At 36.5% G+C, this 52,831-nt stretch carries 49 protein-coding genes, 2 pseudogenes and 1 riboswitch (1 of these 52 running past the window's edge); of the genes and pseudogenes, 18 read left to right on the top strand and 33 right to left on the bottom strand.

Translation table 11 applies throughout. The features are described from left to right. The 7 genes from VL047_RS07535 to VL047_RS07565 all read left to right on the top strand — a co-directional run. Positions 1-289: the 3' portion of a BlaI/MecI/CopY family transcriptional regulator gene (locus tag VL047_RS07535; RefSeq protein ID WP_325359489.1), read on the top strand. 74 nt of this gene lie to the left of the window's left edge; 289 of the gene's 363 nt are visible here — the last part of the coding sequence; its start codon lies beyond the left edge, outside the window; it ends in the stop codon at positions 287-289. A 3-nt stretch (positions 290-292) separates the two neighbouring features. Further along, complete coding sequence (locus tag VL047_RS07540) at positions 293-1,441, top strand: M56 family metallopeptidase (protein ID WP_325359490.1); 1,149 nt, start codon at positions 293-295, stop codon at positions 1,439-1,441. 33 nt (positions 1,442-1,474) lie between these two features. Beyond that, the gene (locus VL047_RS07545; protein ID WP_325359491.1) at positions 1,475-1,804 is read left to right on the top strand and encodes a multidrug efflux SMR transporter; all 330 of its coding nucleotides are present in this window, start codon (positions 1,475-1,477) and stop codon (positions 1,802-1,804) included. 99 nt (positions 1,805-1,903) lie between these two features. Then, the gene (locus tag VL047_RS07550; protein ID WP_325359492.1) at positions 1,904-2,545 is read left to right on the top strand and encodes a TetR/AcrR family transcriptional regulator; all 642 of its coding nucleotides are present in this window, start codon (positions 1,904-1,906) and stop codon (positions 2,543-2,545) included. 38 nt (positions 2,546-2,583) lie between these two features. Then, complete coding sequence (locus VL047_RS07555) at positions 2,584-3,948, top strand: TolC family protein (RefSeq protein ID WP_325359493.1); 1,365 nt, start codon at positions 2,584-2,586, stop codon at positions 3,946-3,948. Positions 3,949-3,950: 2 nt separating this feature from the next. Next, a complete protein-coding gene (locus VL047_RS07560) occupies positions 3,951-5,018 on the top strand; it encodes an efflux RND transporter periplasmic adaptor subunit (RefSeq protein ID WP_325359494.1) in 1,068 nt (355 codons plus the stop codon). Between the two features lie 2 nt (positions 5,019-5,020). Next, positions 5,021-8,062, top strand: coding sequence for an efflux RND transporter permease subunit (locus VL047_RS07565; RefSeq protein ID WP_325359495.1), 3,042 nt, complete (start codon positions 5,021-5,023; stop codon positions 8,060-8,062). Position 8,063: 1 nt separating this feature from the next. Here VL047_RS07565 and VL047_RS07570 read toward each other — a convergent pair whose 3' ends face one another. From VL047_RS07570 to VL047_RS07595, 6 genes are read right to left on the bottom strand one after another with little or no spacing between them, the layout of a single operon-like run. Continuing rightward, complete coding sequence (locus VL047_RS07570; RefSeq protein ID WP_325359496.1) at positions 8,064-8,453, bottom strand: DUF3037 domain-containing protein; 390 nt, start codon at positions 8,451-8,453, stop codon at positions 8,064-8,066. Beyond that, entirely contained in the window at positions 8,431-9,225 is a 795-nt protein-coding gene (locus VL047_RS07575; protein WP_325359497.1) for a HipA family kinase, read from the bottom strand. The genes VL047_RS07570 and VL047_RS07575 overlap by 23 nt, the downstream gene beginning before the upstream one ends. 18 nt (positions 9,226-9,243) lie before the next feature. Further along, positions 9,244-9,831 (bottom strand): DUF4202 domain-containing protein, encoded by a 588-nt coding sequence (locus VL047_RS07580; RefSeq protein ID WP_325359498.1) that lies wholly within the window; start codon positions 9,829-9,831, stop codon positions 9,244-9,246. Between the two features lie 27 nt (positions 9,832-9,858). Next, entirely contained in the window at positions 9,859-10,980 is a 1,122-nt protein-coding gene (gene cfa / locus VL047_RS07585; protein ID WP_325359499.1) for a cyclopropane fatty acyl phospholipid synthase, read from the bottom strand. Positions 10,981-11,036: 56 nt separating this feature from the next. Beyond that, entirely contained in the window at positions 11,037-11,330 is a 294-nt protein-coding gene (locus VL047_RS07590) for a DUF6122 family protein (protein WP_325359500.1), read from the bottom strand. 18 nt (positions 11,331-11,348) lie between these two features. Continuing rightward, positions 11,349-12,599 carry a sodium:proton antiporter gene (locus VL047_RS07595; protein WP_325359501.1) on the bottom strand — a complete coding sequence of 417 codons (1,251 nt, stop codon included), beginning with the start codon at positions 12,597-12,599 and terminating at the stop codon, positions 11,349-11,351. Positions 12,600-12,667: 68 nt separating this feature from the next. Between VL047_RS07595 and mgrA the strand changes: the two genes are divergently transcribed. From mgrA to VL047_RS07610, 3 genes are all read left to right on the top strand, one after another. Further along, positions 12,668-13,696 carry an L-glyceraldehyde 3-phosphate reductase gene (gene mgrA / locus VL047_RS07600; RefSeq protein WP_325359502.1) on the top strand — a complete coding sequence of 343 codons (1,029 nt, stop codon included), beginning with the start codon at positions 12,668-12,670 and terminating at the stop codon, positions 13,694-13,696. Between the two features lie 94 nt (positions 13,697-13,790). Further along, positions 13,791-14,162 carry a fluoride efflux transporter CrcB gene (gene crcB / locus VL047_RS07605; RefSeq protein WP_325359503.1) on the top strand — a complete coding sequence of 124 codons (372 nt, stop codon included), beginning with the start codon at positions 13,791-13,793 and terminating at the stop codon, positions 14,160-14,162. A 35-nt stretch (positions 14,163-14,197) separates the two neighbouring features. Continuing rightward, positions 14,198-15,391 carry a dicarboxylate/amino acid:cation symporter gene (locus VL047_RS07610; protein WP_325359504.1) on the top strand — a complete coding sequence of 398 codons (1,194 nt, stop codon included), beginning with the start codon at positions 14,198-14,200 and terminating at the stop codon, positions 15,389-15,391. Here the strand turns inward: VL047_RS07610 and VL047_RS07615 are convergent. From VL047_RS07615 to VL047_RS13595, 21 genes and pseudogenes are all read right to left on the bottom strand, one after another. After that, positions 15,379-15,759, bottom strand: coding sequence for an SRPBCC domain-containing protein (locus VL047_RS07615; protein ID WP_325359505.1), 381 nt, complete (start codon positions 15,757-15,759; stop codon positions 15,379-15,381). The genes VL047_RS07610 and VL047_RS07615 overlap by 13 nt on opposite strands. Positions 15,760-15,766: 7 nt before the next feature. Continuing rightward, positions 15,767-16,447 carry a pseudouridine synthase gene (locus VL047_RS07620; RefSeq protein ID WP_325359506.1) on the bottom strand — a complete coding sequence of 227 codons (681 nt, stop codon included), beginning with the start codon at positions 16,445-16,447 and terminating at the stop codon, positions 15,767-15,769. Positions 16,448-16,581: 134 nt separating this feature from the next. Beyond that, positions 16,582-17,121 (bottom strand): DUF2911 domain-containing protein, encoded by a 540-nt coding sequence (locus VL047_RS07625; RefSeq protein ID WP_325359507.1) that lies wholly within the window; start codon positions 17,119-17,121, stop codon positions 16,582-16,584. A gap of 161 nt (positions 17,122-17,282) precedes the next feature. Beyond that, positions 17,283-18,497: an MFS transporter gene (locus VL047_RS07630; RefSeq protein ID WP_325359508.1), complete on the bottom strand. Its 1,215-nt coding sequence runs from the start codon at positions 18,495-18,497 to the stop codon at positions 17,283-17,285. Positions 18,498-18,503: 6 nt separating this feature from the next. Then, on the bottom strand, positions 18,504-20,369 hold the full coding sequence (locus VL047_RS07635; protein WP_325359509.1) for a chloride channel protein: 1,866 nt from the start codon (positions 20,367-20,369) through the stop codon (positions 18,504-18,506). Positions 20,370-20,459: 90 nt separating this feature from the next. Beyond that, positions 20,460-20,981 carry a DUF488 domain-containing protein gene (locus tag VL047_RS07640; protein ID WP_325359510.1) on the bottom strand — a complete coding sequence of 174 codons (522 nt, stop codon included), beginning with the start codon at positions 20,979-20,981 and terminating at the stop codon, positions 20,460-20,462. Positions 20,982-20,985: 4 nt separating this feature from the next. After that, entirely contained in the window at positions 20,986-21,822 is an 837-nt protein-coding gene (locus tag VL047_RS07645; protein WP_325359511.1) for a DUF2249 domain-containing protein, read from the bottom strand. 12 nt (positions 21,823-21,834) lie between these two features. Further along, entirely contained in the window at positions 21,835-22,245 is a 411-nt protein-coding gene (locus VL047_RS07650; RefSeq protein ID WP_325359512.1) for a cytochrome C, read from the bottom strand. Positions 22,246-22,259: 14 nt separating this feature from the next. Then, positions 22,260-22,520 (bottom strand): hypothetical protein, encoded by a 261-nt coding sequence (locus VL047_RS07655; protein ID WP_325359513.1) that lies wholly within the window; start codon positions 22,518-22,520, stop codon positions 22,260-22,262. A gap of 16 nt (positions 22,521-22,536) precedes the next feature. Further along, positions 22,537-23,133, bottom strand: a complete 597-nt coding sequence (locus VL047_RS13560; protein ID WP_414635306.1) for a cytochrome c — start codon at positions 23,131-23,133, stop codon at positions 22,537-22,539. Then, positions 23,113-23,559, bottom strand: a pseudogene (locus VL047_RS13565) (cbb3-type cytochrome c oxidase subunit II); the annotation flags it as partial. The pseudogene VL047_RS13565 and the gene VL047_RS13560, both read right to left, overlap by 21 nt. 6 nt (positions 23,560-23,565) lie before the next feature. Then, entirely contained in the window at positions 23,566-25,536 is a 1,971-nt protein-coding gene (locus tag VL047_RS07665) for a cbb3-type cytochrome c oxidase subunit I (RefSeq protein ID WP_325359515.1), read from the bottom strand. Between the two features lie 220 nt (positions 25,537-25,756). Next, a complete protein-coding gene (locus VL047_RS07670; protein WP_325359516.1) occupies positions 25,757-26,869 on the bottom strand; it encodes an ABC transporter permease in 1,113 nt (370 codons plus the stop codon). Then, a complete protein-coding gene (locus VL047_RS07675) occupies positions 26,866-27,972 on the bottom strand; it encodes an ABC transporter permease (RefSeq protein WP_325359517.1) in 1,107 nt (368 codons plus the stop codon). Before VL047_RS07675 ends, VL047_RS07670 begins: the two co-directional genes overlap by 4 nt. 10 nt (positions 27,973-27,982) lie before the next feature. Next, positions 27,983-28,726 carry an ABC transporter ATP-binding protein gene (locus VL047_RS07680; RefSeq protein ID WP_325359518.1) on the bottom strand — a complete coding sequence of 248 codons (744 nt, stop codon included), beginning with the start codon at positions 28,724-28,726 and terminating at the stop codon, positions 27,983-27,985. 11 nt (positions 28,727-28,737) lie between these two features. Continuing rightward, positions 28,738-29,655: an ABC transporter ATP-binding protein gene (locus VL047_RS07685; RefSeq protein ID WP_325359519.1), complete on the bottom strand. Its 918-nt coding sequence runs from the start codon at positions 29,653-29,655 to the stop codon at positions 28,738-28,740. A gap of 7 nt (positions 29,656-29,662) precedes the next feature. After that, complete coding sequence (locus VL047_RS07690; protein ID WP_325359520.1) at positions 29,663-30,601, bottom strand: HlyD family secretion protein; 939 nt, start codon at positions 30,599-30,601, stop codon at positions 29,663-29,665. A 7-nt stretch (positions 30,602-30,608) separates the two neighbouring features. Beyond that, positions 30,609-31,901: a TolC family protein gene (locus tag VL047_RS07695; protein WP_325359521.1), complete on the bottom strand. Its 1,293-nt coding sequence runs from the start codon at positions 31,899-31,901 to the stop codon at positions 30,609-30,611. 4 nt (positions 31,902-31,905) lie between these two features. Further along, positions 31,906-32,532: a TetR/AcrR family transcriptional regulator gene (locus tag VL047_RS07700; RefSeq protein WP_325359522.1), complete on the bottom strand. Its 627-nt coding sequence runs from the start codon at positions 32,530-32,532 to the stop codon at positions 31,906-31,908. A 151-nt stretch (positions 32,533-32,683) separates the two neighbouring features. Beyond that, positions 32,684-33,781 (bottom strand): DUF5686 family protein, encoded by a 1,098-nt coding sequence (locus VL047_RS13590; RefSeq protein WP_422652920.1) that lies wholly within the window; start codon positions 33,779-33,781, stop codon positions 32,684-32,686. 53 nt (positions 33,782-33,834) lie between these two features. Beyond that, a riboswitch (Lysine riboswitch) is annotated at positions 33,835-33,983 on the bottom strand. An 857-nt stretch (positions 33,984-34,840) separates the two neighbouring features. Beyond that, positions 34,841-35,155 (bottom strand): annotated as a pseudogene (locus tag VL047_RS13595) (carboxypeptidase-like regulatory domain-containing protein); the annotation flags it as partial. A gap of 157 nt (positions 35,156-35,312) precedes the next feature. On the opposite strand from VL047_RS13595, the gene VL047_RS07710 reads away from it, so the two are divergent. The 3 genes from VL047_RS07710 (at position 35,313) to VL047_RS07720 (ending at position 37,590) form a co-directional block, all read left to right on the top strand. Beyond that, positions 35,313-36,398, top strand: coding sequence for a DUF4407 domain-containing protein (locus VL047_RS07710; RefSeq protein WP_325359524.1), 1,086 nt, complete (start codon positions 35,313-35,315; stop codon positions 36,396-36,398). Between the two features lie 97 nt (positions 36,399-36,495). Continuing rightward, complete coding sequence (locus tag VL047_RS07715) at positions 36,496-37,059, top strand: YeeE/YedE family protein (RefSeq protein WP_325359525.1); 564 nt, start codon at positions 36,496-36,498, stop codon at positions 37,057-37,059. A gap of 33 nt (positions 37,060-37,092) precedes the next feature. Then, a complete protein-coding gene (locus VL047_RS07720; RefSeq protein ID WP_325359526.1) occupies positions 37,093-37,590 on the top strand; it encodes a YeeE/YedE family protein in 498 nt (165 codons plus the stop codon). Between the two features lie 15 nt (positions 37,591-37,605). Here VL047_RS07720 and VL047_RS07725 read toward each other — a convergent pair whose 3' ends face one another. Next, entirely contained in the window at positions 37,606-39,030 is a 1,425-nt protein-coding gene (locus VL047_RS07725; RefSeq protein WP_325359527.1) for an MATE family efflux transporter, read from the bottom strand. Positions 39,031-39,351: 321 nt separating this feature from the next. Here VL047_RS07725 and VL047_RS07730 point away from each other — a divergent pair, with 321 nt between their 5' ends. Beyond that, entirely contained in the window at positions 39,352-40,500 is a 1,149-nt protein-coding gene (locus VL047_RS07730; protein WP_325359528.1) for a tetratricopeptide repeat protein, read from the top strand. Positions 40,501-40,555: 55 nt separating this feature from the next. Here the strand turns inward: VL047_RS07730 and VL047_RS07735 are convergent, their stop codons facing one another. Next, positions 40,556-42,439: a TonB-dependent receptor plug domain-containing protein gene (locus tag VL047_RS07735; protein WP_325359529.1), complete on the bottom strand. Its 1,884-nt coding sequence runs from the start codon at positions 42,437-42,439 to the stop codon at positions 40,556-40,558. A 76-nt stretch (positions 42,440-42,515) separates the two neighbouring features. On the opposite strand from VL047_RS07735, the gene VL047_RS07740 reads away from it, so the two are divergent. Both VL047_RS07740 and VL047_RS07745 read left to right on the top strand, forming a co-directional pair. Beyond that, positions 42,516-43,988, top strand: a complete 1,473-nt coding sequence (locus tag VL047_RS07740) for a PLP-dependent aminotransferase family protein (RefSeq protein ID WP_325359530.1) — start codon at positions 42,516-42,518, stop codon at positions 43,986-43,988. 367 nt (positions 43,989-44,355) lie between these two features. Next, on the top strand, positions 44,356-45,120 hold the full coding sequence (locus tag VL047_RS07745) for a LuxR C-terminal-related transcriptional regulator (protein WP_325359531.1): 765 nt from the start codon (positions 44,356-44,358) through the stop codon (positions 45,118-45,120). A gap of 23 nt (positions 45,121-45,143) precedes the next feature. Here the strand turns inward: VL047_RS07745 and VL047_RS07750 are convergent, their stop codons facing one another. After that, entirely contained in the window at positions 45,144-46,244 is a 1,101-nt protein-coding gene (locus VL047_RS07750) for a hypothetical protein (protein WP_325359532.1), read from the bottom strand. 292 nt (positions 46,245-46,536) lie between these two features. On the opposite strand from VL047_RS07750, the gene VL047_RS07755 reads away from it, so the two are divergent. Both VL047_RS07755 and VL047_RS07760 read left to right on the top strand, forming a co-directional pair. After that, positions 46,537-47,883, top strand: a complete 1,347-nt coding sequence (locus VL047_RS07755; protein WP_325359533.1) for a sigma-54 dependent transcriptional regulator — start codon at positions 46,537-46,539, stop codon at positions 47,881-47,883. Further along, positions 47,883-49,202, top strand: coding sequence for a HAMP domain-containing sensor histidine kinase (locus VL047_RS07760; RefSeq protein ID WP_325359534.1), 1,320 nt, complete (start codon positions 47,883-47,885; stop codon positions 49,200-49,202). Before VL047_RS07755 ends, VL047_RS07760 begins: the two co-directional genes overlap by 1 nt. A 22-nt stretch (positions 49,203-49,224) precedes the next feature. Here the strand turns inward: VL047_RS07760 and VL047_RS07765 are convergent, their stop codons facing one another. The 3 genes from VL047_RS07765 to VL047_RS07775 all read right to left on the bottom strand — a co-directional run. Then, positions 49,225-49,890 carry an ABC transporter ATP-binding protein gene (locus VL047_RS07765; RefSeq protein WP_325359555.1) on the bottom strand — a complete coding sequence of 222 codons (666 nt, stop codon included), beginning with the start codon at positions 49,888-49,890 and terminating at the stop codon, positions 49,225-49,227. 94 nt (positions 49,891-49,984) lie between these two features. Further along, the gene (locus VL047_RS07770; protein WP_325359535.1) at positions 49,985-52,348 is read right to left on the bottom strand and encodes an ABC transporter permease; all 2,364 of its coding nucleotides are present in this window, start codon (positions 52,346-52,348) and stop codon (positions 49,985-49,987) included. A 22-nt stretch (positions 52,349-52,370) separates the two neighbouring features. Beyond that, on the bottom strand, positions 52,371-52,831 hold a 461-nt coding region (locus tag VL047_RS07775), incomplete at its 5' end, for a TolC family protein (RefSeq protein ID WP_325359536.1).

Below are 52,831 nucleotides of genomic sequence, written 5' to 3' on the forward strand. Positions count from 1 at the left end.
TATATTGAACTTATCTCCAGAACCTAAGATACCTTATACTACTTTGGCATCAACTCTAAAAAACCTAGAGAAGAAGGAATATGTAAAGTCAACCAAACTAGGAAACTCTTACCATTATAAACCTCTTATCAAAGAAAACGAATATAAAAAAGCCTTTATGGGAGATTTCGTAAGTGACTATTTCAAAAATTCTTATAAGGATTTGGTGAGCTTCTTTGCAAAGGAAGAAAAAATATCCCCAAAGGAATTAAAGGAAATTTTAGAGATGATTCAAAAACCAAAACCTTAGATTATGTCGGAATTAATGATATATCTTCTAAAAGCTAATATTGCTTTAACATTATTTTATTTGGGCTATTACTTTGGGTTGCGTAACCTGACTTTTTATAGATTAAATCGATATTATCTACTCCTAGCTCTGACTTTCTCAGTAACATACCCTTTGATTAATCTAAAAAGCTTGTTTAGTAGCAAACTGGATATTCCCGCCGAAATAATAACAGCACTTCCTGATTTGAATAACCTTCATTTTTCGCAACAAGGAATGGAATTCAGTGAAATTATTGAATATTTCCTATGGTTCAGCTTTGCAGTAGTCTTTTTTAATTTATTAATTAAACTTCGGGGAGTATTAAAGGTTCATGTAAACTCAATACCAGCTCATTGGAACATTTACCCCTATAGAAAATCACAGGAAGACATTACTCCATTTTCATTTTGGAAATCAATTTACCTTAACCCTGACAAACACAACAAAGAAGAATTTGACAAAATTTTCAAACATGAATATATCCATGTACGTCAGCTTCACAGTCTGGATACCTTAACTGCTGAGCTTGTATTTGTATTTTTTTGGTATAATCCTATTTGCTGGTTTATAAGACAGTCCATTCATGAAAACATAGAATTTATTACGGACCAAAAAGTATTATCTACCGGAATAAATAAACAAAGTTATCAATATAGCTTACTAAACATCAGCAGCTTACCTACAGAACCAGCATTAGGTAACCACTTTAACATTAAAAACCTCAAGAAGAGGATAAAGATGATGAACAAGAATCAAACGTCGAATAGTCATCTAAGTAAATATGTATTTATTTTGCCCATAGTTATCATTGGCTCGCTGATTTTTAGCATTTCAAATGCAAAGGAAAGCCTTGATTCATCTCCCTTATCTACCAGCATAATAACAAACGAAAGGATGGCAGAGGAACAAAATAGTTTATTGCCAAATACAGAGCCTGCAAAAGGACGTCTTCCTGAAAATCTTTTAATTCTAGTAAATGGTGTAAAAGTTAACGAAGAAGATTTCAAAAAGATAAATCCGAAAGACATTGAATCTATAAATGTTTACAAAGAAGAATCAGCTATTGAAAGATTTGGTAAAGAAGCTACAGATGGAGTAATTGAAATCTTCACAAAAGCTAACAAAAAATAGTAGTTTTGTCGCTTTCTTAGAAATAAAGATCAAATGAATTGGATAATACTAATAATTGCAGGCTTATTCGAAGTTGGCTTTGCCACTTGTTTGGGTAAAGCTCGTGAATCTGTAGGATTATCAGCTACTTGGTGGTTTATTGGCTTTCTGGTCTGCCTCTCAATTAGCATGTATTTATTGATAGTTGCTACTAAAACCTTACCCATTGGAACAGCTTATGCTGTATGGACAGGTATTGGGGCTGTTGGAACTGTATTGATAGGAATTTTATTCTTTCACGAACCGGCAACCTTTTGGCGGGTCTTCTTCCTTATTACTTTAATAGCGTCCATTATTGGTTTAAAGGTGGTTTCTGCACATTAATTCTCTTAACTATCTGAATGCCACAATAGCTTATGTGATAATTTTAAAAAAAACATTTGGATATATTAACAGTGTTAAGTAGCTTTACACCGTTAATATATGGGAATTACAGAACGCAAAAAAAGAGATAAAGAAGATTTAAAACAGCGCATTTTAGACGCTGCTAAATTGCTTTTTACTAAATACGGTTATGAATCCACTTCTATTCGTAAAATTGCGAAGGTAATTGAATTTAGTCCTACAACCATCTATCTGTATTATCGCGACAAGAATGATATTCTCTATGCTCTTCATCGGGAGGGTTTTAAGATGCTGGGCACAAGTTTCCATGATTTAGGAAAAATTGAAGATCCCTTTGAACGCTTAAAAAAAATGGGATGGACATATTTACAGTTTGCTCTTGACCATAGCGATTTCTACGAGTTGATGTTTATTATGAAAGAACCTCTGCAATGGCTTGATGAGGATGAATGCTCTTCTGATAAATGGCAAGAGGGTATTAATGCCTTTGAGCCCTTACACAAAACAATTATCGATTGTCAGAAAAAAGGCTATTTCGAAGATCAAGATCCTAAGTTATTTTCTCTATTTGTATGGTCTACTGTTCATGGACTCTGCTCCTTGTCTTTACATGGACATTTTGAGCAAGTGGTTAAAGGAAATAAACTTGACATTCATCCAGACAAAATACTAGAAGATTCTTTTGAAAACTTTTTAAACCTTATTGATAAACTTAAATAGATCAGGCTGTTGTAATATAGGAGTTTGCATTATTAATTATGAAGAAACAAATTATAAATATAATTATACCGAGCCTCATTCTTTTAGGTTATAGTTCTCTTGTCTCTGCACAAACAAATAGTTTGGAAAGCTATATTGAAGAAGGGTTGAAAAATAACCTGGTTCTTAATCAAAAAAACATTTCATGGGAGAAAGCAATGATCGGCCTTCAATCGGCCAAGAGCTTCTATCTTCCTACAGTTGGTTTCCAAACTACCTATTCAACAGCAGACGGTGGAAGGAATATTCCTTTACCTCTAGGCGATCTTCTAAACGGTGTTTATTCTACTTTAAATGACCTGACTCAATCACAAAGATTTACTGAGCTTGAAAACACAGAAATCGGCTTTCTTCCCAAGAATTATTACGATGCCAAGATACGAACCACGGTTCCTATTCTGAATTCAGACATTCGCTATGGAGTTAAATTAAGCGAGCAGCAAATTGTTCTAAAAGAATATGAGTTAGAAATATATAAACAAGAATTAATAAAGAATATAAAGATTGCTTATTATAATTATTTATCTGCTCTGCAGGTGGTTGACATCTATAAATCTTCTCAAGTTCTAGCCCAAGAAGGAAAACGTGTAAATGAAAAACTCTATGAAAGTGGTAAAGGGCTTCCTGTTTATATTATGCGGTCTGAAAGTGAGATTGCACAGATTAATGCGGATTTTTCTAAAGCCAAGCAGCAAGCTGAGAATGCCAAACTATACTTTAATTCTTTATTGAATCGGTCGCCTGAGTCAGACATTGATAGCTCTCTTGAAAGCGATACGACATTAAGGGTTGCTGAGAAACTACTTCTACAGGAAATAAATATTAATAAGAGAAGCGAAATACAGTCCTTAAATCAGGCACTAACAATCAATGAAACACTATTAAATAAGGATGAGCAGTACTTTATTCCAAAATTAAGTGGCTTCCTTGATTTAGGATCTCAAGCTGAAGGCCTTCACTTTAACAAGGACAGCAGATATTATATGATTGGACTTCAACTAGACATCCCTATCTTCTCAGGAATGAGAAATAAGTACAAAATCAAAGAAACCCGATTGAACCTTCAGTATGCTAAGCTTGAATTAGAAAATGCAAAGCAGAATTTAAACTTAAGTGCTGAGGTTGCAAAGAATAAATTAAAATCAGCATTTGAAGTATATCAAGCCTCAATGGAACAATTAAAGGCTGCCAACTCCTATCAGCGACTGATTGATCGTGGTTACCAGGCAGGTGTCAATACATTTATTGAAACTATCGATGCCCGAAATCAACTAACAGCAGCTCAATTAGCTTCTCAGATAAACAAGTATAACGTATTAATTTCTGCAGCAGAATTGGAAAGAGAATTAAACATTAATCCTTAATTATGAAAAACGTCCCTACTCAACTCAGTCTTTTTTTCTTAATCAGCCTTTTTATAGCATGTGGAGGAGCAGAAACTAATGATGGATTAAATAGAGAAGATATCATTCCTGTAAAACTACTTCCTCTACAGGAGGGTGAAAGTGCAAATGCTATTCAAACTTCTGGAACTTTTACAACAGAAGATGAAGCTGTTTTATCTTTTAAAAATGGTGGAATTGTTCAGCAAATAACGGTGAACGAAGGAGATCATGTAAAAAAAGGTCAGTTACTAGCGAGATTAAATATGACAGAAATCAATACCGGTGTGCAACAAACTGATCTGGCTCTTGAAAAAGCAGAACGTGATTATAAACGGGCACAGCAACTATTCAGAGATTCTGTTGCAACTAGAGAGCAACTGGAAAATGCAAAAACAGCTCGGGATATCGCCATCCAACAAAATAAAGCAGCACAATTCAATCAAAATTTCTCTGAAATAAGAGCCAATACTAACGGATATATCTTAAAGCGTTTTGTAAATGCAGGACAGACTGTTGGACCGGGAACTCCGATTTTACAAGTCAATGGTGCAGGAAATACAGATTGGAAATTAAAAGTTGGAGTAAGCGATCAACAGTGGGCATTGTTAAACATCGGCGATGAGGCATTAATTGAAAGCAATTTAGCTAAAGAAAAAATCAAAGGACAGGTTTTAAGAAAATCAGAAGGAATAGATCCAAGTTCCGGAACCTTCACAATTACATTAAAGATAAATGCAGGTCAGAATCTAAACTTAGCATCCGGTGCATTCGCAAGAGCTACTATTTATCCTTCTAAAAAAAGTACAGGATGGAAGATACCCTACGATGCATTATTGGATGGCAATGCTAATCATGGATTTGTATTTGTAACCAACGATAAGAAAACAGCTAAAAAAGTGGAAGTGACACTCGGTGCCATATCAAAAGATGGAGTGATGGTATTATCCGGCTTAGAAGGTTCTTCTTATTTAATTATTTCTGGAAGTGCATACCTGAGTGATGGGTCTAAAATCAATACTTTTTCTAATCAAGACAGCTTAAATAATTAAAGATGAATATTGCTAAATATGCTCTAAAGAACAGCCAATTCACCTTAATTATGGTTTTGCTGATTATTGTGTTAGGGCTCAGTACCATTTTTAGTATGCCACGATCAGAGGATCCGGAAATGAAAACTACGATGTTTCCAATTGTGGTTGTATATCCAGGAACCAGCCCGAAAGATATGGAAGAGCTGGTGGTTGATCCAATGGAAAGCGTATTTTATGGACTGGATGATATAAAACAAATTAAAACCAGTATCGTTAATGGCTTAGCACTCATTTTTGTAGAATATACGTTCGAGTCTGATGTAAATGATAAATATCAGGAACTTATTCGTGAGATTTCTGCCCTGCGTCCCACCTTACCTGAAAATATTTATTCTATTGACGTTCAACGGGTAGACCCATCGAATGTCAATGTCATGCAACTAGCCCTTATTTCTGAGAATGCTTCTCGTGATGCTTTAAAGCAAAAAGCAGAAGATTTAAAAACCGATCTTGAAAAGGTTACAGCCTTAAAAGAGGTGGATATTAGTGGATTATCAGACCAGCTTATTCGCGTAGATGTGCAACCCGACCAATTAGCGAAGATGAATATATCATTAACGCAGGTTATGCAAGCGATTGAAAACGGGTCGGTAAATATACCTGGAGGTAGTGTTATAGCAGGTGGAAAAACCTTTAGTATCAAAACTACCGGCAATTATCAGAATATTGATGACATCAAGAACACGATCGTCAATAGCAGCGAAGGAAAAAATATTCTATTAAAAGATATCGCTCAAGTATATACTGATTATGCACCAGACAATCACATTACACGCTTGAATGGCTATCGTTCTTTGTTCATTAATGCGGCAATGAAAAAAGGTCAGAATATTACAGAGGTCCAGAAAGAATATTTACCAATTATCAATAAATACAAAGAAGAATTACCTAGCAATATGGATCTGGTAATGAACTTTGATCAGGCTAATAATGTAAACAATCGTCTGGGTGGATTAGGAATAGACTTCTTAATTGCAGTTACCTTGGTAATATTTACGTTGCTTCCTCTCGGAAACCGGGCTTCTGCAGTTGTAATGATTGCAATTCCCTTGTCGTTATCCATGGGGATCGTTGCTCTCAATTTATTGGGCTATAGCCTCAATCAATTAAGTATTGTGGGTTTCGTTGTAGCATTAGGTTTACTGGTTGATGACAGTATCGTTGTTGTAGAGAATATTGAGCGATGGATGCGGGAAGGATATTCTCGTGTGGACGCGGCGTTAAAAGGTACAGAACAGATTACATTAGCGGTTATTGGTTGTACTGCAACATTGGTTATCGCATTTATGCCTCTTCTTTTTATGCCGGAAGCTGCCGGAGATTTTATCCGCAGTATGCCTGTAGCAATTATCTGTTCAGTTTTGGCCTCTATGATAGTAGCATTAACGGTAGTTCCGTTTTTAGCAAGTAGAATTCTAAAGCCACATGAACATCCGGAAGGAAATAAAGTACTTCGTGTTTTTCAAAAAGTAATACACAGTACCTATGCCGTTTTATTGGATAAAGCCTTAAAAAAACCTTGGCAAGCTGTTATAATAGCTATCATAATATTTATTGGCTCATTATCTCTAATACCTGTGGTAGGCTTTAGCCTATTCCCTGCTTCTGAGAAGCCACAATTCTTAATCAATATTACCGCACCCCTTCAGTCAAACATCTATTATACAGATTCTATTACGCGTCAAATTGAGAAAAAACTAGATAGCATTACTGAGGTAAAATACTATTCATCAAACGTTGGAAAGGGTAACCCCCAGATCTACTACAATGTAATGCAGGCAAATGAACGCAGCGATTTTTCAGAGATATTCGTTCAGTTAAAGGAAGATACGAAAGCAAAGGATAAAGTAAGGCTCATTAATGAATTACGACAATTATGGACTCCTTATCCAGGTGCAAAGATAGAGGTAAAGGATTTTGAACAAGGGGTCCCTACCATTTCACCGGTAGAAGTGAAGATTTTAGGCAATAATCTGGATACATTGCAATCATTAGCGGCCAAGGTTGAAACGCTTCTTCATAATACAGAAGGAACACTTTATGTAAATAATCCGGTTCAAAATAAAAAAACTGATATTCGTGTCAAGGTCGATAAAGCAAAAGCTTTAGCCTTGGGAGTGCCGAGTTCTACTATTGACCAAACGATCCGGATGGCTTTAGCAGGAATCGATGTTGCCAATTTTAACGATCCTTTAAATGATAACAATGACTATCGCATTCGTCTGAGTGTGCCTCGAAGTTCGCATCCAGACCTCACTGTCTTTAATAATATATATGTGAATAATGTTCAGGGAACCTCCATTCCTTTAAGCCAACTGGCTAGCCTGGAGCTTGAATCTTCATCGTCTCAAATCAGCCACCTCAATAAAATACGTACAGTTTCAGTAAACTCTTTTGTTCAAAGTGGGTATCAAAATGATCAGGTAATTCAGCAGGTTATTGATGAAATGAACGAAATGCCTCTTCCGGATGGTTATAGCTACATAATGGGTGGCGAAGTGGAAGCAAGAGAGCAATCATTTGGAGGCTTCGGAACGATTATCCTGACAACAGTATTTCTGTTTATAGCAGTCTTGGTTCTAGAGTTCAAAACTTTCAAAAGCACTCTCATAGTTTTATCAGTGATCCCGCTAGGAATTGTAGGCGCAGTTATCGCTCTTCTGTTAACAGGAAACACATTGTCATTTGTAGCAACAATAGGAATGGTAGCTCTCGCGGGAATAGAAGTCAAGAATACCATTTTATTAGTCGATTTTACTAATCAATTACGAAGAGAAGGAATGGAATTAAATGAAGCAATAGAGAAGGCAGGAGAAATCAGGTTCTTACCAATAATACTAACAACCCTAACAGCTATTGGCGGATTATTACCCATTGCATGGTCAAGCAATCCATTGATTTCACCTTTAGCAATTGTAATTATTGGCGGATTAATCAGCTCTACACTTTTATCCAGAATTGTAACTCCGGTAGTTTACAAGCTAATGCCACCTAAAATTTAAACTAATATTCCAGTACTAATTGCTTGTGAAGTTTTAATAAGGTTTTTCCGGGTTCAACACAAAAGCCCGGATGAACCTTTGAGCATTGTATAATTGTACTCCTTGTTGCAGTAAGCCATCGAAAACGGTCAGCAATATCTAACTTTCCTATAGGTCCTCCATCTCTCCCTCCCAAACATATTTTTTCAATAGATCGCAAATTATTCTCGATTTCCTGAAAGTCAAAAGACCTGGAGAATGAATGAAGTCGTTTCTCATCCAGTGTAAAAGCGGCTTCTAAGAAACGTTTCTTCTTACAAAATAGGATAACTCCTATATTCAAAAACTCTTCTCGCTCTACCCGTGGAACAAAACGGATAACCGCATACTCATAAATATGCTTCTCTTGCATTTCGGGCTTCATTTACAAAAATTTCTGAATGAGCAATTCTAGTCTTTAAAAACTGAGCATATACCTGACGATGCTCTTCTGCTGTGGTAAAAGGACTATCTTTAATTAGCCATTTATCGGGAATCAAACTAACAATCGAATCTATTAATTCATCCGTCAAAATAGACTTAAACTCTTCATTAACAGCATCAAGTTCAGTAGCATACGGAAGCAGAACATGTTCTTTTATTTTAACAAAGGGCCGCAACGCCTGCTCCTCCCAATTCTGCCAGGAATGATGAAAGTAAAGCGCAGCACCATGGTCTATTAACCAGAGTTCATTTTTCCAGAAAAGCATATTGGTATTTCGGGCTGTACGATCTACATTAGTTATAAGTGCATCCAACCATACAATTTTTGATGCTAGTAAAGAATCAACCTTGGCTACAAGAGGATCAAAAGTAATGGCTCCTGAAAGATAATGAAGAGCCAGATTCAAACCAATACTTGCTTTTAACAAGTCTTGTATCTCCTCATCCCCTTCTGTGCGTCCAAAAGCTTCATCAAGATTCGCAAATACAATTTCAGGCATCTTCAACCCCAATGCTCTTGCTATCTCACCTCCAATTAATTCGGCGATTAAAGCCTTAACACCTTGTCCGGCTCCTTGAAACTTCAGCACATACAGAAATTCATCATCAGCTTCAGCAATAGCAGGCATTGAGCCTCCTTCGCGTAAAGGCGTAACATAACGGATTACCTGAACAGTTCTAAGTTGAGGTTGATTAATCATTCTTCATAGATAAAAGTGTTAAGATATCTGTTCTAAAGCTTGCTTAATATAATTCAACCCTTCATCGGAGTAATGAAGCGTCAAAGCTTGTTGGCGACCTTTTTCATCCATCTTTAAAAGTGACTTTCTTAGAATATTAACAATCTTTTCTGGCTCATACTTTGGAAAAAAATCTTCATACTGAAACTCTAAGAAAACTAAACACAACGCATTCTCAAGTGTCTGAACCTCTTTATCGACCTTAATCTTCTTTTTCAGAAGGAATTGTCTTACCCGATCAATCTGATCTTGCCCATATCCTACTTCTTTCATAATTGCCGTCGACTTATCAGCATGAAAAACTGCTAAATTACGTCGCCAGTCTAAGTAACCGGCTTTGCCATCAGGATATTGACTACGAGGAATCTCCCAACGACCAATATGTTGACTTCGAGACGCTAATAACAATTCCTCACTTGGTTGCGGATCAAGCTTTAAGACCCATTCATATAGTCGATTGGCTAAGAAATACTCTTCAGGAAAAACCTCTCCTTTATAGGTATAGCTTACAGGATCCATCCTGTTGTAAGCATCGTATTTTTCAAATGCTAAATCTAATTTATTCATCAATCGCAAAATAAGGAAAATATTGCATTATCGTACAGATTCGTAAGCAATCCTGCTGCCTGGTTGAGAAAAAACAATCTGCCATACATTATTAGATTTTGCTCTAAAGGAGGCTGCAGAACAGGATAAATAATAAACCCACATCTTATAAAACCGCTGATCGTATTTCTCTTTCAATTGAGGCCATGAATTCTTAAACCTCTTTTCCCATTCCATCAATGTACGATCATAGTGCAAACCTATGTTATGCCAGTCTTCTAAAATAAACTTTCCTTGTGTAGCTTGATCGATTTGAAAGATAGAAGGAATCATTCCATTTGGAAATATATACTTATCGATCCAGGGATCAGCTACAATTGCGGACCGATTACCTCCGATACAGTGTAACAAGAAAAGGCCATCTTTCTTTAAAATCCGCTGAACAGTGTCCATATAACTTTGATAATTTTTATACCCAACATGCTCAAACATTCCAATCGAAACAACTTTATCGAACTCCCCTTTCAATGTCCTATAGTCTTGTACCCTGATTTCTACAGGTAAACCAGCACAGACGCTAATTGCTTTTTTAGCTTGCTCCTCAGAAATGGTTATTCCCAACACATTGACCTGATATCTTTCAGCAGCAAAACGAGCAAAGCCTCCCCAGCCGCAGCCAATATCAACAACCGTCTCACCCGGTTTCAATTTTAACTTCCTACATACAAGATTAAGCTTTGCCTCTTGTGCCTCATCTAATGTTAAAGCATCTTTCCAATAAGCACAAGAGTAAATCATTCTTGAATCCAGCATGCTTTCATAAAGCACATTACCGATATCATAATGTTTATATGCTACATCTTTTGCTCTGGAAATAGATTGAAGGTTAAACACCCGGGCTTTTAATAGCAAAAGAGCTTTTTTAAGATCCCACTTTATATAAGTCGATAGATTTGTGGAGATAATTCGGTACATAAATTCATCCAGTTGCTCACAATCCCACATTCCATCCATATATGTTTCACCGAGGCCAATGGAGCCGTCTCTAAAAACCCGCTCATAAAACACATCATCTTGAATCGATATATCCCAAGGCTGAGACCCATTTACTTTGACCCCAGCTTTCGACAACAACTGCTTAATAAAATCTGCGTAAAAGTTTTTTGCCATATTTCTTTAAATAAAACTCACAAAAAATAGCTAATACCTTCTATTAATGAACAGCATTATATAAAGCAATCCAGAAAATCTAGAAGCATATGAATAACTAAACCAATTCCGACAAGCCTAAATTTAGGAAAAAACAACAGAATAAAATAAAATGGGATGATATAATAAGAATGCAGAGGATGAAAACCAATGCTACAACGCATTGGATCATAAATAGGTACAGCCAGTAGATGATCCAAGTCTACTAACATAGTAGCCATCATAATAAGAAAAGCTTTTATCCTAAAATCCTTATAGAAAAACCAGGCAATCATTGCCGGTACCAAAAAATGTAAAGCTATGTGTATCATGTCTCTTTATCGCGAACACTATTGATTATCAACAACCACCGATCTACGAGCAACTCTTCCCACAGTTAAACCCTGAACTACAATGGAGAATACAACCACAAAATATGTTATTTCCAAAAGAAGATTCTTGTATTCTCCATTAGCCATTGAAAGTACCAAAGCAATGGATACCCCTCCTCTCAAACCTCCCCAAACTAACATCCTCATTGTATTCCGATTAAAGGTACTCAAGAAAGGAAGAGCAAAAGAAGGCAACCAAATAGAAATAAATCGTGCAAACAAAACGATAAAGATTGATGCAATACCTAATAGCCAGTGTCCAAACAAATCAGGTATTAACAATAATTCAAATCCGATAAACAAAAACAAAATGGCATTTAATACCGCATCTATCAATTCCCAGAATTTCCCCACATAATCGCGGATTACAACAGAACTAATGGCGCGTTTACCTACATTTCCAATAAATAGACCTGCCGCAACCATTGTTAACGGGCTGGACAGATGCAATGCAGCTGCAACAAGATACCCCCCCATAACTACAGACAAAGTGATTAGTACCGAGACTATGTAATCATTTGTTTTTCTTAATGCCATGGATGCCGTAACACCTAATAAAGATCCTAAAAGCAAACCGCCTCCAGCTTCTTTTAATAGTAACCACGATATAGAAGAAAAAGAGATGGCCAGCTCTTCGGTCTGTGCCAACTGTAAAATAACTGCAAACAATACAACAGCTACACCGTCATTAAAAAGTGACTCTCCACCAATTTTTATCTCCAAAGATTTCGGAACGTTTGCTTGTTTCAATATTCCCAATACGGCAATCGGATCAGTAGGAGAAATCAGAGCTCCAAACAATAAGCAGTAGATAAAAGGAACCTCAATATTTAACAAAGGGGCAATGTAATACATAATACCTCCTATTACGAATGTGGAAATCACAACACCAACAGTTGCAGAGGTAATGATGGGTTTTTGATATTGTTTAAGCTCTGTAAAGTTTACATGCAATGCTCCGGCAAAGAGCAAAAAATTCAACATAGCACCCATAAGTACCTCGGTGAAATCGAATTCCGAAATCATGTTAAAGAAACTCAAAGTTGTCTTAGGGAAAACGCTAATACCTACTACCCGGATTACAATGGAAACAATAATCGCTATCAGCATAATGCCAATAGTAAAGGGAAGCTTCATAAACCTATGATTTATATAGGCAAAGAATGAAGCCAAAACAATTAAAATTGAAAAAGTGTAGTATAATTCCATGCGATTGTATTGCTGCACAAAATAGAAAAAATAATTTGTTACTTTTATGCCAATCAAAGTTTAAGAACATGACCTATCAACCTAAGAAGGAACGTTACGAAAAAATGTTATACAATACCTGCGGAAAAAGCGGTTTAAAATTACCCGCTATTTCATTAGGCCTGTGGCACAATTTCGGCGATGATTCTTCTCATACAAATAAAAGAGCCATTTGCCACACAGCATTCGATCTGGGCATAACTCATTTTGACTTAGCAAATAATTATGGACCACCTGCAGGAAGTGCAGAAACTGCCTTCGGACGAATTTTAAAAGATGACTTTGCTAATCACCGCGACGAGCTTATTATTTCATCAAAAGCAGGCTACGATATGTGGCCAGGCCCTTATGGAGAATGGGGAAGTAGAAAATACTTGATTGCCAGTTGTGACCAAAGTTTAAAACGTATGGGTGTAGATTATGTCGATATTTTTTACTCGCATCGTTTTGACCCAAATACACCTTTAGAGGAAACGATGATGGCATTAGATCATATTGTGCGCTCAGGAAGAGCACTATATGTAGGGATTTCATCTTATAATTCACACCGTACTCGCGAAGCTTACCAAATTTTAAAAGAACTTGGAACGCCTTGCTTAATTCATCAACCTAGCTATTCAATGTTAAACAGATGGGTTGAAGATGATGGATTATTGGATACTTTAGAAGAATTAGGGATCGGAAGCATCGTGTTTTCTCCTTTAGCACAAGGAATGCTAACTACCAAATATTTAAAAGACATTCCTGAAAATAGTCGTGCCAGTCAACATAAATCTCTTAATCCTGATTTCTTAAATGAGAAAAACATTGCGAACATCCGCGCATTAAATGAAATTGCAAAGGGCCGCGGGCAGACTTTAGCTCAGATGGCCATTGCCTGGGTTTTAAGAAAAGGAAGAGTTACATCAGCACTGATTGGTGCCAGTCGTCCAGAACAAGTAATAGATTGTGCGAAAGCAATTGAAAACATCGAATTTTCTGAAAGTGAATTAAATGAAATTAATAAATATGCTATTGATGGATCCATTAATATCTGGTCAAAGTCAATAGAGAAATAACATATAAACCTGTAACCATCATGAGCGTCTACTTGTATTTTGTAGAAATAGCAGCAAACATGATGGTTATTTTAATTAATTGAAATAAATATCGATGAAAATACTCTTACTAATAGGTTCCGGAAGTTTTATTGGAGGAGTGCTGCGCTATTTACTTTCGCAACTTATACAAATTAAAGCAGATTCTTCCTTTCCTATAGGAACGTTGGGAGTGAATATAATCGGTTGCTTTTTCATCGGATTAATCGTAGGCTATATAGACAAAGAAAACCTTGGAGTAGAATGGCGTTTCCTATTAGTAACCGGATTGTTAGGGGGATTTACAACTTTTTCTGCCTTCTCAATGGAATCAATTCAACTTTTACGTGACGGCCAAATCGGTTATGCGCTCTCTTACATCGCATTAAGTATCATTTTAGGCTTAACGGCAACCTTCTTTGCCTTCTCTATCTTTGGAAATAAATAGAAGAACTAACGTATCTGTACTCGCCATAAAAATCTATGAGAAATATAAAAATTGGTCTATTAGGAAAGGTAATACTTGCAATCGCATTAGGAATCACAGCAGGAATAATTTTCCCAGATTGGATATCCAGAATATTTATAACTTTCAACAGCTTATTTAGTAATTTCTTAGGTTTTATAGTCCCTTTAATTATTTTAGGATTAATTGCGCCCGGCATCGCTGATTTAGGCAAAAGTGCAGGCAAACTCCTGATTATAACATCTGTATTGGCTTATGGATTTACGATTTTTACGGGCTTCTTTGCTTATTTCTCTTGCAATATCTTCTATCCTACCTTATTAGGATCCATTGATTCTATTCCTAAAATAGATCATACAGCGAAAACTTTAGAAACTTACTTTACTCTTGAAATGCCGCCTTTATTCGATGTTATGAGTGCTCTTATTCTTTCCTTTACACTCGGATTAGGAATGGCTTTTATAAAAGGTGAGACACTTAAAAATGCAATGGGAGAGTTTAAGAATATCATCATGAACGTTATAAACCATGTAATTATTCCTATTTTACCTCTCTATATCTTTGGAATATTCTTAAACATTACAATTTCGGGGCAAATCGAAAGTATCTTAAGCGTTTTCATAAAAATCATCGTTTTAATTTTCATCCTTACCGTAATCCTATTGCTTATTCAATTTAGCATTGCAGGTATTGTTGCTAAAGTAAATCCACTAAAAGCATTAAAGAATATGATGACTGCCTATCTGACAGCTTTAGGAACACAATCATCGGCCGCCACCATTCCAGTAACCTATCAGCAAACTTTAAAAAACGGAGTAGATGAGGATGTTGCCAGCTTTGTAATCCCACTTTGTGCAACCATTCATCTTTCAGGAAGTATGTTAAAAATAACAGCCTGCGCTATGGCAATTATGATGATGACCGGAATGCCTATTGTTCCAGAAGTCTTTATAGGTTTTATATTTATGTTGGCAATAACCATGGTTGCTGCACCCGGAGTACCGGGAGGTGCTATTATGGCTGCACTGGGTGTGTTATCTTCAATTCTAGGTTTTAACGAAGAAGCACTAGGCTTAATGATTGCACTTTATATTGCAATGGACAGTTTTGGCACAGCCTGTAACGTAACAGGTGATGGCGCAATTGCTTTAATTATAAATAAAATCTATAAGAAGGACGCACAACAACCTATAACAGTTTATTCTGAATAAAAGTCTATTATAGAACCAAAATAATCAGAATTCCAGCCATCTGTGATATTATCATAATCTTCATCAGGAATGTTGATATGACTTAATTCAACAGATGTTCCTTGTTTATGCGGATGCAATTTAATAGTAACTATTGACTCCTCATTCTCATCACCGAAATACCACTGTTGTATGATCTTTTTATTTTCCTCAAAAGCTATATTCTTCCCTACAATACTTTCATCCCAAAGAGAAAATTCAGTATTAGGTTCTGCGATCATGCTTGCCTTAGCTCCTGTCCAAAGCTCAATAGTTGGTTCAAGTGTTAAAGCTTTGTATACCTCTTCCGGACTCGCCGGAACGATGTAATATTTCTTATAATCTTTCATATTATCCTTAATTCCATTTCATCAGTTTCATAACTCTTTTAAATTCATCTTGCACAGGTGCCGATATATAAATATCTTCTTCAGTTATTGGATGTTTGAATCGTAAGGAAGATGCATGTAAAAGCATGGTCGTCATATCCCATTGTTCCTTAAAAAATCGATTCTGTTTATTACAACCATGTTTGCGATCACCAATAATGGGATGGAATATATGTGCAAAATGTTTTCTTAACTGATGCATTCGCCCGGTTTTTGGCTTCGCTTCTATTAACGAATATCTTGAAGTTGCATGCTTACCCAAAGGAATTTCTAATTCGGCTCGTTCTAAGGTTTTAAATTCAGTAAAAGCCTCCTGCATCATGCCATTCTCCTTTAAGAGTGGGTAATCAATCTCCATCTGATCAGGTGAGTAACCTCTAACAATAGCAAGGTATTTCTTCTCCACTTCTCCTTTCATAAACTTTTGATGCATTGCTATTTCTACATCTTTTTCTAAAGCAAATAATAATACTCCGCTGGTTTTACGATCTAAGCGATGAACCGGACTAACGTATTTACCTATCTGTGCTTTTAAAAGCTGCAGTGCAAATTCTTTAGCATTTCTGGCAATAGAAGAACGATGTACCAATAAACCATGTGGTTTATTAATGGCAATTAAATACTCATCCTGATAGACAATTTCTAACATTCAATACTTTTCTACGAAGATAGGGATTAAAGCCATTTCTATAAACAAGAATCGCCGTGTTATTTATGATAAATAACACGGCGATTCTTGTTTATTCAGAACTCTAGCCATATAGTGACTAGTAATTTTGGTTATTATTTAACCGAAACCGGTATTGTAAGGTTATCCCATGATAAAGAAAAACCATTAGCATTAACTTCATAAACTAATCTTTCATGCATACTGCTACTTTTAACCGGCTTTACTGAAGCTGTAAGAACATCATTGCTTCTATCCAAATTCGCTTCACCTGTTCTAAGGATTCCCCATTGTCCTGTCTGAGAATTCAAAATAACTGTCCAGCTATTATTTTCGGTTGGAAGCATAAAAAGGCTGTATTTTCCTGCAGGAAGATTTTTACCTTCAACCTGAATTGCCTGAGTTGTTTCCAATATTGTAGCCTGATTGGCTCCAGCTCTCCACACTTTATCATAAGGAACTAAACCACCCCATACTTCCCTACCTTTCACTGCAGGACTGCTATAAGTAATAGTTACAGTTGCATCACCAATTTTACCTGAAGCTGTAGCAGCAGGGCTTGCCGGAGGTTGATTGTTTTGAGCAAAAAGAAATGTTGTACTCATTAATAAGAACAACATGCTCATCAATGACTGTTTTAATGTGAAACTTTTCATTTTTTAGAATTTAATGTTAATAAGATGGTTAATTTTATTCTTTTCTATTTATAGCTTTCAAGCTATCTCAAAAATAGTTATAAAGATGCTTAAAAACCATTTATTTCAACATACCATATTTAAATGTTACAGAAGAAAAGATTGTGTAAGAAAAGTTTTAATTAATATTCTAAATAATTCAGATCCCTATTAAAGCTTTCTTTGAGCTTACTCAATGCAAAAATCGCAATGAATGTCAATAAAAATATCATAATATACCCAGAAGTTATAATTCCATACCGTGATACAAAAACTTCAAACAGGAATGTACTTGGAATTAAAGCTCCACGCACAAAATTAGGAGCTGTAGTAGCAACAGTAGCCCGCAGATTAATACCAAATTGTTCGGAAGCAATTGTCACAAAGGTAGCCCAATAGCCTACCGCTAAGCCCATAAAGAAAGCAATCCAATGAAACTGCTGTTCAGTTAATCCTTTACTACTTAAAAACCAAACCGATGTAGCAATAATTCCTAATTGAAAAATAAAAACCACCAACCTCCTCGATTTCGTTATTTGAGCTAACAAACCAGCAAATATATCACCCAAAGAAATACCAATATAAGTAAACATTATACCTTTACCTGCACTCAGCATATCTGTCGCACCCAACGCTTTACCAAATTCTGGAGCTTGGGTTACAAAGATCCCTACCACAAACCAAATAGGCAAACCTATAAGCAAACAATACAAGTATCTTAAGAAACGTTCTCTGGAATTAAAAAGCATACTAAGCTTTCCTTTTTCTACCTTCTTATCGACAGTATTATTGTATAATCCGGACTCAAAGGTGCCTACTCGGAGGATAAGCAATATTAGACCAATCCCTCCTCCCACAAAATAGGCATTTCGCCAGCTAAAGTATTCAGCAACATAAAATGCCAAGATTGCTCCTAAAACTCCTACTCCAGCTATAATCATTGTCCCGTAACCACGTTTATCTTTATGCATACTCTCGCTGACCAAGGTAATACCTGCACCTAACTCCCCTGCTAAACCTACGCCGGCAATAAATCTAATAATGGCATAACTATGAATTTCATTAACAAAGCCATTAGCGATATTTGCTAATGAGTATAATAGAATAGATCCAAAAAGAACTTTTACACGCCCGAATTTATCACCGATAACACCCCATAAAACTCCACCTAAAAGCAAGCCTCCCATCTGCATATTAAGTACATATTCACCGTACTTGCGCATAGAGGCTTCAGGAATACCTATATCATGGAAACTCTGAATTCGAACAATAGAAAAAATAACAAGGTCGTAGATGTCGACAAAATAGCCTAAAGAAGCTACGATAATTAAAAAGACAACTCCCTTATTATTTTCCATAGGACTTTACCTCTTAAACCCCTTTTTACTTTTCACCAACATTTTATAACCACTTCTTTTCAGACTGATAGGACGTTGAAGTTGTTGATCTGCATAGCGAGCTTTACGATAAGCTGCAAATACCAAAGTAGGAGTCAGCAAACCTATTGATTTTGTTTTATTATCCCGGTTAACCACAGGAATCAAGTCAGTACGATAGCGATCCATCATTTCAACTGCAAAACTTAATTGGCTCTCAGGATAAATATAAATAATCTTTTTATCAATCAACGCTTCAATACTGGCACTTTCATCCAATTCATTTTCTCTTAAATCCTTCAATTTTAAAGTACCCGCCAGCTTTCCTTCATTATCTTTTACAATCAATACATGTCGATCAGGGCGCTTTAAAGCAACCCATTTCTTAACATCAGCAATACTTTGATTCAGCGATATCTGAGGATCCATATATTCCATAACTTCTCCTACATGCATCTGTTGCAAAACATCAGGTTCATAAGCATCGGGAGTTAATATACCTCTTCGTTGAATCTTTTCTGTCATGATTGTTCCTTTCATTAAGAAGAAAGACACAAAATAAGCTGAAGTACAAGCTCCTAATAAAGGAAGCAAACCATGTGGCTGCATGGTAACTTCAAAAGCAAAAACAATGGATGTTAACAATGCACGGGCAGAGCCGGCAAACATACTTGCCATACCTATTAAGGCACAGGTCGGTAAATTGATATCACTCTCCGGAAAGATATAAAGAATGACCATTCCTAAAGCTAATCCTATAGCACCACCTATCGTAAATAAAGGAGCCAAAGTACCGCCGGAAGTACCACTACCTAAGGAAATAGACCAAGAAATAAATTTCAATACCCCTAGTCCAAATATCATTTGCACAGGCAGGTTTCCGGTTAGTAAGTCAGAAATATTAGAATATCCTACACCCATGGTATATGGTGCGAAATAACCTACAACACCAATAGCTATGGCACCAATCGCAGGCCACCACATCCAATGAATGGGAAGTTTTTCAAACCAGTCTTCAATTAAATAGATACTCTTAGAAATAAGAGCTGCCAGTACTCCGATAATCCCTCCCAAAGTTACATACCACATTAAAGCTTGGTATGTTGGTGGAGGAATATCAGGCATTCCAAACATCGGTTCTTGTCCGAACATTAACAAATGCATGGCCGCACCTGTAGCACAAGCCAATGCAACCGGAATAATAGACCGCGGTGAAAATTCAAATAGCAATAGTTCAACAGCCAACAAAACTGCAGCTACCGGTGTCCCAAAGATTGCTGCCATACCAGCAGTAGCACCAGCTGTAAGCATAATTTTACGCTCATTTGGCGTAATCTTCATGATTTGCCCGGCAAAAGAACCTAAAGCTCCACCGGTGGAGATAATTGGGCCTTCAGAACCAAATGGTCCACCCGATCCAATGGAAATAGCAGCAGACAAGGGCTTCAAAATAGTTATAATAGGTTTAATCTTACTCTCATTGGTCAATACCTGTTCCATAGCTTCAGGAATTCCATGACCGCGAATTGCCGTAGATCCCAATCTAGCCATGACACCAACAATCAATCCACCAATAACCGGAATTGCAATAACCCACAATCCCAAAGTATTACCCGCTGGAGTGGTTTCTTCGAATGAGAAATTCCCATAGAAAAACAGGTTAGTGATCAAATGAATCAACTCTACAAGCAATTTCGCAATGAAGCCAATGATAATAGCATTAAATATTGCCTGTACACTTAAATAAAGAACCCTTTTAGAAACTGAAGGTGGTGTATCAATAAACTCTTTATCATTAAAGCTTAGAGAAGGAGCTATTGGGATGGGCTCCCTCGTGCCTTTACTTTTCTGCATTTAATTATATTTTCGACAAAAGTATTGTCTTCGCATTAAAAAACACAATAAAATAGCATAAAAATAACAAAAACAGTTATTTATTTTGAACTAAGAATAAAATAGCTTGCCATTTTTAATCGTTGCAGGAGAAGTATAAGGATGTTCTTCAACTTTAGTCAGTGATAAAATGTGCAACACCTTCCATCCATCCAACTTAAGAGCATCTGAAACCATACTTCGATGGCACCGCCACCAAACGGCTTCAGAGCACATAATACAAGTATTCTGATTTTTACTGGTTTCTTCTAACTGATTTAACGCCACTCGAAACTCTTCAGTTTCCATATAATCGGCATATCCTTGAAAAGAAGAATTGCGCCAAGCTGTATTCTTAGAATCTTTATGGACTTTCCTTCTTCCACCCAAAGCGAGCATGTGAAGATACTTAATACCATTAGCTGGCAATTCAACCTCCAGATTTTCTTTATTAAATTGTGGAAATTTTCGTGAGCCGGGGAGACTCCTTACATCTACTAATAATTCAATCGAATTATGTTTAAGCAATTCTAAAAACTCAGAGAAGCTACGGGTTGAATGACCTATTGTCCATATTGCAACGCTTTCTTCCATTCCATTATCTTATTTTATAGATCAGTAATTTAACATCTATTTCAGATAAGGTAAGAATATTTACACAATAATTTTCACCGGCTATTTCTTCTAACAAATACAATGGAACCCGTTTATGATTTACATACAAAGCCTCATCATCACCTAATTCAGGTAATATCTGTAAGATAGTTTGCATAGGACCCGGCATCTCTAAAGCACGAACATCGATCTCTCGGATATTGGCTTTTGTAAATCGATCGTATTCTAACTGAAAGGATGCCTGATCAAGCATCCGGATATTATCATTTTTATCAGGCTTAACAGCCTTCTTAACTTCTTTACCAGCAGGAACCTTATAAAAGTAAGTATGGAACTCCTGGGCACCAATCGTTTTTGTAAAGCTTTTTACACCTTCTTTTTCTAGCAGACGAACCAGTGGAACCGGAACAAAGCTATTTACGATGCAAAGTGCATTGCCAACTGTAACACGTTTAAATCGTTGCACAATTTGTTTTAATGGGTCTTGACCACCCGACAGGATTTCTCTTACGTCAAATATTTCAATACTATCTTCAGAAAGAGTTTTTAACCAATCAGGCAGTTCTTCATCCGAAGAATCCTCCTTCTTAGAATCCACCAAAAATCTAAACCCTAATGGCTTTAATACCCTTTCAAAATCTTGAATAGAGCAGCCACCCATTTTCGCAGCTTCAGCAATGGTTACCCGCGAAGCCATTAATTTTCTTAAAATTGGATTCTTAAGTTTTTCAAGAGGTTTAGCCAAAGAGGCAATTGCATCAATGCTATCCTTGTTCTCTTTTAACAAATCAGATATGCGGGTATTTTCTGATATATCCATGATTTCTACTTATTAATTGGGAACTACATTTATATAGGTAAATAAATAATAGAGTGCCCAACCTACAAAGCCAATTAATAATATCCAAACCCAATAAGGAATACTTTGTGGAGTTTCACTTCCCTCAATATAAAATTGGCTTGAATTACCTTTTCCATACGCATTAATCATTAAAGGAATTACACCATCAACAACTGCATCATTGCGTAAACCTTCAATGCTTATAGCCGGTCCATTACGAACTTCAAATGGAACAATACGAACACCCTCTTTACCATTCGGGTCTTTACTTACTATCCTTAGTGTATGTTTTCCATCGACTAGTTTTGTAGTATCCAATTCAAACTTTACTGGCGCCTGAAAAGATGCTATTGGAGTTGATTCATCGTCAATGAAAAGCAAAATACTGCTTTTTGTTTTCATTCTTAAAGTAATATTTAATCGTTACTTAATATAAAACGTTTAATATGTGATTTTGATTTCTCTCCTGGTTTTACTAGAAATTTAATAGAGAAAAACAAAGTCAAAACCACGATAATGGCTATAACCCAAACAATCACCATATCCCAGTTACTCTCAGGTCCACTTCCATGAGAAATACCCTTTAAGAGTGCTGGCTGCTGTTTCTCGCAGGCCGGACAGGCAAAGCCACCCAAAGCAACTAATAAAAGCGGTAATAAAATCGCTATCTTTTTCATTTCACTCTCTATTTACCTATTTCTTCACCTTATCAATTACCTTCTGTATCTCATCCACAGTTACAGTTTTTGCATCATTTCCCCAACTTGTTTTCTCATGATTCATGATAGCTGTAATCTCTTCTGCTGTTAAATTAGCCATGGTTCCAACATTAGGCATGGGACCATATCCCTCATTAGCACGAGCATTATAACCGTTCATAATAATATCTACAAATATTTCAGGGTTTTCATCTAACACAATCTTACTTCCTGCAAGTGAAGGAAATGCTCCAGGCAATCCTTTTCCATTCTGTTGATGACAAGCTTGACAATTTGTAGCATATAATGCAACACCATCAGCAGCTATAACTTCCGGCGTTTCCCCTCCTCCGGCACTGCTAGCAACTGCAGCACTTTTAGCATTTCGTTTGTATAAAAACTCTGGGAAATTGTCACCAGTTGGCATTTCTGTTTGCTTTAAAGATTGTAAATAAGCTATCAAATTAAGAGCATCCTCTGTTGCTACAACCTTTTTGGTTTTATCCTTTAAAAACTCTTCCGGCACTGCGACAACCACATCGTCCATTGTTGGATTTTCTTTTAAGATAAATAACCAAGGATAAGCTGGCATGATAGACTCACTCACTACCGTTCTTGGATTATAAAGATGAACCAAATTCCAATCCTGGCTAGGTTGGCGGTTTCCTATATTGATTAAATCCGGGCCTGTACGCTCAGTACCCATTAATGTAGCTGTATTACGCCAAATATCCTGTCTTTTAATATCTGCATAGTCTGCTGACACACTTGGTCTTGAGCCAAACATCTTATCCATATCGATATTTCTGACCTGTTGCGTATGACAAGCCACACAACCATTCGCGATATAAAGAGCTTTCCCTTTTTGAGCAGCCTCACTTAAAGGTACTGCATTCGGCAAAGGAGCATTATCTTTCTGATTATTCAATGCAGGCATAATAGCCACAAAGAATGTTAAAATCAGAAACAATGCAGCCGTTGTAATAAAGAGACTTTTATGATTATTAAAGAATTCCATTTTAAACTATTTTTCAGTTTGTTGATTAAGATCCTTATCCAATTTTTGTATTGCTAAATCCTTAACATCCAAAACGGGTTTAGAATCCCACATTTTATAAAGATTATAAGCAAACACTAAATGAGAAAGCCACATTAAGCTACCCCCTATTGCGCGCCATAACCAATGTGGTGCCATCAGAATCACACTATCTAAAAACGGCTTTCCTTCCATCCACGATAAACCACGCAAGGTTCCTCCAATCATTAAAGGCACAGAATAAAACATCAAGCCAATTAGAGCCATCCAAAAATGAGCACCAACGGTTATTTGTGGAGGTTCTTTACCAGTTAAACGAGGAATAATAACATACATACCTGCCCAGATGAAGAAGGTAATAATTCCGTACATCGTTAAATGAGAGTGAGCAACCGTAAAGTCCGTAAAGTGCCAATATAAATTGGTTTCCCTAAAAGCTTCTGCCGTACCCTGCAACGATCCTGTAAAATAGAATACGATTCCTACAATAAAGAAAGGCAAAGTATAACTATCTGTAATCTTATGCCATCCACCCTTAAAAGTCATCACAAAATTGGTCGTACCAGCCACTACCGGAATAACCATTCCCACACTTCCTACAATAGCCACTGTTTGTAACCACCAAGGGATAGAGCTAAACACAAAGTGATGAGATCCTATCAGTGTGTAAAAAAGTATTTGAGTCCAATAGGCAAGTATCCCCAAACTATATGAATAAATCGGTTGATTCAATTGCTGAGGAAGATAGTAATATACAATACCCAGCGTAAACATCATAAACCACATTCCAACACCCTGGTGCATGTAATATCCTTGTACAATCGTTTCACCAAGACCTGTTTGCCAGAAAGGCAAATAGGCAACCAAAGTAATCACGATAGCAAAGATCAGTGCCGCAACCATATACCAATTTGATATGTATATCTCTTTTGTTTTACGTGAAGCTATGGTCTTCAAAAAGTTATAAAGCGTAATGATCAATGCAATTGCAAATAATAACATGATAGGCCAAATGTACTCGCGAAATTCACCACCACCATTATTGATACCTGCCATTAGAGCAATGGTCCCGAATAATACTGCCGCATTAATTAAAATCAGCGTGATCCATCCTAACTTATAACTAAAAAGTACATTATTCCCTACCCTAGGTACAGAGTAGTATCCCAAACCTAACATCCCCAAAGATGCCCATCCCCAAAACACTGAATTGGTATGAACAGGCCTCAGCCTTCCAAAACTCAGCCAGCTGGTGTGATCAATATCGGGTGCTACAAATTTAATACCTACATACTCTCCTACAGATGTACCAAAAATCAACCAAAATGTAGCAGTAGCTGCAAACCATAATACCAATTTTGCTAGCTTCGGATCAACTGAGGGTCTTTTTGTAGCTTTCTTTTTAACCGCAACAAATGGTAATGAGGTATCCGGATTTTCAGTTATCAAACCTTTTCTATCTGCTACAGGCTGGTTTCCTGACAGTTCCTGTTGTGAAAGTTGAAAATCAACTGCCTCTTGTCTGCTTTTAATCGTTTCTTCTAATTCATCTTCAGGTAATGATTCTAAGTATTCAGCTAATTTCTTAGCCTCTCTATGCTTGTTTTTATCACTAATTCTATTGATAGATTTTCTAACCCGTCCGGCTAATAATAAAACACCTACTATAATGGGAATCGCAACTAAAATTAAAGTAATTATAATACCTCCGCTCGACATTACTTCTCGTTCAGCATCTACACCTTCTTGTCCATAACTCAAATGGCCAATCAAACATAAACCTGCAATGGCCAGACCGCTTATCATATTTTTAGAAGCAGCTTTAAAAGATGCAGCTTTCTCTCTTACTTTACGAAACTCCTCTATTTGCTTTTTATTTAATGTATTTATATAATGCTTAAACCGTTCCTCATCATTTTTAAAACCCATATGATCCGTATCTCCTCTAATCTGCTTCATATTTAATAAAACAGATATTGCAAATAATAATACAATAATACTTATCACGGCCAACAGAACAATAAAACCATTAATCCATAGGCTTGAAATTGCCAATTGAAAAGTCGTTGAAATCATCTTTAAATCTATTATAATACGATATGACAAAACTAAATAAAATATATTAATATAAAAGACTATTTTATCCTTTATTGCAAAACGAAAAATAAACCGCGGTGAGCTAAGCTGTTTTCCTATAATTCCAAATAGCCCATCCATTTAATACAATTCCAAAACCAATGATATAAACAAACTCCAACTGCACATCTGCAAACTCACTTCCTTTCAGCATAATCATACGTACTACACGAATAAAATGTGTTATTGGCATTAAATTCGAAATACCCCTAGCCCAGTCCGGCATACTTTCTACCGAAGTAAATAAACCTCCCATTAATGTAAAAATCATCATAAAGAAAAAGGCTAAAAACATGGCCTGAATCTGATTATCGCTAAAAGTTGAAATCAACAAACCAAAGCCTAAAATTGCTATTAAATAGAATGCAGCAAATAGGTAAAGCAACAAGTAATTACCTTCGGAAACAATGCCGTAAAACAACCAGCAGACTATAAGTCCGAGTGTAAAAACGACTATTCCCATAATCCAAAAAGGAATAAGTTTCCCTAAAATAAATTGCCACTTCTTAATTGGACTCACATTGATCTGCTCAATAGTCCCTGCCTCCTTCTCTCTTACAATATTCAAAGACGAAAGAAATCCACCAATCATAGTTAATAGCAAAACCAGAATTCCCGGAACCAAATAATACTTAAATTCCGCTAAGGGATTAAACCAGGTTGAAAAGGTCACATTAATTATACCGTTCGAAGTATCTACATCTTGTCTATTAATTTCCAGATCAGCATTAAAGTCTGCGATAATAGCATTCAAATAGCTACCACCCAAAGAAGCCTTTGTCCCCTCAATAGCATCAACAGATAACCCTATTTCCTGCTTTCCTTCCCGAACCAGATTTCTCTCAAAACCTGCAGGTATTTCCAACACCACATCGGCCTCATTCTTTTCAACATAATTCAAGGCATCAGTAAAGGATGCCTCCATGCTCACTATTTTAAAATATCCCGAAGAACCAATCTTACTAATAAGTTGTTGCGAATAATTACTATGGTCATGATCTACAATAGACAGATTAATATTCTTTACCTCTAAATCCATTGCCAAAGGAAGAATAATTAGCTGTACAGTAGGCATCATAAACATCATTACAAGGATGATTTTATCACGAAAAATCTGTCTGAATTCTTTCTGTAAAAGAAACCTTAATATTTTCATTCCAGCCTGATTTTAAAGTTCTTTAAAGCAATTCCAAGCAAAGCAAGCGTCATAACAACCAATACCAGAGTTTCTTTCCATATATAGGCAAAGCCCAGTCCCTTAAGCATCACGGATTTAATAATCAGAAAATACCATCTGGATGGAACGATATGAGAAATAACCTGGAATACCCGAGGCATATTCTCTATCGGAAACATAAAGCCTGTAAAAATAAGCGTCGGTATCATCATACCCATAATCGATAAAAGCAAAGCTGCCTGTTGAGATGAAGTAACATTTGAAATTAATAAACCAAAAGAAAGACAAGTTATAATGAACAGTGTGCTGACCAAAAACAACAATACTATACTACCCTTGATTTCAACATTTAATACAAAAACTGCCAACAGTATAATGAGAGTGAAATTGGCTAAGGATAATACTAAATACGGTACAGCCTTGGAAATCAGAACAAAAATAGGCTTGAACGGGGATACCAATAATACCTCCATGGTTCCAAGTTCCTTCTCTTTCACAACAGCCACTGCTGTTAATGCCGTACATACAATCATTAATATCAAAGCCATAACTCCCGGAATGAAATTTAAAGACCCATTACCTTCCTCATTATAAAGCATCCTTGTTTCAGGAACAATCCTATAAGGCAAAGCTGCAGTTGGTGAAATCTCCTGTTGATAGTTCGCGATAATCGCTGTTAAATAATTTATTAAGGTTTTAGCGGTATTGGGATCCGAACCATCTGCAATAATTTGAACCTGCGCCTTTCCTGAATGCAATAAATCTTTACCAAAATCAGGAGGAAAAACAAGTATGCATTTCACATCACCTTTCTTCAATGTACTTTCTATTTCCTGTTCACTCAAGGATGTTTCGTCTACAATAAAATACGAAGAAGATTTAATCTTGTTAATCAGCTGTTCCGTATTTGCATCCCGTGAATTATCCGAAATACTAATATGAGAGTTCTTAACTTCACTGGTTATTGCATATCCGAATAGAAGTATTTGAGCAATCGGTAAACCAAACATGATTAACAAAGTACGTTTATCACGAAAAACATGGTAGAACTCCTTTCTAATAAATACAAATAACTGTTTCATATCTGCATCGTTAATTGTCCGATCTTGTTGCACTCCTGGCAAGCTGATAGAAAACCTCATCCATTGAACTGGCAGAATAGTTTTTCCTCAGATTTTCTGGTGTATCAAGTGCTTCGATTCTACCATCCACCATAATGGATATGCGATTGCAATATTCTGCTTCATCCATATAATGTGTAGTTACAAAAACGGTTATACCTGCTGCTGTTGCTTCATAGATCATATCCCAAAACTGTCTTCTGGTAACCGGATCAACTCCTCCGGTAGGTTCATCCAGGAATACAATTTTAGGTTGATGAAAAATAGCTACAGAAAAAGCAAGCTTCTGCTTCCATCCCAGAGGAAGTTCTCCTACCATTTTATTCACCTCTTTTTCTAATCCAAGTCTCTGAATTAAATCAGCACGCCGTACACGAATTTCAGAACGCTCTACCCCATATATTCCACCAAAAAATTCAATATTTTCAGAAACAGTTAAATTCTCATAGAGTGAAAATTTCTGACTCATATAACCGATATTCTTTTTGATAGACTCCTGCTGCTTATATACATCAAAACCTGCAACAGTCGCTTTTCCCGAACTTGGATAAGACAAGCCACATAAAATGCGCATAGCTGTTGTTTTTCCTGCACCATTTGCTCCGAGAAAACCAAACACCTCACCTCTGTACACATCAAAGCTGATTTTGTTGACTGCATAGAAGTCACCAAACTGCTTCGTTAAATCTTCACAAACAATTACCTTCTCCTCCATTTATGCTTAATTTACTTTTGTGATAACCAGATAAAATTATCCTCAATAGTTGGTGCGATAGTTTTTATATCCACATACTTATGCCCGTGTTTTTCAGCGTAATTCTTTAACAAAGCAATGTTGTCTACCTTATCGTCCTTTACAATTAATCGTAAATACTCTCCAGAAGCATAAGCTGTAGCAACAACATCAGAATTCCTGAAATCTGTCAGAAGTTTATAAATATTATCAGATTTTGCAGCGTATAATGTTTTTGGAAATGCTTTTACAATATTTTCCGGAGTTTCTACAGAAAGGATCTTACCATTTTGAATCAATGCGATGCGTTCGCACAAGGTTGCTTCATCCATATATGGAGTAGAAACCAGAATAGTTATTCCCTGCTGCTTCAACTTCTTTAACATATCCCAGAACTCCTTTCTCGAAACAGCATCTACGCCTGTTGTTGGTTCATCCAATAAAAGAACATCGGGTTTATGAATTAATGCACAACATAAAGCCAACTTCTGTTTCATTCCTCCAGAAAGCTTGCCTGCTCTACGGTCCTTAAACGGACTAATCTGATCATAGATATCTTTTATCAAATCATAATTCTCTTCGATAGTTGTACCAAATACTGTAGCAAAGAATTCAAGGTTCTCTTTGATAGTCAAATCCTGGTATAAGCTAAATTTCCCTGGCATATAACCAACCCTATTACGAATGGCCTGATAATCTTTTACAACATCAAAACCGGCTACGCGAGCCGACCCTTTATCTGCAAGTAAAACCGTGGTTAAGATTCGAAAAATAGATGTCTTTCCAGCTCCATCCGGACCAATTAGTCCAAATAACTCCCCTTCCTTCACACTGAACGACACATCATCCACTGCTATAACATTCCCCTTATCGTATGTCTTGTGAATATTTTCGAGTGTTACAGCATCCATTTTTCCCTTACTTAAAGATCACTTCTCCGTACATCCCTATTTTTAAATAACCATCATTTACGACGCTGACCTTAATAGCATATACCTGATTTGCTCGTTCATTCTTAGTCTGTATCGTCTTAGGAGTAAACTCAGATTTACTTGCTATCCAAATAATCGAACCTATATAAGATTTAAAGTCTGACGCCCCACTATCAATCCTAACTTTAACCTGCTGACCAACCTTGATCTGAGACAATTGATCTCCGGTAATATAGGCCCGTAAATTAAGTGTGTCGGTATTAGCAATTTTATAAAGTGGCTTACCAACAATAGCCATCTCCCCTTTTAAAGCATAGGTCATTAATACAGTGCCCGCAATCGGATTAATGATTTTACCTCTATTAATCTGCTCCTGATATTGTTCAGCTACCTTCTCCAATGGTGCTCTTTCACTAAGTATGGAACGATTTTGAGTCGCTGTATTGGAGTTATTAAGTTTAATTTGCTGGCGTGTAACACCAATTTGTTTTTCCAATTGATCAATTTGTGCATTGATATCATCCAATTGCTTTTGCGTAGCAGCATCTGCTTTTACTAAATTACGCGTACGTTCCCGCTCATTCACTAAATGATTTAATTGAGATTCCTGAACAGTCAGTTGCTTTTGAACCAGAGCTGTTTGCTCACTGGCATCACTTGTTTTTTCCTGAAGCGTTTTTATAGTAGCCTCCGTCTGATCTTTCTGAAGCTGTACCAAGGTTACATCTATTTGTCCAACCTCCGCCCCGGCAGCTAATTGCTCACCCTCACTTAGCTTAAAAGCAAGCAATTCACCATTCTGCTGTGCTGATACAATTACTTCATCTGCTTCAAAGTTACCGGACGCATCATAATCCTTATTATTCTGCCCACAAAAACTAAGCAGGATAACCGGTACAAGTAATATGGATTTAAGTGCTTTCATTTTAAGATTATTTTTTACCAGAAGTGTACTTTAGGTTATATATCGTCTGTAATAATTGAATTCTATGCAGTATCTGAGTTTGCCGAGCTAAATTCTCAGCATTCAATTGAGCTATAAAATCACGAACAGTAATTACTCCATTATCCAGCTGAGCTTTGGATGATTCCTTTACAGATGCTCTGAAGGTTATTGCTTTTTCATCCTCAATAATGAGTTTCTTATATTTTAGAAGCTGGGCTTCTTGCTGCTTTAGCTCAAGATTCGTATTAAACAAAAAAGTCTCTTTTTCTGCTTCCAGCGACTGACGGTTAAAATTCAATATTTTTTTATTATTCGATAAAGTGTAAAGACTTCCGAATGCCCAATTTAAACGCAGACCACCTATGTACCAGAAATCCGCCCTATCTTCAATAATGTTTAATGTCGGCCTGCCATACGCACCCTGAAAAAATGCATTAATCTTAGGCAGATAGTCTGAGTGAAGTTGCTTCTCCTGAATATCATAAGATTTCTTCCTGCTAGCAAATAGCATCAATTCTGGTCTGTCAATTTCAGAAGAGATTTCAGATTCAGCAGGCATAATAAGCTGATCGGCTTCAGTAAAACTAACTCCTGTGAATAAAGACAACATCTGTAAATAAGAATTTATGTTCCCCGTAAATTCAATTGTTGCAGATTCTACGACTGATAATTCAGCTTTCAATTCATCCACATTACTTCTATATGCCACCCCATTCTCCAAAGCAGCAATCATTTTATCTACAGCAAGTTGAAGATCTTCTTTGCGCAATTCGTTCTGTTTTAACTGCTCCTTCATTAAAAGAACAGAGAAATACAGCTGATTTATCCTACCTCTTAAAGCATACAGATCAACGTTCAACTGTTGTCTTTGCGTTTCGGCATTTACCCTTGCTAAGCCTTTTTGATTTCTTAATTGTCCACCATCAAACACAAGTTGATTAACTTCTCCCTGAACCTTATATTGATCCTTACTTAGCTCCGGGATATTTACTCCCGGCATAGCTGATAAAGCATCCGGAAAACTAATTGTTTCCGACTGATAACTTGCCTGTCCCATGATATTTACTTGAGGCAAATAAAGTTTTGATACATTGGAAATGCTATAGTCGCGAGTAGCTTCAATCAGATCTTGTTTTTTAATTAAAGGATAGTTCTCTTCTGCCAATTGATAGCATTCCTCCAGTTTAAATACCCGATTTTGTGCCAACACAGGGAAAGCAAAGAAGCAAAGTCCGATACAGATTAAATTTATTCTAAAACCTACCTTTATCTTATACATAGCCTTAACTTTCTATTATTTTACCAATCCAGATAGGAATAAGTTTTTTTCTTTCTTCCATTAAGCTTCTAAAAGCTTCTTCTTCTAATCCCGCTGCCTTTTCAAGCACCCGTCTTCCTAAAAATGGAAATATAATTAAGCCAATGATGTTTACCAGAATATGTATCGGATTAACTTCCAACTTCTTGTCTGAATTTAACTGATTTAATTGTTTAAAGAAAAATGAACCTTTAATCATCTCTGCATTTTTTAGAAATGCTGGAAACTTATTAGATCCGGAAAGAATTTCATTGACGATAAACAACGGAAAATCCGGATTATTTAACAATTGGTCAATGTAATGATCTACTATTAATTCAATCTTGGTATTTAAGCTGGTACTCTCATCCGTTATAATAACTTTAATCTCAGAGAACAATTTCTCAATTGTTTCAATCATGATAAGATCAAAAAGCTTCTGCTTACTTCTGAAATAATAATTAACCAAGGCCAGATTAATATCAGCTTCAGCAGCGATATCCCTAACCTTTGTTGAGACAAAACCCTTACGGGTGAAAACCACACGAGCGGCTTCCTTAATCTTCTCTTCAGTAGAAGCATCTATGCTCTGTTTCTCATTACCTTTTGCCATATCTAATCATTCTTAAGGATCAATTCTCATCAAAAATAAATAAAGCAAATTTATTAAACAACTGTTTAAAACAATTATTTAAACTTACAACAGAAGATCTATTTTAGCTCAATCTTAGAGGGGATTTACCTCTGTCCCAACCTTTTCAGAATTAAAATAATTTTATTCCAACCCTTATTGTATTCTTTTTATCCAATAAAGGCTGGTCGCTCATGGAATGCGCATAGATAACTCTTAGTAATTTCCACTGAAATCCTAAATGCACTTCCCCGTACTGTTTTAGTTCAGGAGTGTGCAGATAATGCAAACCGACAATCTCTTCAAGTTTTAACTTTCTTAATAAAGGGATTTTACTTGTCAATATACCTGACATATTGTACTCTGTATGCATTTCAACAAAGTTGGTTTTTGTACTGAATTGGTAGTAATCTAAATTCAAGAAAGAACTCAATTGCTGATCAACGAATAGAATTTCATTCCCATTAAAATGTTTAAAATCAGGATAGTACACCTTATTATTATTGATAAACTTACCAGCATTAAAAGCATAAGAAAGTGTGCCATACATTCCCAAGCCCATTCCACTTTTATAAACACCAACCTTAAGAAGATCGTAATCTGCATCAGAACCAAACACTTTATTAACTCCTTTTGTATAATTCAAACTAAGTGTTGGATATTCTGATGGGAGATATCTCTTTCCGGATGGATAACTTTCATACCTATTTGAAAAGTTATAGCTCAGTCCCAAACTCAATTTAGATGCATTATGATCCTCGAAGAGTGGAATATCTTCATTTGGGTTAAAAGGGTTATTAGACGTTATCTTATAACTATTACTATCCCATAGTGTGAAATTTGTAGAGTTGGGCAACCAATGTCTACGCGACCATTCAAAACTCGCATCCAGATTTATATTTCCCGGTAAAGTATACCTCCACCGCGCAGAAACAAATGTCTTCTCATAGAGTTTTTGATGATTCCCTCCAACAGCCAATGTCGCAATGGTATTAAAAAGAACAGGCAATGAACCCTGATCATTCAAATCAACCAAATCAGAACCACCCGATAAATACAGCGTATGATTCTTAATTGGTATAACCGCATTTATATTTCCATTGAGATGTTTATTCTTAAACCCATATCGAACATGCCCATATAAATCTAAATACCTATTAAACGTACTATCAATTTGTTTAGAATATCCCAAACTATAATTGCTTGCTAAACCCTCTACACTATTAAACAAAAGAGACCTAAGTGGAGATCCTAAATAAAAACGTTCCTTTTTATATCGATTTCTATAACTATAACCCCCTAAAAGAAAGTTGGCAGGCTTAAACGTATTCGCCTTTCTATCCAATGAATCAAGATAAGATTTTGATTCATTTCGCCTTCGAATGCTGTCTTTAAAGATATAATCAATACTTTCTTCTTCCGTTAAAGGAATAGGTCTATTGTTAAGCCAATAATCTGCATCCTTACTATTTACATCCTTTCCAATACGCAGCACTTCTTTAAACAGCTTTTTATCAATCTTATCGGTTAATACATAGTCCTGATAAATAGCCGTAAAGTACCCACCAACACCAAAACCCAGCATCGAAACTTTAAAATCCAGCTGAACGTTAGATGGCATCCAACTATCTTGACCAACCGGCGTAAACAATTGCTTGATATTGAGTGAATCAATAAAATTAACCCCTGCCTCCTTGTCCAACAATAAGTTTACGCTATGAATTCTCCAATCATCTTCAACAATATAAATATCACCTTTATAGAGCGGCTCAGACTTCCGTTTAGGAATTACCCTGATTTTATTAATAGTAATGCCATTTTCTTCTGAGGTTCCTAAATATTTATAATTATAATAAGCCAGTGCATTATCAGCAATCGGCGAAACAAAGGGTCTGCTGCTTAAGCCATCAAAAACGGGTTGGTAATTCTCATAAAAATTCAATTGCAAATCAGAAGCCCGGTTAAAACTGAAGGCTCTGTTATCTCCTGAAACTTTCGAGCTGATCATCTCCTCCTTAAAATCCTGTGGAGGATTAACCGTTATCTTTGATTCAGATTCAGATAAGTATATTATCCCGGTCCGATTCGAATCCAGACCCATCTCTTCAGCAACATCGTCTATGTTAACTCCAAAAAACTTCTTAGGAGCTTTGGTTAATCGTTGCAAACCCTTAATATAAACATTGGCAGTATAAGGTCCTGATTCCTCCAGATAGACAGGTCGCTTTTTAATAGCTTTACGAATAATTGCATAAGCCGGATCCTCCCTATCGTTACCAATTATCACTTCTTGCAATGTATAAACCTCTTCTTCAAGCTGAATAGTAAGTGAATCGTTCTGATTTAACAGCACCTGAACCCTGTTTGGCCTAAAGCCTACTGCCGTTGCAACAATCTGATGCTCACCGGCCGCTAAGGTTAATTTAAAGACTCCATCGCTATTTGCAGATGTTCCGATAGTAGAATTCGATTTAAATATACTCGCAAAAGGAATGGGTTGACCGTGCATATTCTTGATCACACCCTTAAGCTGATAGTTCCCACTCTGAGCTTTTAGCGAATAGCAAAATAGAATAAGAAGGGAAAGTAGTAAAATTCGTTTCATTCAATGGGTTTAATTGGACACTACTAAGGTCAATAAAAAATAAAAGTGCGCATACACCCAGATTGTTAATTATTGTTAATGTTAGCCTAAAAATATTTCCCATCTCCACTGTAACAAACTATCATTCAATCCATCCTATATATATTAACGGGAAACGATGAAACAGATTAACAATTTCTTTTGGTTTTGCAGTGCTGTACACCAAGAAACTTTGGAGAAATATCCTGCTGAACACAACAAATACGTTGGTATTGGTGCAACAATCTTCTTTACAGCACTCTTCGCTGCTCTATCAGGGGGATACGCTATGTACTTCGTTTTTAGTGGAGGAGACTTCGCGATATTATATTCCCTTCTATTTGGTTTGATCTGGGGACTAGCCATCTTCAATATGGATCGTTATATTGTCTCCAGCATCAATAAAAACAATTCAGGGTGGAAGCAATTCCTACAAGCTACTCCGCGGATATTATTAGCTATCCTAATCGGTATCGTCATTTCACGACCCCTGGAACTTAAAATATTCGATAAAGAGATCCGCGAACAATTAAAGATTACCTACCTTGATAGGCAACGTGCAAATATTGACACCTTAAACAAGGCCTTTGAAAATAAATACAGCATTGAACTTGGAAAGCTAAACGAACTAAAAACCGAAAAAGACTCAGTAGAGTCGACTCTTAAAAGCGACCGATTAAAATTAAGCTTAGAAACTTTTGGTGATAAAACTCCCGAAACCTCCGGAATTGTAGGCTATGGCCACTATGCCAAGCAAAGGCAGGCTAACCTTGAAAAACAAGAGCAATACCTCGAAAATCTCCGTGGCACCATCCAACAACAAGAAGCCTTTATTCAACAGCGCAAGCAATTTGACGGGCTACTAGACGAAAAACTACTAACAGGTGCACAGCTTGACAGTGTTGTTAATGTAGCTGGTTTCGCTAATCGCAATGAAGCCCTAGGAGATTTGAAATACAATACGGATGGAAGTGAAAACACAACAAACTATTGGGCGATAACATTCATTATGCTCCTATTTATCTTTTTTGAGTGCCTACCGGTATTTGTAAAATTGATGAGTGCTCGCGATGCTTATGACATTGATACACAAAATGCACAATCTGTACATATACATCGAGCAACCAAGCATCGCGATGCCGAAATAGAAATAATTGACGAAGTTCACCCGATTCGGGTACACAGCGGCATCGAAAAAGCAAAAAAGGAATACATAGAATTATAACATCCATAGTCTTTTGTTTCCTATCTTTATACTCTCGTATAAATAGCTTAATAATGAATTCTCTTCAATCCATAGGGCTCATTAAATACAATGTATTATGATAGAATTAATAAAACAGCCTTGGCCTTGGTACATTGGCGGCCCTTTAATTGGGTTAACTGTTCCGGCACTTTTACTATTAGGCAATAAGCGATTCGGTATATCCTCCAACCTGCGTCACGTCTGTGCCATTTGTTTTCCTGCAAAAATTCCATTCTTTAATTACGATTATAAAAAAGAATTATGGAACTTATTCTTTGTATTGGGAATCTTTATAGGCGGAATTATTTCAGTAACCTTTCTAATCAATAACAGTCCGATACAGGTAGATCAGAGACTCGTAAACAGCTTAGCAGTTTACGGAATTACTGATTATTCAAGCATGCTCCCGCCGGATATATACAACTGGGAATTCCTATTTAGCCTTCGAGGTTTAATTATGATGATAGGCGGTGGTTTTCTTGTTGGATTCGGCACACGCTACGCAGGAGGTTGTACCAGCGGTCATTCCATTATGGGACTCAGCACCTTACAGTGGCCATCTCTAGTAGCTACTGTATGCTTTATGATTGGAGGAATCATTATGTCAAACTTACTCCTTCCTCTTATTTTATCTTTATAAATCAGGTTTTTATATTTAATAATTTCAAAAATAATGAAAACAGAAATAGACAATATCGATTTTGAAATGCACTCGTTAGATGCAACATATAGCAATGAATCTCAAGTAAAACATCAGTGGTATTCGAATATAAAATATTTAGTTGTTGGAATCTTGTTTGGTATAGTATTCGTAAAATCAGAAGTAGTTAGCTGGTTTCGGATCCAGGAGATGTTTCGCTTTCAATCTTTCCATATGTATGGCGTTATTGGTTCGGCAGTCATTGTAGGTGCTCTTTCAGTATGGCTAATAAAAAGATATAAAATCAAAACCATTTCCGGCGATCCCATTACATTCAGCACTAAGAAATTCAATAAAGGACAAATTTATGGAGGACTGATATTTGGTGTAGGATGGGGAATCACCGGTGCTTGTCCAGGTCCGTTATTTGCACAAATAGGAATGGGTGCCTTCGTCGTAATCGTCGTTCTATTAAGCGCGATTGCAGGAACTTGGGTGTATGGCAAATACCGAGACAGCTTACCACACTAACCTTGATTGTTTAAATTATACCTTAATGGTTTTCCACCTTCCTTTTCTAAAGAGGATAAAACCAGCAATAGTAATTGCTATTTCTGCAATAGGTATAGCCCAGAAAACACCTGTGTAGTCCATCCCTAGATGCTTTGCCAGGAAATAGGCTAAGGGTATTTGAAACAACCAGAATCCACCCAAATTTATCCATGTTGGTGTCCAGGTATCGCCTGCCCCATTAAATGAATTAATAAGCACCATCCCCATACCATAGAAAATATAACCAGTGCTCATAATGTAAATGGCTTGAATGGCTATCCTTCTTACTTCCAAATCATTCGTAAAGAATGAAGCAAAAGTTGGAGCAAACACAAATGAAATCAACATAATTATGAACATATAGATCATATTATATTTCGCAGTTTTAAGTACTGATTCCTCTGCCCGATCCAATCTGCCAGCTCCCATATTCTGACCAACCAACGTAGCAGCAGAATTACTTAATCCCCATGCAGGAAGCATAAAGAACATCATTAAGCGTAAAGCAGTCTGATAACCTGCCGAACCTTCATCCCCACCGGTCGTAGCGACCAGTTCAGCTAAAAATATCCAACTGCAAGAAGCAATTACAAACTGCAATACTGCAGGAGCTGCCACCTTTATAATGTCTCTTATCTGATCAAAATGAGGAATCAAATAGGACAATTTAACTTTTAACACTCCTTTCCCATTTGTTAAATGATAAATTTGATAGATAACACCAGTGGATCTACCAATGGTTGTAGCTATTGCGGCACCCGTTAAACCAAATGCAGGTATCGGACCGAAGCCATTGATTAAAATCGGACAGCAAATTATATTAATGATATTAGCTATCCACAGACTTTTCATAGCAATAGCCGCATTACCTGCACCTCTAAAAATACCATTAATTAAAAACAGTAACATGATGATAAAACTCCCACCCATCATGATTTTCATAAAAGGAGTTCCATAAATAGCAGCACTTTCAGTAGCGCCCATAAGTATCAAAAGATCTGTAGCATATACAAATCCTATGGTACCAATAATCGCATTAAAAGCAAAAGCTATCAAAACAGACTGCATTCCTGCCCGAGCTGCTGCTTCTGGCTTCTTCTCACCAATTCTTCTGGCAACAATCGCAGTAGCAGCCATACTAATCCCTATCGCTAAAGAATAAACGATCGTTAGCATAGATTCTGTTAATCCAACTGCTTGAATAGCATAACTACTTTCTTCAAGATGACCCACAAAATAGAGATCCACCAAAGCAAAAACGGACTCCATCAACATTTCCAGCATCATGGGTATTGCTAGTAAAACAATAGCCCGACGAATACTGCCCTGTGTAAAATCCAATTCCTCTCCTCGCAAAGACTGTTTAACCAAAGAAATAAAGTCAGTAATCCGATGACGTATAATAATCGTACGAGACATATAAATTAAAAGCTAATAAAGATTGAGAAAACTAAAGCAAGAACTTTAGCAAAAAGTTAAATTAAATGGAGGTAGCCTAATAACTATTAAAGACAAAGAATATGTGAATCCTTAGTCTATAAATATTTTGGCTGCAATTAACTTCATAATTTCTAGGTTTAGAAAACCAAAAGTAGAAAATAATTTTAAATTCACAATATTTTTTTAAACTCAATTAACCCACCCTCTTCGTTAATCAATATCCACACAATAAATAAACTAATTAAATAGTTAATAAACTAACTAAATAGTTATATTTGCTTGTAAAAAGATACGATCTTTATGAAAATTTTATCTCTGATATTGATATTAATTCTAACAGTTCATTTTAATATCAATGCGCAAAGCCTCACTCCTGATAATACCAGGATATTACACCTATATGAGACCCAACAGTTCTCTGAAGCTTCAAAATATCTAAGTCAGTTTTATACCGACTCCAGCGCAGATATAAAATTAATTAATAGCATTGCTTATTCTTACAGGATGTCCGGAGACTATCAACAGGCATCTAATTACTACAATAAACTCTATACACTTGACACACTAAATATTTCTGCTTTAACCAACCTGGCATACATTAATAATCAACGGGGAATGTTTAAATCATCTATGGATTTATACAAAAAGCTATTAGCTATCGATAGCACAAATGTTAACACTTATACTGCTTTAGCAAGTCTGTATACGCGAGAAAAGGATATTATTACTGCCTTTAGTTATTTAGGTAAAGCAAATACACTGCAACCTACCAATAGTAATATTGCTTACGATTTTGTTCAATTATGTTTAAGCCTTAATGAAATTGATAAGGCTGATAGTGTTTTAACAATTGCATTAGAAGATGATCCTGAGAATGCCAACCTTTTGTATTCGAAAGCAAAAGTATCTGACGAACAAAAGAAATACAAAGAAGTAATAGAGCTTTCTAAAAAACTAATCGATCTGGGAGAAGATTCACAAGAAATCTGGTCCCTGCTGGCTAGAGCATATTTCAGATTAGATGATTTTGAATCAGCAATGCTAACCTATACAGACGCGATGCTTACATACGATAGCTGGGGAGAAATGGATTATTACTACATGGCTATGTCTTGCAAAGCTTTAAAACGTTTCGATGAAGGTTTAGAATTTATAGAAAAGACTCTAAAGGAAGCTATATCACCAAATACAGGCTTTTATTTCGCTAGAAAAGCCGACCTGCTAGTAGATTTAAATAAACCCAGTGCAGCAGCAGCCGATTATATAAGAAGCTTTCAGTATGAAGAATCAACAATCAATTACTTTAACCTGGCAGTTCTTTATGATTTCAATTTACAAAACAAAGCTAATGCTCTTAAGTATTATACGCTATATGTTAATAAACAACCTCCTAACCAAGAAAAAACCTACATAGAATATGCCCAAGAAAGAATTAAAGCATTGAAATAAAGCAGAAATAATGAAGCGATACTTACTAATATTTTTATTTCTAGTGATAGCTTGCTCACCTATTATTCCATTGATATTTCACACCTAAACTGAACCAACGTGAAGGCATTGGCACCGCTCCTGCTTCCTTATACTCAGCATTGAAAAGATTGGTCACTTGCGTATAGACAAGAGCTTTTTTCAACTGATAGTTTACCCTAAGGTCTGAAATATCGTATGCCTTGCCATGTTCGCGCTTTAATAATCGATTTTCTATTTGAAAAGCAAGTTTATTGATTTTATAGTTCACTCCGGCTATAAACTGATGCCTTAGAGATTCCAAAGCATATTTAGATTGGATACCTTCAGAAACTTTAAGTGTAGGATGTAAGTAATTATAGCTTAAATGATAGCCTATAGATCGTTGCTTGTTTAAATCAAAATCCTGGCGGATCCTAGCATAAACACCTTGCATTTTATTATTTCCAAAATTAACAGGAGAATAAGGCTGAGAAGCATCTTCCCTCACCCAATCAATAAAGTCTGATATATTACGGAAGAAATACCCACTCTGAAAGCTCAATTTCTCTTTACTGTAACGAATATTTCCTTCGTAATTCCAGGTATTTTCTGATTCAAGAAATTCATTCCCTACATTTCCGGGAAGTTGGTTTAAATACAAGTCTGTAAAAGAAGGAATTCGCTGGCCAGAACCGATGCTGGTAGAGATTCTCCAATAGTCATTGATAAGGTAGGCTAAATCTATACCCGGATATAACTGCCATCCATAATCCGTATTGTAATTAGCATAAACTCCCACAGTCCCTTTTATTTTCTCTCCCAGACCACTTGCCAACTCTGCGTATGCACCATGATTATCTCTTTTATGTTCTCCTATATTAGAGCTGTTGATTTTTTCCAAACGAGATTCCCATCCTAAACCAACAGTACCTATACCCGTCTCATAAGTACTGTTCAATTCAAGCATCAGCGCATTGGTATAATGTAAGGAACGTCCCTTACTTAAATCATCTTTATAATAACGGTAGTCATCCTCACCATAACGATCGCTAATTCTTGGAGAAAGTGTAAAATCACCCCATTGGTGTTTAGAAGAAAGACTGAATATAGATGACTTTACAAGCTCCTCCGAATTGATATCTCCGGGAGCTGCATAGAAACCATTGGCGCCAAAGCGGCTTCGGACATATCCTGCCATTACCTGAACGCTGTTGTTTACATCAAAGTTATAGCTACCATTATAAAAGAGACGCGTATTTCCGGATCCCGAATTATAACGCTGGCCATTATAATTGCTTTGAGCAAGCGATAAAAGATGGCTTTGTTGCTCAGTTCCAAAATTCCCTGTAATTTCTGCACTTCCACCACCGTAAATACCAGAACCGTCACCTTCGTCTTTGTTTTTAAAAGAACTTCCTCCCTGAACATCTGCAATAAGAAAAGAGCTATTTTCCTTTTTAGTAACGATATTGATAGCGCCACTAAGGGCATTGATCCCATAAACCCGGGCTGCTGCGCCTCTTAGTACTTCAATATGGTCTATCGCATTCAAAGAGATGGGTATATTCATCATATTATGAGCAGTTTGGGAATCGATCATCTTTATACCATTGATCAAAATCAAAACCTGTTCAGATGTTCCGCCGTCAATAGAAACATCCGTCTGCGTTCCAAAAGGACCTAACTGACGAATATCGACTCCGCTGATATAAGATAAAACTTCATTGAGAGATTTGGCAGGTAGCTGCTCAATCTGTTCTTGTGTAATAACCTGAATATCCCGAGTTGTTTGGCTAAACGGAACCTGTATCCGATTTCCCTGAATAATCACATCCTCCAATTCATTGCTTCGATTTTCCAGATTAGAAGGCAAATCATTCTGTTGTGCAAAAGCAGGGAGTGTTATTATAATTCCTAAAGCGGCTATTATCTTTTTCATGAGTATCTATCAAAATTAAAATGCGGTGCAAATATTGAAGTTTAAATACTAATTTTGCTAGTCCGATATAAACATAATGAGTAGTCCGGTTAATATTAATTTCCAGTCCTTTATTAAAATAGATCGTAGCGGAGGTGACGCAATCTATATGCAGATTGTATATCAGTTTATCAATGCTGTAAAGAAGAGCCTCTTAGAGGACGGAGATCTTCTTCCGGGAAGTAGAAAGATTGCAGCGGATCTAAAAGTTCACAGAAAAACAGTCGTAGCCACTTTCATGGAGCTACAAGAACAAGGATGGGTACATATCTTTCCGAACATCGGTACCATTGTAAAAAATCCGGAACTTTCATCAGCTACGGCTACAGGCATCAAAACCTTTCAACAGCCTCCAGAAAAAGCGCCATTTCAATTCAGGAAAGAGGTAATTCTTGATACTTCTACATCAGAAATTCCCGAAAAGTTCTATTTTACTGATGGAACACCGGATTATAGAATCATTGAAGCTGAAGAACTGGTCCGTTTTTACGCATCGGCACTGAAGAGAAAAAAGAAAACCAGCGACTTACCCCAAGCTGCTGAAGGAAATTTATTCTTTAGAGATCAATTGAGCTATTATTTGAATTTAACTCGGGGTTTCCACCTTTCCAGAAATTTCCTATTGCCCATAAGCGGGCGCGAGCAGATTCTCTCCATCTTATCACGACTACTAATCAATACAGGAGATATCATGTTGGTAGAAAACTTAAGCTATTTTTTACCAAATATGATCTTTAGTCAAGCAGGCGCTAAACTTAAGACTGTCCCCGTAGATGAGGAAGGAATGAATGTTGATTATATCCAGCGCCACTATAAACCTGGTGAAATAAGATGTGTTTACATCAATACCAAATGCCACTATCCCACCACGGTCGCTCTTTCTGAAAAACGTAAAACTCAATTATTGCAATTAGCTGAGCAGTACAATTTCATCGTGATTGAAGATGATGTAGATTTTGAATTTTCAATGGTAAAGGATAAAGGAGAGTCGTTATTTAGAAAAAATGGTGGAAGTCGAGTAATCTATATCGGAGCTTTCGGAAGGTTTCTGAACCCCGGATTTCAAATGAATTTCCTGATTGCACCCAAAGATCTGTTGGAAGAAGGAAGAAAATACCTGAATATATTTGGTAAACCTAATTACATGCTGGAAAAAGCATTGGGAGATATGATTCATCAGGGAGATATCTTCCGATATCAAAGAAAGTCGCAAAAGATGATTAATGAAAGAAAGGGAATGTTTGCACAACTGTTGAACACCTACTTTAAAAATAAAATCACTTTTAATACACCCGCTTCCGGATTGGCTTTTTGGATACAGTTTAACGATCCGTTGTCACTAACTCAGTTACAGAAAGCAGCAAGGGAAAAAGGATTGCTAATTCCGAGTATCTGTCTTTATCAAAATCGGACATTAACTGCCTTAAGACTGAGCTTTGCACACCTCAATCAACAAGATATGGAAGAGACCATCAGATTATTAAAGGAATCATATCAAGAGATAATTTAATAGACCATCTATAACCCTGCTCCGTATCTTGTAATACATACGCGTGAACTCTAACAAAGATTCCTGTGGTACGTCTACGCTAATTGATCAAAAAAAGCGTAGACATACCACAGGAATTTCTTACTAACACTTCTCGCATGTATTACAAGGTACATTCATGTCCTTTACAAGTCCTTAATAAGGCTTATTAATTCTTATCCTTATCTAAAAAATCTATTCATTAATAGTTAAAGACTGGGCTGTAGATGATGAAGAGAACAAATATGCAATAAAGAAAATACGATAAAATTATTTTTAACTTATTTTAACTCATCCTAGTCTTTAATCCCTATTTTTATCGAGTCAGAATCTACCTCGTATTACATTTATGGAGATTATAACCTACGATAAAGCCAAAGAAATTTGGAACAAAATTGCGAAGACCTCAGAGAACCAATCGCTTTACTTCGAGCTGGAAGTACATAAAAAGCTTTTGGATATATTTCATATCGGACCGCATTATTATTATATCTTCAATCTTAATACCGTTTCGTTTGAATTTGTAGATAGTAAAATGACCAAGGTTTTAGGCTATCGTGAAGAGGAATTCTGCACAACATTATTTTTAAGCAACATTCATCCGGAAGATGCGCCCTATTTCCTTAATTTTGAGCATGCCGTAACTGAATTCCTTAGTAAACTACCTCCGGAGAAAATAATGAAATATAAGATGTCATATGATTATAGGGTAAAGCATGCAGATGGTCACTATATACGTCTATTGCAACAGGTCACTACAATTCACAGTGATGATAACGGAGCGGTTATAAGGACATTAGGTGTACATACTGACATTACTGATTTAAAAAGTGAAGGAATACCCAAGCTAAGTTTTATCGGACTGGAAGGTGAAACTTCTTATCATGATGTTAAACCAAACCAAGTATTTCTCAACGAGAAATCATTACTTACTAAACGCGAAAAAGAGATTTTGCGACTGATTGTAGAAGGGAAAAGCAGTGATATGATTGCCACCCATTTGTTTATAAGCAAACATACCGTAATGACGCATCGCAGAAACATCCATTCAAAAACGAAAACAAATTCAGTAGCTAATTTGGTAAAAAATGCAATTCATATGGGATGGATATAAATCGCATTTTTGTTACCAACTCATTACCTGATTGTTAGATTTACATTTCCTGCACTGGTTGATGCCTGAACATTGGCTCCTCCACCATTAATATTGCCATTTAATTTTCCTTTGCTATTGCTTCCTCTAAAGTTAGATAAGCCATCAACATTTACATTAAATCCTTTCAAATCCAAATTTGCACCTGTATTTGATGGCAAAGTTAGGTTTACATTTCCTGCTGAGGTTGATAAACGTACATCTCCAGGCAATTCTTTCAACATAGCCGATACACTTCCGCCTGATGTAGATGCATTCAGAGAGCAGGTAAGATTCTCTAAATCGATGCTTCCGCCCGAAGTTCTAGCGCTTAATGATCCGTTTAAGGAGCGACCTTCAATACTCCCTCCGCTGGTGGATACATCGATATCACCATTTAATCCCTCTAGTTTAATAGATCCACCAGAAGTACTTAAATTGATGGTTCCGCTGCTATTATAAGCCCGAATGCCTCCACCACTGGTTTTACCGGTAATATTTCCATCCATATTCTCAACTTCGATGCTACCGCCACTGGTTTTGAAATTCTGCTGTCCGGATAGGTTCGCTAATTTAATACCTCCTCCACTTGTTGACAGGTCAGTTGTAACTTTATTCCCTGTACGAACCTTAAATGAAATACTAAGTCCGTTTCTCCAATTTAAATTATTTCTTTGTTTAGCATAAGCCTCTAATGTGCTACCTCTTTGCTCTATTCTTATTTCATAATCGCGATCAAGAATCTCTTGTATTTCGATTTTTGATAAATCGCGGCCATTATTGGGCTTAACATACATCTCAATAACAGCATCTTGAGTTGCATCACCTGATACATCAATTGAACCACCGGAAGTTGATACTTTCAAGCCTTGAACAGACGATATGGGGTAAGTTTTTTTCGTTAACAGGATTGCACCACCACTATTTATATCTCCGTCGGTGGCTTCAGAAATACGATCGGTAATAATATCCGATGCCTCAACAATACGATTGGCAACACCGGTAGATGCTTCAGCAACACGATCAGCAACAGATCCAATTACGCAGGAACTAGTAAGAAGCACACAAGCTCCTGCCAGAAGTGAGAATTTAGAAATCAGTCTCATAGGTTTATTTTTTAATTAATATAATATTCATATAACATACCAAATATACCTGTCCGGTATAATAGATTAAAACACTAATAGTTAGATATACCTGTATAGTCGGTAAACGCGTATATTTTATCGGTAAACTATTTATTATCAAGCTACCTGATTATGATAACAGCTGGTATGTATGGTGCAAAAACGAACAGTTTACTGTTCGATATCGAACAGTGCTTTCGCTTTTAAATATTCAGACAATTGGTTTATAAGTGATTAACAAGAATGGTATATTTGTGGTTAATCTTAACCAATGATCCAAGCACGTATTCTTATAATTGATGATGACCCAGATGTACTTACTGCACTTCGTCTTCTGCTAAAGAAGGAGATTGCCGAAATAATCGTTGAAAAAAATCCGGAAAGGATACCTGCTATTCTTAGTTCTGAGCATATAGATATGATTATGCTGGACATGAATTTCAAGAGTGCCATCAATAGTGGAAATGAAGGTTTATACTGGCTTAGCAGAATTAAAGAGCAAAAGAAAGATATCTTAGTTGTTATGATAACAGCATATGGAGCTATCGATCTTGCTGTGCAAAGTTTAAAACAAGGAGCCGCAGATTTCATTGTAAAGCCCTGGATTAATGAGCAGTTAATTGACACAATTAAAGAATTACTTTCACGTAAAGAAAGCAAAAACCATAAGCCTAAAGATACTCAAATTGCTTTGGCGGATGTAATTGGTGAATCTGAAAGTATGAAAACGGTGTTTTACAAGTTAGGTAAAATAGCCCCTACAGATGCTAACATTCTAATATTGGGAGAAAACGGAACTGGGAAAGACTTGATTGCTACGGCTATTCATAAACAGTCGAACCGCGCTAAACAAGCTTTTGTAAAAGTTGACGTGGGTGCACTGACAGATAGCTTATTTGAAAGCGAACTCTTTGGACATAAAAAAGGGGCATTTACGGATGCAAGAGAAGGTCGGGAAGGGAGATTTGAGTCGGCTGATAAGGGTACCTTGTTTTTGGATGAGATCGGTAATATATCATTACAGCAACAAGCAAAGCTGTTGACTGTATTACAAAACCGACAAGTTACACGATTGGGAAGTAACCAGGCCATCAATATTGATATCCGCTTAGTATGCGCAACCAACATTCCTTTACGTGAACTTGCGGATGAGAATCGTTTTCGGAAAGATTTGATTTACCGGATTAATACCGTGGAAATCCAAGTCCCTCCTTTGCGTGAGCGCGGGGATGACATCTTATTACTTGCTGAACATTTTATCAAGAGATATGCTGAGAAATACATGAAAGTCATTTCAGACATCGACAAAAAAGCAAGAAAAAAACTATTAGAATATCACTATCCGGGCAATGTTCGCGAACTTCAATACAGCATTGAACGTGCAGTAATTATGTCGGAGAACTCGGTTCTTTCGAGTGAAGATATCGTCTTTTCTCCAATTGAAAATGCACAATTTCAATCCAGTTCTGACAAAGATGCGCACAACCTAATTGAATTAGAAAGAAACACCATTGTTAAAGTAATTGAGAAGCATAATGGTAATATCTCGAAGGCTTCCAAAGAATTAGGCATTACACGTACCGCTCTTTATAGACGTCTTAGCAAATACAATATCTGATGAGGAAATTTCGTCGGCTAATTTTCTTTAGAGCATTGATGCTATTTCTTGGGCTTACCCTTTTATCCTATTTCCTTTTCAGCGGAAATTACTTTTATGCCCTTTTGCTGTTTCCTTTCTGCATTTGGTTACTATGGTTTACCATTCGTTCTCAAATAAGAACATATCAGGAATTACAAGAATTTGCAGAAGCTGCTAAATATCGCGACTTTACAAGACGATTTCCATTAGATCGTGCAAGTATTGAGGTTCAACCTCTACGAGTTGCTTTTAATAATATTAATGAGGTCTTTAAAAAAATAAGTAGTGAACGTGAGGTTCAATACCAATATCTTCATAAAATACTGGAGCTGGTAGATACTGCGATTATCTCCTATGAAGAAGAAAGCGGGAAGGTTATGTGGATCAATGAATCCTTTAAGATATTGTTCGATATACCCTATTTCTCAACTATTAACGCACTTAAGAAGAAAAACAAAGGACTCTATGAGCAAATTGTCAGATCTGTACCTGGCGACAATGGCTTGTTTGTATTTGAAACAGAACAAGGCTCTATGAAACTCCAGCTTCATATCAGTAATTTTCAGACTGCAGAAGGAAAATATCGATTAATTGCTTTGCAAAACATCAATGCTGCATTGGATGAAACGGAATCAAAAGCATGGCAGAAATTATTAAGTGTATTAACGCATGAGATCATGAACTCTATTGCACCCATCTCGTCTTTGGCTGATACCATTAAAAATCGACTTGAAGGATTGCCGTACATGGAAGAGCTGGATGATATTCGTCTAGGAACTGAAACTATAAAACGCCGTAGTGAAGGATTGTTAAAGTTTGCAGGCACCTATCGTACCTTGAATAAGATTACTCAATTAGATCTCACCCCTATGAAGGCAGCTGTTTTATTTGAGAACCTATACCTTCTTTTAGAACCAACTTTAATCAAAAAGGAAATAGAATTAGACATTATCCTAAAGGATCCATCTATTGAATTATTAGTTGATATAAATTTAATAGAACAGGTGTTGATCAATTTATTACTTAATTCAATTGAGGCAGTAAAGGATACCAAGGATCCTTACATCCGCTTACAAGCGCTTCTTGTAAACGGTAGAGTCCAAATTAAAGTAAGCGACAATGGCAAGGGTATGTCATCACATATAATGGAAAATATCTTTACTCCATTCTTTACAACGCGTAAAACAGGAAGCGGCGTTGGTTTAACACTCAGCAAACAGATTATGCTCTTACATAAGGGAAACATTCTTGCCAATTCAGAAGAAGGAAAAGGCAGTACTTTTACTTTACAGTTTTAGATGCTCCTCATATAATGTATAATTAGACTTGGATTTGACCATCTAATAGTTCAATAAGCCGATCTCCATAGGCTGCATTCTTTTCAGAATGTGTTACTTGAATAATCGTTACCCCTTCCTCTTTATTTAGCTTCTTAAAAAGCTGCATAATTTCGTCACCTTGTTTTGAATTTAAGTTACCTGTAGGTTCATCAGCCAATAAAACCTTAGGCTTTCCTGCTAAAGCTCTGGCTATACCGACAATTTGCTGCTGTCCGCCCGACAGCTGATTTGGGAATAAGTCCTTTTTACCAACAATACCAAATCGATCAAGCATATCAGCAACTATCGCTTTACGCTCATTTGCTTTCAGATTTTTATAAATCAACGGAGTTTCAATATTTTCAGCAACCGTTAATTCATCAATTAAATGATAGGCCTGAAACACGAAGCCCATATGTTGTTTATAAATTTCGGAGCGTTTCTTCTCCTTAAGCTTTAAGACATTTTCATTTTGAAAGTTGTAAGCTCCTTCGTTTGGCTCATCCAATAATCCGATGATATGTAACAAGGTAGATTTACCAGAACCAGACGGTCCCATTATTGACACAAAATCTCCATTTTGAATAGAAAGATTAATGTCTTTCAATACAAACGAACGGCTACCGCCAACATTATACCACTTAAATATATTATTTAGTTCAATCATCATATATCACTGATTATTAGGTTCAATTAACTACAAGTTAAAAGCAATAAACCTTCTTAAATGTAGTCAATTGCCTTCTATTATTATTATTTATTTACTCTTCACGTAAAACCTCTACCGGGTTAAGGTAGGTAGCTTTAACAGCCTGCACACTTACCGTCATAAAAGCAATTAGCAATGATAGAATTGCTCCCAACGCAAAAAACCACCATTGAATTTCGATCCGATAAGCAAAGTCTTGAAGCCATTTATTGGCTAACCACCAGGCTATGGGAGTTGAAATTAATATCGACAAACAGACGATTTTCAAAAATGGTCTGTTTAACAAAAACAAAATTTCCTGAGCAGATGCACCTAAAACCTTTCTTACCCCTATTTCTTTCTGCCTTACACTTATACTATAAGCAGCCATGTTAAACAAGCCCATCAGGGCTACAAGAATTATTAAAATTGTAAAACCGGTAAAAGCCTGTTGTAACTTCTCTTGTTTCGCATATAAAGTGGCGTATTTTTGATTCACAAACTCATATATGAAATGATCTCCATCCCTCTTATTAATGGATTTCCATTGAGTGGCCAGCGCACCCAAAGTGGCCTGCATATTTGTTGGAGATATTTTAGCTAAGATCTCAACTCTTGGAATCAGACAGCTGTTATTAATACTGTATATCGTTGGGCTTATTAATTCTTCAAAACCCTGCATCTTACTATCCTTAACCACACCGATAATCTTAAATTCAGTATTACATCCACGTATTATAGCACCTATAGGATTCTGTAATTTCAATTCCCTTACGGCTGTTTCATTAAGAACTGCCGCATTAGCGGTATCTGCAGGAAAATTTAACGAGAAAACTCTACCTGCCATTATTTCCATGTCAAGTGTCTCGAAGTATTCGAAATCAACGCCAATATGATCCAATTTAAGTTTCTGGTCTATGTGTTGGAATTCTTGGGCTATCGGATTTGCTCCACCAGGAACAGTTGTAGAAACCGTAACACTTTCAATACCAGGAATGGCCTTTATTCTATTTCTAAACGCAGTAAAATCAATAGTCTTATTTAATGTTGCCAAGTTTTTAATGTAAACTACTTGATCTGCATTAAAGCCACGATCTGAGGTTTCAATAAAACTCATTTGTTTATGAATCACAATCATTACACTTATAAAGCCAAAGGCTATCACAAACTGAAACACTAACAATAGACTACGAAAATATTGAGTTCGAGGAGCATTCTGATACCTGCCCTTTATAATAGTTATGGTCTCGCCTCGGGACAAAATGAAGGCTGGATATAAACCTGAAACGATGGAAGTCAGTATAACTGCTACTAATAATTGGAAAAGGACAGTCCCATTAAACCCAAATGCGGACAGATAGTATTGAAAGTTTTTGACCAGAACATTAATTGTAATACTAACTAAAAACAGTGCAATACAGCCTGCAATTAAGCATTGGAAAAAGACCTCACTAAAGAATTGAAATATAAGCTTAGCACGGGTTACCCCAAATATTTTCTTCATTCCAATTTCCTTTGCCCGCTTCTGAGCAAGAACAAGCATTAAATTAGCGAAGTTGATTCCGGCCAGTAGTAAAACAATTATTGATAAACTCCCTAATGCGATTACTATTTTATAGCCAGTAGAGGACCCGTGTATAGGTCTTAAATGTAAATTCTTTAGCGGGTCAAGATAAACACTGCTCTTCGCAAACGATGAATTGATGTTTTCACTTTGCTTGGAAATTGATTTTTTAAAAATATCATTGATTTGTGTCGTTAACTCATCTATATTCGTTCCTGACTTAACCTGAATAAATGTTTGCACCGTTTGATTATCTGGTAAATCAGCACCTAGTTCTTTTACAAAACCAATGCAATCAAATTCAATATTGGACAAGCCGGGTAGAACACTCGTAACTCCATTAAGCTGTAATGGCAAACCATCTTCCTTATTCCCCATAACAACCCATTCTTTTTGAATATTACTGATGTTTGGAAACAACTTTTGAGCAATATCTGGTCTAATGAAAACAGCTTGCCCGCTTATAATGTCTAAATCAATTCCCGGCGTTTTAATATCAAACATTTTCGCAAGAGCGACATCAGCACCTAACCAATGTTTAATAAAAAAGACATCTTCATCTGAGTTAAAGGGAACGTCATAAGGAAAACTGTTAACTCTAGCTACTTCTACAATTTCTGGCAATTGTGCTTTTATTGCAGGTCCTAATGATATTGATGTTAAATCTGACGCCTTTCCCTCATTGGTCAATCCAACTAAGTAAATATCTTTATAATTCGGGTTCCATGAGTCATAGCTTTGCTCATGATCAATATATAAGGATGCCAGAACGAAACTTGCAAAACCTAAGGCTAAGCCTAAAATATTTACGATTGTAAAGACTTTTGTTCGAAGTAGAAACCGCCAAGCTATTTTAAGGTTATAGAAGTTCATATCTGGTTAGCTGAGTATTTTATTAGTTAAAAGTAATAGGCTTTCCTAAATAGTAGTCGATTACCTTGGTTCTGAATATCAGGTTGTATCTTGCCTGTATAAAATCAAATTCTGCCTTGTTCATATTTGTTTGCGAGGTGCTCAACTCGATCGAGTTGGCCAGTCCTACATCATAACGCTGCTTCAATACATCAAAAGCTTCCTGGTTGGCCTGGAATGCCTGCCGGGTCGAGTTATAGCTCTTCTCGGCTGCACGAAGGTCCAGTACCGCCTGATTGATGATCTTGCTCAGGTTGTTCTCCGACTGCCGTTCGTTCACCAAAGCATTCTCGTAAGAGATCTTGGCCTTTCGTACAGCAATCTTGGTCCTGAAGTTATTGAAGATCGGGATGCTCAATGAAAAGCCGATATACTGGTTCAGGTTGTCGCTCAGCTGTTGGTTAAAGTCGCTTGAGACCTGGGCCGAGGAATATCCCGTACCGG

It is taken from the genome of Albibacterium sp. (assembly GCF_035514885.1).
Taxonomy (GTDB): Bacteria; Bacteroidota; Bacteroidia; order Sphingobacteriales; family Sphingobacteriaceae; genus Albibacterium.

Excerpts from the sequence above, each read along its gene's own strand:
- VL047_RS07645 (WP_325359511.1), bottom strand. The coding sequence starts at position 21,822 with ATGGATATATCAGAAAATACCCGCATATCTGATTTGTTAAAAGAGAAC.
- VL047_RS07745 (WP_325359531.1), top strand. The coding sequence starts at position 44,356 with ATGGAGATTATAACCTACGATAAAGCCAAAGAAATTTGGAACAAAATT.
- VL047_RS13560 (WP_414635306.1), bottom strand. The coding sequence starts at position 23,133 with ATGCCAGCTTATCCTTGGTTATTTATCTTAAAAGAAAATCCAACAATG.
- VL047_RS07755 (WP_325359533.1), top strand. The coding sequence starts at position 46,537 with ATGATCCAAGCACGTATTCTTATAATTGATGATGACCCAGATGTACTT.
- VL047_RS07730 (WP_325359528.1), top strand. The coding sequence starts at position 39,352 with ATGAAAATTTTATCTCTGATATTGATATTAATTCTAACAGTTCATTTT.
- VL047_RS07580 (WP_325359498.1), bottom strand. The coding sequence starts at position 9,831 with ATGAATAAATTAGATTTAGCATTTGAAAAATACGATGCTTACAACAGG.
- VL047_RS07550 (WP_325359492.1), top strand. The coding sequence starts at position 1,904 with ATGGGAATTACAGAACGCAAAAAAAGAGATAAAGAAGATTTAAAACAG.
- VL047_RS07625 (WP_325359507.1), bottom strand. The coding sequence starts at position 17,121 with ATGAAAAGTTTCACATTAAAACAGTCATTGATGAGCATGTTGTTCTTA.
- VL047_RS07680 (WP_325359518.1), bottom strand. The coding sequence starts at position 28,726 with ATGGAGGAGAAGGTAATTGTTTGTGAAGATTTAACGAAGCAGTTTGGT.
- VL047_RS07685 (WP_325359519.1), bottom strand. The coding sequence starts at position 29,655 with ATGGATGCTGTAACACTCGAAAATATTCACAAGACATACGATAAGGGG.
- VL047_RS07575 (WP_325359497.1), bottom strand. The coding sequence starts at position 9,225 with ATGATTAATCAACCTCAACTTAGAACTGTTCAGGTAATCCGTTATGTT.
- VL047_RS07750 (WP_325359532.1), bottom strand. The coding sequence starts at position 46,244 with ATGAGACTGATTTCTAAATTCTCACTTCTGGCAGGAGCTTGTGTGCTT.
- cfa (WP_325359499.1), bottom strand. The coding sequence starts at position 10,980 with ATGGCAAAAAACTTTTACGCAGATTTTATTAAGCAGTTGTTGTCGAAA.
- VL047_RS07590 (WP_325359500.1), bottom strand. The coding sequence starts at position 11,330 with ATGATACACATAGCTTTACATTTTTTGGTACCGGCAATGATTGCCTGG.
- VL047_RS07665 (WP_325359515.1), bottom strand. The coding sequence starts at position 25,536 with ATGAAGCAGATTAGAGGAGATACGGATCATATGGGTTTTAAAAATGAT.
- VL047_RS07565 (WP_325359495.1), top strand. The coding sequence starts at position 5,021 with ATGAATATTGCTAAATATGCTCTAAAGAACAGCCAATTCACCTTAATT.
- VL047_RS07615 (WP_325359505.1), bottom strand. The coding sequence starts at position 15,759 with ATGAAAGATTATAAGAAATATTACATCGTTCCGGCGAGTCCGGAAGAG.
- VL047_RS07545 (WP_325359491.1), top strand. The coding sequence starts at position 1,475 with ATGAATTGGATAATACTAATAATTGCAGGCTTATTCGAAGTTGGCTTT.
- VL047_RS07700 (WP_325359522.1), bottom strand. The coding sequence starts at position 32,532 with ATGGCAAAAGGTAATGAGAAACAGAGCATAGATGCTTCTACTGAAGAG.
- VL047_RS07695 (WP_325359521.1), bottom strand. The coding sequence starts at position 31,901 with ATGTATAAGATAAAGGTAGGTTTTAGAATAAATTTAATCTGTATCGGA.
- VL047_RS07555 (WP_325359493.1), top strand. The coding sequence starts at position 2,584 with ATGAAGAAACAAATTATAAATATAATTATACCGAGCCTCATTCTTTTA.
- VL047_RS07620 (WP_325359506.1), bottom strand. The coding sequence starts at position 16,447 with ATGTTAGAAATTGTCTATCAGGATGAGTATTTAATTGCCATTAATAAA.
- VL047_RS07770 (WP_325359535.1), bottom strand. The coding sequence starts at position 52,348 with ATGAACTTCTATAACCTTAAAATAGCTTGGCGGTTTCTACTTCGAACA.
- VL047_RS07570 (WP_325359496.1), bottom strand. The coding sequence starts at position 8,453 with ATGCAAGAGAAGCATATTTATGAGTATGCGGTTATCCGTTTTGTTCCA.
- crcB (WP_325359503.1), top strand. The coding sequence starts at position 13,791 with ATGAAAATACTCTTACTAATAGGTTCCGGAAGTTTTATTGGAGGAGTG.
- mgrA (WP_325359502.1), top strand. The coding sequence starts at position 12,668 with ATGACCTATCAACCTAAGAAGGAACGTTACGAAAAAATGTTATACAAT.
- VL047_RS07595 (WP_325359501.1), bottom strand. The coding sequence starts at position 12,599 with ATGGAATTATACTACACTTTTTCAATTTTAATTGTTTTGGCTTCATTC.
- VL047_RS07630 (WP_325359508.1), bottom strand. The coding sequence starts at position 18,497 with ATGGAAAATAATAAGGGAGTTGTCTTTTTAATTATCGTAGCTTCTTTA.
- VL047_RS07540 (WP_325359490.1), top strand. The coding sequence starts at position 293 with ATGTCGGAATTAATGATATATCTTCTAAAAGCTAATATTGCTTTAACA.
- VL047_RS07560 (WP_325359494.1), top strand. The coding sequence starts at position 3,951 with ATGAAAAACGTCCCTACTCAACTCAGTCTTTTTTTCTTAATCAGCCTT.
- VL047_RS07760 (WP_325359534.1), top strand. The coding sequence starts at position 47,883 with ATGAGGAAATTTCGTCGGCTAATTTTCTTTAGAGCATTGATGCTATTT.
- VL047_RS07675 (WP_325359517.1), bottom strand. The coding sequence starts at position 27,972 with ATGAAACAGTTATTTGTATTTATTAGAAAGGAGTTCTACCATGTTTTT.
- VL047_RS07740 (WP_325359530.1), top strand. The coding sequence starts at position 42,516 with ATGAGTAGTCCGGTTAATATTAATTTCCAGTCCTTTATTAAAATAGAT.
- VL047_RS07640 (WP_325359510.1), bottom strand. The coding sequence starts at position 20,981 with ATGGAAGAAAGCGTTGCAATATGGACAATAGGTCATTCAACCCGTAGC.
- VL047_RS07720 (WP_325359526.1), top strand. The coding sequence starts at position 37,093 with ATGAAAACAGAAATAGACAATATCGATTTTGAAATGCACTCGTTAGAT.
- VL047_RS07655 (WP_325359513.1), bottom strand. The coding sequence starts at position 22,520 with ATGAAAAAGATAGCGATTTTATTACCGCTTTTATTAGTTGCTTTGGGT.
- VL047_RS07610 (WP_325359504.1), top strand. The coding sequence starts at position 14,198 with ATGAGAAATATAAAAATTGGTCTATTAGGAAAGGTAATACTTGCAATC.
- VL047_RS07650 (WP_325359512.1), bottom strand. The coding sequence starts at position 22,245 with ATGAAAACAAAAAGCAGTATTTTGCTTTTCATTGACGATGAATCAACT.
- VL047_RS07715 (WP_325359525.1), top strand. The coding sequence starts at position 36,496 with ATGATAGAATTAATAAAACAGCCTTGGCCTTGGTACATTGGCGGCCCT.
- VL047_RS07690 (WP_325359520.1), bottom strand. The coding sequence starts at position 30,601 with ATGAAAGCACTTAAATCCATATTACTTGTACCGGTTATCCTGCTTAGT.
- VL047_RS07635 (WP_325359509.1), bottom strand. The coding sequence starts at position 20,369 with ATGCAGAAAAGTAAAGGCACGAGGGAGCCCATCCCAATAGCTCCTTCT.
- VL047_RS07670 (WP_325359516.1), bottom strand. The coding sequence starts at position 26,869 with ATGAAAATATTAAGGTTTCTTTTACAGAAAGAATTCAGACAGATTTTT.
- VL047_RS07725 (WP_325359527.1), bottom strand. The coding sequence starts at position 39,030 with ATGTCTCGTACGATTATTATACGTCATCGGATTACTGACTTTATTTCT.
- VL047_RS07735 (WP_325359529.1), bottom strand. The coding sequence starts at position 42,439 with ATGAAAAAGATAATAGCCGCTTTAGGAATTATAATAACACTCCCTGCT.
- VL047_RS07710 (WP_325359524.1), top strand. The coding sequence starts at position 35,313 with ATGAAACAGATTAACAATTTCTTTTGGTTTTGCAGTGCTGTACACCAA.
- VL047_RS07765 (WP_325359555.1), bottom strand. The coding sequence starts at position 49,890 with ATGATTGAACTAAATAATATATTTAAGTGGTATAATGTTGGCGGTAGC.